Below are 54754 nucleotides of genomic sequence, written 5' to 3'. Positions count from 1 at the left end.
GCGCCGGGCTGATCGGCATTCCCGATGAGTGTCGTGGCCAGAACGGCCGCCGCTTCACCCTCAGCGATGATCCGCGCCTGCTCGACCTCGCCGGATGGCAGCAGTACGTCGGTCGCCGTGGGGAACGTGAACAACACAATCGGCAGATTGCCCGCAGCCCGGACCTGTACGAGATCTCCAGCCCGAAGGAATTCGTCGCGGTCAACATGGAGTATTTCCTCCTCGACCCGAGTTACGCCTGTCGGCGTCCGGCGCTGTACCGCTATTACCAGCAACACTTCGGCTGGGCGCCGCCGACCAAGGACACCTGCAGCAAGACCTTCGCCTTCCTGAACGCCGGTAACGACTTCGCCAAGCAACCCTTGGGACAGGTCGATCCGGAGCGGGTCTACGCCGTCGACTATCTGTTGGCCGAAGCCAATCAGAACTGGGTCAGTCGCTGGGGCCACAGTATGTTACGCCTGGTGATCTGCGCACCGGGTCGGCCGCGCGGACCGGACTGCCGACTCGATCTGGACCAGCATCTGGTGCTGTCCTATCGCGCCTTCGTCGGCGACGTGCAACTGTCGAGTTGGGACGGACTGGTCGGCAAGTATCCGTCACGCCTGTTCGTGTTGCCGCTGGCCCAGGTCATCGACGAATACACCAAGACCGAACTGCGCAGCCTTGCCTCCGTGCCGCTGAACCTGTCGCGCGCTGAAATCGAAGGGGTGGTCGAGCACGCCGCCGAGATGCACTGGAGCTACGACGGCAACTACTTCTTCCTCTCCAACAACTGCGCGGTGGAAGGCCTGAAACTGTTGCGCAGCGGCAGCGACAACGCGCAACTCGTCGGTCTGGACAGCATCATGCCCAACGGTTTGCTGGAAGTGCTCAAGGGCCGTGGCCTGGCCGATACCAGCGTGCTGGATGATCCGAAAGAGGCGCTGCGCCTGGGCTATCGCTTCGACTCGTTCCGCGACCGCTACCAGGCGATGTTCGATGTGTTGAAGAAGCAGTTGCCGATCAAACAGAACACCGTTGAAGAGTGGCTGTCGTTATCGGCCGAAGAGCGCCGGCCGTGGTTTGAGCGCGCAGACCTGCGCACCAGTGCTGCCCTGCTGCTGTTGGAGCAGGCCAGTTACCGCCGTCAGTTGTTGCTGGCGCAGGATGAGGTCAAGCAGCGCTACCTGGGTGCCCGCGAGCTGGAAAACGGCGGCATGGACAAGGCCAATGCGACCTTGCAGGAGATTCTCGCCAACAGCGGCTTCCTCAGCCGCCCGGCGGAATTGCTCGACAGCCGCGGTTACGGCTTGCCACAGCCGACCGAGTTCAGCCGCCTGGAAGCGGAAAGCAGTCAGCGGCAGAAAAAACTGCTGGCGCTGTCCGGCGATCTGGACGCGGAAGTGCGCAAGTTGCTGGAACCCAAGCGCGCGGCCGAAATTGCAGCCAGTGAAACCAATGTGAAACAGATCGGTGAACATCTGCGCAAATTGCACAAGGCTTCCGGCGGACTGGAACTGCCCTGATACACGAAAAGCAACAATCCGTGTGGCGAGGGGCTTGTTCCCTCGCCACACGTGTTCTCCTTACATCAATACAAAACCCCATCCAGAATTTCGTAAATGATCCCGGTGCCCACCGCAATCAGCACGATGTCGCCCCCGGCCCGGCGCCATTCATAGCCTGGGTACACCGGCAAGCGGCTCAGCGCCCGACCGTCCAGCCGTTCGCCGTAATAGCCGCGCGGCAACGGCCGGCCGCGTTCCAGATGGATGCCCGGCGGTGGCGGTGCACCGCGCACGAAGTAGCCGTGGTTGTCGCGGATGGTCTGCCGTACCGGTCCGAAATCGCGCGGCGGGCCGCCACGGTGGTCGTTCTGCGGACCACGGTGATCGTCACCGCGGTTCTCGTAATGGCCCGGTTGCGGGCCGCCGTGGTCATGATCATCACGTGGATCGGCGCTGGCCAGCAGCGGTGTCGCGCTGATCATCAGTGCGCCCAGTCCGGCAATCAGACGTTTCGGCATTTTCATCGGGTTTTTCCTCACTGCACCAACAGCAAAAAGGGATTCAGAACGTGGTTCTGAATCCCTCGGTCTTGCTCATTTAGGCTGTGTAGCGAGGCGCTAATTCCTCTGTATCAGGAACTTTACCTTCAGCTGACGCGGGCCTTACGCACCCCTTCAGACAATGCCGAGCACAAGCTCAGCACGCCGTCGACGGCTTGATCCGGCGTGGTTGCATTGGCGATGTGGTCGATCAATGCCGAGCCCACCACCACACCGTCCGCCAAGCGTGCGATGGACGCCGCTTGCTCCGGCGTGCGGATGCCGAAGCCGATGCTGATCGGCAGGTCGGTGTGCCGACGCAGACGCGTCACCGCCTCTTCGACGTGTTCCAGCGTCGCCGCACCGGCACCGGTCACCCCGGCCACCGACACGTAGTAAACGAAACCGGAACTGCCGTTGAGCACCTTCGGCAGACGCGCATCGTCAGTGGTCGGTGTAGTCAGGCGGATGAAGTCCAGACCGGCAGCCTGCGCCGGGTCGCACAGTTCGGCGTTGTGCTCTGGCGGCATGTCGACCACGATCAGACCATCGACGCCCGCCTCTTTGGCATCCGCGATGAAGCGCTCAACACCGTACATGTGGATCGGGTTGAAGTAGCCCATCAACACCAGCGGAGTGTCACTGTTGCCTTCGCGGAACTCGCGGACCATTTGCAGGGTTTTCGCCAGATTCTGCTTGGCGCCCAACGCACGAATGTTCGCCAGTTGAATCGCCGGGCCGTCGGCCATCGGGTCGGTGAACGGCATGCCCAGTTCGATCACGTCGGCGCCAGCGCCCGGCAGGCCTTTGAGGATCGCCAGCGACGTGGCGTAGTCCGGGTCACCGGCGGTGACGAAGGTCACCAGCGCAGCGCGGTTCTGTTCTTTGAGGTCGGCAAAGCGGGTTTGCAGGCGGCTCATCAGTGTTTCTCCTGCTTCGACTGTTCCATATGGTGCATGACGGTCTGCATGTCTTTGTCGCCACGGCCGGACAGGTTGACCACCATCAGGTGATCCTTCGGCAGTTTCGGTGCGCGTTTGAACACTTCAGCCAACGCATGAGCGCTTTCCAGTGCAGGAATGATCCCTTCCAGACGGCAACATTTGTGAAACGCTTCAAGGGCTTCGTCGTCGGTCACCGAGGTGTACTGGACGCGGCCGATGTCATGCAACCAGGCGTGCTCAGGGCCGATGCCCGGATAGTCCAGACCGGCGGAAATCGAGTGGGCGTCGATGATCTGGCCATCGTCGTCCTGCAGCAGGAAGGTGCGGTTGCCGTGCAACACACCCGGCACGCCGCCGTTGAGGCTGGCCGCGTGCTTGCCGGTTTCGATGCCGTAACCGGCCGCTTCAACGCCGATGATCTCGACGCTCTTGTCATCGAGGAACGGGTGGAACAGGCCCATGGCGTTGGAGCCACCGCCGATGCACGCCACCAGGCTGTCCGGCAGGCGACCTTCCTGAGCTTGCAACTGGTCGCGGGTTTCCTTGCCGATCACGGCCTGGAAGTCGCGCACCATCGCCGGGTACGGGTGTGGGCCGGCCACGGTGCCGATCAGGTAGAAAGTGCTGTCGACGTTGGTCACCCAGTCACGCAGCGCTTCGTTCATCGCGTCTTTCAGGGTGCCGGTACCGGCCACCACCGGGATCACTTCGGCGCCCAGCAGCTTCATGCGGAACACGTTGGCCTGCTGACGTTCGATGTCAGTGGTGCCCATGTAGATCACGCAGTCCAGACCGAAGCGCGCAGCCACGGTGGCCGTCGCCACGCCGTGCATGCCGGCGCCGGTTTCGGCGATGATGCGTTTCTTGCCCATGCGCCGTGCCAGCAGGATCTGGCCGATGCAGTTGTTGATCTTGTGCGCGCCGGTGTGGTTCAGCTCTTCGCGCTTGAGGTAGATCTTGGCGCCGCCGCAGAATTCGGTCAGGCGCTCGGCGAAGTACAGCGGGCTCGGACGCCCGACGTAGTCACGCTGGAAGTAGGCCAATTCTTCTTTGAACGCCGGATCTTCCTTGGCCGTTTCGTATTCGCGGGCCAGATCGAGGATCAACGGCATCAGGGTTTCAGCCACGTAGCGGCCACCGAACGCACCGAACAGGCCGTTATCGTCGGGGCCGCTGCGCAGATTGGAAGTGTTCGAAGTCTGGGTCATGAGTTGCTCCAGGTGAATTCGGGTCAGAAGACAATGACGACCACTCTACCCCTGACCTTACAGCCTGAAAACCGATAAGATTGCCGCAACCTGTCAGGAAATCTCACAGATATCATGAGCCACGACCTCCCCCCGCTGAACGCCTTGCGTGCCTTTGAAGCCACCGCTCGGCTCAACAGCGTCAGTCAGGCAGCCGAACAGCTGCACGTCACTCACGGCGCGGTCAGCCGCCAGCTCAAAGTGCTCGAAGAGCATCTTGGCGTGAGCCTGTTCGTCAAGGATGGTCGCGGCCTGAAACTCACAGATGCCGGGGTTCGGCTACGGGATGCCAGCGGCGAAGCATTTGATCGGTTGCGCAGTGTGTGTGCCGAGCTGACGCAAAGCACCGCTGACGCGCCGTTCGTGCTCGGCTGCTCGGGCAGCCTGTTGGCGCGCTGGTTCATTCCACGTCTGGGCCGGCTGAATACCGACCTGCCGGACTTGCGTCTGCACCTGTCGGCCGGCGAAGGCGATCTTGATCCACGGCGTCCCGGACTCGACGCCTTGCTGCTGTTCGCCGAACCACCCTGGCCGGCAGACATGCAGGTGTATGAACTGGCGGCAGAACGCATCGGGCCGGTGATGAGCCCGTTGTTCAGCGGTTATCAACGCCTGCAGACCGCGCCGGCATCAGCCTTGCTCGGCGAACCATTGCTGCACACCACCTCTCGCCCACAAGCGTGGCCGAACTGGGCACAGCAAAACCACCTCGACGCCAAGGCGTTGAAGCTCGGGCAAGGTTTTGAGCATTTGTATTATTTGCTGGAAGCCGCGGTGGCCGGACTCGGCGTGGCGATCGCGCCAGAGCCATTGGTAGCGGAAGATTTGAAAGCCGGTCGCCTGGTTGCGCCGTGGGGCTTCTGTGAAACCCCGGCGCAACTGGCGTTGTGGCTACCCAAGCGCGCCGCAGACGGGCGCGCCCGGCAACTGGCGCAATGGCTCAAGAACGAGCTGCGCCAGACGGATCACTCGCCGCGCTTGAACAACAAGTAAGCGGCCAGCAGACCGATTGCACCGACCGCCACACCAGCGGTGGTCCAAGGGTGTTCCTGAGCGTAATCGCGAGTGGCAATCCCGGTCTCACGGGTTTTCACTTTGACTTCTTCGTAGGCATCGCTGAGCAGGTGGCGCGAATGTTTCAGCGCACTTTCAGCGTTGCTTTTGAGCGCCTTGAGGGTCTTGCGCGACTCGTCCGAAGCGTCGTCCTTCAGGCTTTCCAACGATTTGAGCAGACTCTCGATCTCGGCTTCCATGCTTTGCAACGAGGCTTTACGTAAAGAGGTGTTGGCCATGGTGGCTCTCCTGCATTGGTGATGAGTGGCGTGTGTTGATTGGGACTTCAGCGGTTTGAGAAAGTGCAGAAAATCTGAACTTCGCTTGCACCGTGGCACCGAAATCAACAGTGCAAATCACTGCTAGTCTCAATTTCACACGCCAAGGAGATCGCCATGAGTGACCATCACACGTACAAGAAAGTCGAGCTGGTCGGCTCGTCCACCAGCAGCATCGAAGACGCCATCAACAACGCGCTGGCGGAAGCGAACAAGAGCATCAAGCACCTGGAATGGTTTGAAGTGGTCGAGACCCGTGGCCACATCAAGGACGGCAAGGCTGCGCATTTCCAGGTAACGCTGAAAGTCGGCTTCCGCATTGCCAGCAGCTGAGTTTGGGCTACGCTTCTGAACTTGCGCGCTGGCCGAGTGCCATAGGAATGGCAAAGCGCTACAAGGTGAGCGCATCGGGTGAATGTCCGATGCCCGCCTCTTTTAATCCGACCAGGGAGTGCGACCGATGAAGAAGTTCATGTTGGCAGTAGGTTTGTTGAGCCTTGCGGGTGGTGCGTTTGCTGCCGGCAAGCCTTGTGAAGAGCTGAAAAGCGAGATTGCGGCGAAGCTGGATGCCAAGGGCGTTTCCGGGTATTCGCTGGAGATTGTCGACAAAGGCGCCAATGCCGGCAAAGTCGTTGGCACCTGCGAAGGTGGCACCAAGGCAATCGTCTACAAGAAGTAGGCTGATACCGCCTGAAATACAAAAGCCGACGTGAAGGCGTCGGCTTTTTTGTGTCCGGAGTTTGGGGTTTTTGGTGGATTTGAAATCTAACCCCCTCACCCCAGCCCGCTCCCCCAAGGGGTAGAGGGGAAAGGGAGCAGATCGGGGGCCGTTCAGAACCTGAGTACGACTGGATATTTCAGGTCGGCGTACCTCGAACAGTCAACCCGGTCAGTCCCCTCTCCCTCCGGGAGAGGGCTAGGGTGAGGGCGCCCTTCAGCCCTTCATCACCTGCGCCAACAACTCGTAGGAATGCAGGCGATCGGCGTGTTCATACAGATCACAGGTGAAGATCAGTTCATCCGCCTGTGTCTGCTCGACCAACACCTCCAGCTTGGCACGGATCTTCTGCGGACTGCCGACCATCGCCAGACCGAGGAAATCCCCCACCGCTTCACGCTCATGCGGTAACCACAGGCCGTCCATGGTTTTCACCGGCGGACGCTGTACCAGGCTTTGCCCACGCATCAGCGCGAGAATGCGCTGGTACACCGAAGTCGCCAGGTAATCGGCCTGCTCGTCGGTATCCGCCGCCACCAGCGGCACACCGAGCATCACGTAAGGCTTGTCGAGCACGGCGGATGGCTTGAAGTGGTTGCGGTAGACCCGAATTGCCTCGTGCATGAAACGCGGGGCGAAATGCGAGGCAAAGGCGTAGGGCAAACCGCGCTCACCGGCCAGTTGCGCACTGAACAGGCTGGAACCGAGCAGCCAGATCGGCACATTGGTGCCCGTGCCCGGCATGGCGATCACCCGTTGATCCGGGGTGCGCGGGCCGAGGAAACGCGCCAGCTCGGCGACATCTTCCGGGAAATCGTCGGCGCTGCCGGAGCGTTCACGGCGCAACGCGCGGGCGGTCATCTGATCGGACCCCGGAGCGCGGCCCAACCCCAGGTCGATGCGTCCCGGATACAGACTTTCGAGGGTACCGAACTGCTCGGCGATCACCAGTGGCGCATGGTTGGGCAGCATCACGCCGCCGGAGCCGACGCGAATGGTCGACGTCCCGCCCGCCAGATACCCCAGCAACACCGAGGTCGCCGAACTGGCAATGCCGTCCATGTTGTGGTGTTCAGCCACCCAGAACCGCGTGTAGCCGAGCTTTTCGACATGCTGCGCCAGATCCAGCGAGTTGCGCAGCGATTGCGCCGGGCTGCCGTTTTCGCGCACGGGCACCAGATCGAGGGTGGAAAATTTTACGTCGGACAGTTGCTTCATAAACCTGCGTCTCCGAATGAGGAGGCAGGTTTTTCCAGCGAACGAAAACCTGCCGAATCCATAAGCGTGTTCTGTGCAATGAGGGCATATACCCGAGTTTCAATAGCGGCGGCGAAATTTCCTACTAAAAAAGTCAACGATTCACCCGGGCTGAACTTTGCTGCGGCGTCTATCCTCAGAAGCCTTGCAAGCAAAAACCACGACGGCGCGGCGATTCCGCGCCAGATCTTGAGGAGGCAGACATGGCTATCGTGAAGAAAGCATCCGCACACTGGGCAGGCGACCTGAAAACCGGCATCGGTTCGATTTCCACCGAAACCGGCGTCCTCAGAGAAGCACCCTACGGTTTCAAGGCCCGCTTCGAAGGCGGCAAGGGCACCAACCCGGAAGAACTGATCGGGGCAGCGCACGCCGGCTGCTTCTCCATGGCGTTTTCGATGATTCTCGGCGATGCCGGCCTCAAAGCAGAGAGCATTGATACCAACGCTGAAGTCACCCTCGATCAAGTGGATGGTGGCTTTGCCATCACGGCGGTGAAGCTGATTCTCAAGGCGAAGATTCCGGGAGCGACCCAGGCGCAGTTTGAAGAATTGAGCAACAAGGCCAAGGAAGGGTGCCCGGTGTCGAAAGTACTGAACGCGAAAATTACCCTCGAGGCATCGCTGGTCAACTGATCTGCGCTGGTTTCGATCAAGGCATAAACAGCACTGACGCCTTCGCGGGCAAGCCCGCCCTCCACAGGGATTTGTGTCAAACACAGAACCTGTGGGAGTGGGCCTGCCCGCGAAAGCGATCTATAACTCCGCGCAGTGCCCGAGATGTGCGCGAAGTCAGAACTCGCTTCGTCAAAGTGTGGTCGAATAAGTGACAGCAGGTTCAGCGCACGCCCGTGCGCGCTGCTCCAGGGAGCTTCATTGATGAAACGTATCGGCTTGGCGATTTTCTGCAGTGCACTGGCCACAACCGCTCTTGCCGCACCGAAAGACTGTGAAGAATTGAAGAAAGAGATCGAGGTCAAGATCCAGGCGAAAGCTGTGCCCTCTTATACGCTGGAAATCGTCAGCAAAGAGGAGGCAAAAGAACACGACATTGCCATGATTGTCGGTCGATGCGACTACGGTAGAAAAGCGATCATCTATCAGAAGAACGACCGCTGAGTCGCCTCAATTAATGCAGTTGTAATCGTGGTCTTCGGCGACAATCTCGCGCCTGGCGTTATATAGCCTCGCACTCGGGGTGAATGCCAGCGAACGGCCCTCCAGCGTATAACGCTGCCCGGCTTCGAAATGATCGTAGCGGATATACAGGTAACACAAGCGCTCCACCGGGCCAGTCATCAAGGCACCGCCGCCGCCGAAGACTTCGAAATCAAAGCGCACGCGTAGCTCATGACTGCCGGGAGTGACCTGGAAAAAGCGCCCGTCATTCAGGCGCTGGTTATCCAGACGCTCGGCCATCAGCAGTTTGCCGCCGGGGGTTGGCGTCGAGAAGTCGATCCAGGCCATTTGTGGGTCGACCGGGGGCAACGGTGTCTGACAACCAGCCGCGAAACCGACAACGAGCAACAGCAACAACTTGCGCATGATGAATATCCACCGTTCTGAATACTCAGCATAGCGTCGATCATGTGCGCTGGCAGCCTGCCGGTGTTCCCTGCCCTACGACTTTTCGTTGCTCGTCATAGAGCCTGGCCCAAGGCCTGAAGCCGATACTGCCGGCCTGCAGCTGGTAACGCTGGCCAGCGTTGAAGTCCTTGAATTTCACGTTCAACTGGCAATCACGCCACAACGGTTCGGCATCGAGGCCGATATTGGTCGCCTCCACCGGAAACTGATAACGCACCTTCAGCTCATGGCTGCCGGGCTGGACTTCGAAATAACGCTTGTCGACCGTGGCCCGGCTATCGACCTGCAGCGCTTGCAGCGCCGTGTCTTGTTGCCGGGCATCGAGATCGATCCAGGCTTGTGAGGGGTCAGGGTCAGGCATTCCGAATCCGGCACAACCGGCCAGTGTCAGCAGGCCTCCTGTCAGCAACAACATGCGCATAGCGAAGCTCCAAATGGCGGGATAGTCTTGCGGGCAGACTTTCCAAAGGATTTTTATTTTGAGCAGGCCGCTTCCAAGCCATGGGTTACTTGATCGCGTTTTTCGGATTTTGTTTCCGGGGGTGATGTTTTTGTTGCTCAACGGTTGCGCCAGCGTCAGCTATTACAGTCAGCTGGCCAGCGGTCAGTTGCAGCTGCTGCGGGCACGCGAGCCCGTGGCCAGGGTGATTGCCGACCCAAGCCGTGACGAGAAATTGCGCGCGCACCTGGCTCAGTCACAAAAGGCCCGAACCTTCGCCAGCGAGCAGCTGCACCTGCCCGACAATCAGAGCTATCGTCTGTACGCCGACATCGGCCGGCCATTTGTGGTGTGGAACGTGTTCGTCACCCCGGAGTTTTCTCTGACCCCGCAGAATCATTGCTTCCCGATCGCCGGTTGCGTGGCCTATCGCGGCTACTACAGCCAGAGCGCGGCACGGGGCGAAGCGGCGATCCAGCGTCTGCAAGGCATGGACGTGGCGATTGGCGGCGTCGAAGCCTATTCGACACTCGGCTGGTTCAATGACCCGATTCTCAATTCGATGATGGGCTGGGGCGATGAGCGTCTGGCCACCCTGATCTTCCATGAGCTGGCCCATCAGCGCTTCTATGTGAAGGATGACACCGAGTTCAACGAGTCCTTCGCCACGTTCGTCGAGCAGGAAGGGACCCGCCAGTGGCGCGCGTTTCGCGGGTTGCCGGCGCAGAACGACTCGCAGCTCAAGCAGCGTGACCAGTTCATCGAGCGGGTGCTGGAAACGCGCTCCCGGCTGGAAAAACTCTATGCCCAACCGCTGCCGGCCGAGCAGATGCGCGAACGTAAGGCCGCAGCGTTCGAGCAGTTCCGTCGCGAATATCGAATGATGCGTGACAGCCTGTGGGCCGGAGACAAGCGTTATGACGCATGGGTGAATTTGCCGCTGAACAATGCGCGGCTGTTGCCGTTCGGGCTGTATGACCAGTGGGTGCCGGCGTTTTCGGCGTTGTTCAGGCAGGTTGGGGGGGATTGGCCGAGGTTTTATGCTGAAGTGGAGAAGTTGGGGGCGCTGCCGGTGGCTAAGCGCAAAGCGGCGCTGAAAGCATTGGCAGACGCTCAGACTTTCCGTGGCTGAATTGGCCTCATCGCTGGCAAGCCAGCTCCCACAGGTGAGCGATGTGCTCAGGTTCACCGCTGTCCCTGTGGGAGCTGGCTTGCCAGCGATGGTGTATTAATCAGCGCCGCAGGAATGCCTGATGCAACTCGTCCAGCGTTTCAAAATGATAAGCCGGCGCCTCCGCACTCAACTCTTCGAAACTGCCAAACCCATAACCGACCGCCGCCGCATCCAGCCCATTGCTGCGCGCCCCGATCAGATCGTGCTTACGATCGCCGATCATCAACGTATTGGCCGGGTCCAGCCCTTCTTCCTTGATCAGATGCGCAATCAGCTCGACCTTATTGGTCCGCGTGCCGTCCAGCTCACTGCCGTAGATCACCTTGAAGTGCCGGGCAAAATCAAAATGCCGGGCAATCTCGCGGGCAAATTCCCACGGTTTCGACGTGGCGATATACAGCTGCCGTCCCTGCCCGCTCAGGGTTTCCAATAAAGGCGTGACACCATCAAACACGCGGTTTTCATACAGGCCGGTGACCTTGAAGCGTTCGCGATAGAAATTCACCGCCTGCCACGCCTTGGCCTCATCGAAACCATAGAACTGCATGAACGCCTGCAGCAGCGGCGGGCCGATGAAGTGTTCAAGTCTGGTCAGGTCCGGCTCGTCGATGCCGAGCTTGCCGAGGGCGAACTGGATGGAACGGGTGATGCCCTCACGCGGGTCGGTCAGGGTGCCATCGAGGTCGAACAGTACGGTCTGGTAGTGCATGAGAAATCCTGTGCGGGTGTCAGTCGTTTCAGAGCTGGTCGTAGCCTTCGGCCAGATGCAGGTCCTTGAGCTTCACGTAGTTCGCCGCGCTGTAGGTGAAGAAGGCGCGCTCCTTGTCAGTCAGTGCACGCACCTGTTTCACCGGACTGCCAACATACAGAAAGCCGCTTTCCAGGCGCTTGCCCGGCGGCACCAGGCTGCCGGCGCCGATGATCACGTCGTCCTCGACCACCGCGCCATCCATGACGATGCTACCCATGCCGATCAACACGCGACTGCCGACGCTGCAGCCATGCAGCATGACCTTGTGGGCGATGGTCACGTCATCGCCGATCAGCAGCGGGAAGCCGTCCGGGTTGAACGGACCGGCGTGGGTGATGTGCAGCACGCAGCCGTCCTGCACGCTGGTGCGCGCGCCGATGCGGATGCGGTGCATGTCGCCACGGATCACGGTCAGCGGCCACACGGAGCTGTTTTCGCCGATTTCAACGTCGCCGATCACCACCGCCGAGGCGTCGACAAACGCGCCTTCGCGAAGCTGCGGGGTGTGATTCTGGTACTTGCGAACGGACACGATAAGTTCTCTCTCTGTCGCCGATAGCTGCGGTGAATGCCGATTGTAATTAAGATGGGCGCATGTTTCTTCCAGCCAAGGTGCCAACCGTGAGCGTGAACAACCCTCTGCTGCAGTCCTACGACCTGCCACCGTTCTCCACGATCCGTGCCGAACACGTCCTGCCGGCCATCGAAACCATTCTGGCCGACAACCGCGCCGCCATTGCCGAAATCCTCAAGACCCAAGGCCAGAACCCGACCTGGGCCGGTCTGGTACTGGCAATGGACGAACTCAATGATCGCCTCGGCGCCGCCTGGAGCCCGGTCAGCCACCTCAACGCCGTGTGCAACAGCGCCGAACTGCGTGAAGCCTACGAGTCGTGCCTGCCGGCCCTGAGCGCCTACTCCACCGAAATGGGCCAGAACCGCGAACTGTTCCAGGCCTATGAGGCGCTGGCTAACAGCCAGGAAGCCGCCGGTTTCGACGTGGCACAAAAAACCATTCTGGAACATGCCCTGCGCGATTTCCGCCTGTCGGGTATCGACCTGCCGGAAGCTGAACAGAAGCGTTACGCCGAAGTGCAGAGCAAACTGTCCGAGCTGGGCAGCCGCTTCTCCAACCAGTTGCTCGATGCCACACAAGCCTGGACCAAGCACATCACCGACGAAGCCGCCCTCGCCGGCCTGACCGATTCGGCCAAGGCGCAGATGGCGGCCGCCGCCCAGGCTAAAGGTCTCGATGGCTGGCTGATCACCCTGGAATTCCCGAGCTACTACGCGGTAATGACCTACGCCCAGGACCGCGCGCTGCGTGAAGAAGTCTACGCCGCCTATTGCACCCGTGCGTCGGATCAAGGCCCGAATGCCGGGCAGAACGACAACGGTCCAGTCATGGAGGAGATCCTCGACCTGCGTCAGGAACTGGCCAGGCTGCTGGGTTTTGCCAGCTTCTCCGAGCTGAGCCTGGCGACCAAAATGGCCGAGTCCAGCGATCAGGTGCTGAGCTTCCTGCGCGACCTGGCCAAGCGCAGCAAGCCGTTCGCCGCGCAGGACCTGCAACAGCTGCGCGCCTACGCCGCCGAACAGGGCTGCGCCGATCTGCAAAGCTGGGACAGCGGTTTCTACGGGGAAAAACTCCGCGAGCAACGCTACAGCGTCGCTCAGGAAACCCTGCGCGCCTACTTCCCGATCGACAAAGTCCTCGGCGGGCTGTTCGCGATCGTCCAGCGTCTGTACGGCATTGAAATCGCCGAACTGAAAGGCTTCGACACCTGGCACCCGGACGTGCGCCTGTTCGAGATCAAGGAAAACGGCCAGCATGTCGGCCGCTTCTTCTTTGACCTCTACGCCCGCGCCAACAAGCGAGGCGGCGCGTGGATGGACGGCGCTCGCGACCGCCGCCGCACTGTCGACGGCGTGCTGCAAAGCCCGGTCGCCAACCTGGTGTGCAACTTCACCCCGGCCGACAGCGGCAAGCCTGCGTTGCTGACCCACGATGAAGTGACCACCCTGTTCCACGAATTCGGCCATGGCCTGCATCACCTGCTGACCCGCGTGGATCACGCTGGTGTCTCCGGGATCAACGGCGTGGCATGGGATGCGGTCGAGCTGCCGAGCCAGTTCATGGAAAACTGGTGCTGGGAGCCGGAAGGTCTGGCACTGATCTCCGGTCACTATGAAACCGGCGAGCCACTGCCACAGGACCTGCTGGAAAAAATGCTCGCGGCGAAAAACTTCCAGTCCGGGCTGATGATGGTGCGTCAGCTGGAGTTCTCGCTGTTCGACTTCGAACTGCACGCCACCCACGGTGACGGCCGCAGCGTGCTGCAAGTGCTCGAAGGTGTTCGCGATGAAGTTTCAGTGATGCGTCCACCGGCCTACAACCGCTTCCCCAACAGCTTCGCGCACATCTTCGCCGGCGGTTACGCAGCGGGTTACTACAGCTACAAGTGGGCGGAAGTGCTGTCGGCGGATGCCTTCTCGAAATTCGAAGAAGACGGCGTGCTCAACGCTGAAACCGGTCGCGCTTTCCGCGAAGCGATCCTGGCACGTGGCGGTTCGCAGGCCCCGATGGTGCTGTTCGTCGACTTCCGTGGCCGTGCGCCTTCGATTGACGCACTCTTGCGGCATAGCGGCCTGAGTGAGGACGCAGCAGCATGAGCGAGGCACCTGTGATTACCAAGAAACGCTTTATCGCCGGGGCGGTCTGCCCGGCGTGCAGCGAGCCGGACAAGCTGATGATGTGGAACGAGGACAGCGTGCCGCACCGCGAATGCGTGGCCTGTGGTTACTCGGATACGTTGAACGAGCAGGGGCTTTCTGTACCGAAAGAGCTGGGCACGCGGGTCAATACCAGCGCGCTCAAGCCGACAGCGGACAAGAATGTCCAGGCCGTGCAGTTCTTCCCCAATCCGAAGCTTGCGAAAAAACCTGACGCACAACATTGAGTCGCTGCCACCTTCCACCGATCAGCGGTGGAAGGTGGTAACTATGTACCGCCCTTCCCCTGCGCTTCCTGCCTAAGCTGGCCCTTTTCAGCCACGCCTCAAGGAAGAAGCCATGCCTGACACCAATCCGCTGTTACAACCCTGGACTTTGCCACCGTGGTCGGCGATACGCGCCGAGCATCTGGTTCCGGCGATCAACGCGATCATCTGCGCAAACCACCAGGTCATTACGCAAGTGATCGCCAGCCAAACCGAACATCCGGGTTGGGACGATCTGGTAGTGGCCGTCGATGAGGCCGAAGCGCGCCTGGATGAAACCATGGCCATTATCGAAACCCTCTCGAGCGTCAAACCCGACGACACCGATTGGCTCAGGGAAAGCGCCTTGTGCAGCCTCGCAGCGGACCAATACCGCGCCGACAAGGCCGCCAATCTGGCGCTGTACCGTACCTATCAACGGCTGGCGAACAGCTCGATTGCCGCCAGTTTCGATGATCAGCGCAAAGCCTCGCTGGCGAAGATTCTGCGCAAATTTCGCCTGTCCGGGATCGAACTGCAGCGTGCTCAACAGCAAACGCTTGCGCGCCTGAATCACGACATCCGGCAGCTGGAGCAACTGTTCCTGAGCAACCTGGAACTGGCCGACGCCGCGTGGAGCAAACGCATTGCCGACGTCACGCAGCTTGAAGGCCTGTCTGCTGCGGTGCAGGCGCGTCTGGCCCGCAATGCAAAACAGGCAGGATTCAACGGCTGGCTGCTGACGCTGGATCGAAACACCTACCAGCACGTCATGACTCACTCGCAAAACAGGGCACTGCGCGAAGAATATTACTTGGCGTGGTTCAGCCGCGCCTCCGACCAGGGCCCCCAAGCGAACAAAACCGACAACCATCCGGTCCTGACGGTGTTGGTCGGCCTGCGACACGAAAAAGCCCGGTTACTCGGATTCGAAAACTTCGTCCAGTTTCGCCTCGAAAACCGCATGGCCGCCTCACCCGAACAAGTCGACGCCTTTGTCCGCCAGCAAGTGGCATCAAATACGCCGGCCTTGCAGCGCGATGCCCAGGCCCTGAAGGCGTTCGCGCTCACCCAGGGGATTGCACCAATACAGCCATGGGATGAAGACTTCCTCGCCGAGCAGTTACGCCTGCTGCAATTGAATGGCGCACTCAAAAGCTTGCGTGAGTACTTCCCGCTCGATGGCACGCTACGTCGGCTCTGTCTATTCAGCGAGCACATGTTCGGCGTCAAGATCGTCGAACAGACAGCAGTCAGCCACTGGCATCAAAGCGTGCGGTTACTGGAGGTACGCGAGTACGAGCAAGTGATCGGGTATATCTACATTGACCCCTATCACCACGAAGTATCGACCGACTATGCCTTCACCTCGGCCTTGCGCGTTCGCCGCATCAATGCCGAAGGGCGCCCATCGCTGCCGATTGCCAGCCTTCACAGTAACTTCCCGCCTGCCACCAAGGACCATCCGTGCCTGCTGTCCCACGAAAACCTGCGGGTGCTGTTCCACGAGTTCGGGCATTGCCTGCAACATGTTTTCACGCGATCCCCGCATCGCAACCTTTCGGGGATTTCGCAAATGGCCCGCGATACTGCCGAGTTCGCCGGGCAGTTGTTCGAACACTGGTGCCTGTCATCGGAGTTTCTGGTGTGGCTAGGCGCCCATTACCAGAGCGGCGAGCGACTGACGAAGGCACGGGCCGAGACTGCGCTGGCCGCCATCAGCGCCCACACCAGCCGGACCACCGCCATGTTGCTGATGACGGCGTTATTTGATTTGGAGCTGCATCGAAGTCATGGCGATGGCCGCAGCATCCAGCAGGTTTTCGAAGATGTGCAACGTGACATCCCCCACCTGCAACTGTCGGGTTATCACCGCCTCGCCTATAGCTTTGATTACCTGGTGACCGGCTACGCGGCATCGGTCTACGCCTACAAATGGTCGGGCGTGCTGGCGAGCGAGGTGTTCAAACGGTTTCAGCGCGACGGTGTGTTCGCCCCGCAGACAGGGCGGGATTTTCGCGAGGCGTTCTTTGCGCCCGGCGACTCCCGCTCATTGCTCAAGGCCGCGCATGGGTTTCTTGGCGAGCCTGTTACCGCACAGCTCTTTGCCGCCGATACGCCCGCGGTTACTTCAGGTTGACCGACTGGAACCAGCTCTTCATCGAGCAGGTGGCAAAGGCACTGGTGCTGCAATCGCCATTGGCCAGAGCGGTACGCAGTTTGTCGACATCGGCCTGCATCACATAGCGCACGCCATCCTTGAAATGGCCGCTTTCACCAAAACCGCCCTGAGTCATCTCGTTCAGCGCGTCTTCCTTGCTCCAGCCCTGCACCACGATCCGGTACATCGCCGCCATCAGGCCGGTACGGTCGGAACCGTGCTTGCAATGCATCAACACCGGGCCATTGGCTTCGGCAGCCTGAATCGCGCGCAGGGTCTTGAGCACATCGGCGTCATCGACATGGTTGGTGCGATAAGGCAGTTGCACCTGATTGATGCCTGGCTCGGACAACCAGCGGCTGTCGGCTTCCGGCAGGAAGTTGATCACCGTCGCCACTTTGAGGTTCTTCAACAACGGCACCGCACCGCCGTCCGGCAAGGCGCTGCGGTAGAGGGTCGGCGACATCTGGAACAGGTTGTACTGCACTTCAACCGGTTGTGCCCATTCAGGGGGACGCGATGTTGCAGCGGCGTCAGCCTGGGCCGGCATCAAGTGCAGCAGGGCAACAAGCGACAAACACAAAGCAGGGAAAAGGCGCACTCGGGACATGCTGGGCTGACCGTATCGGGATTCATCAATGAAAGGCCTTACAGCTTCTACGTACGACGGTCAAAGCCCTGTGAGGCACTTGTCAAAGAATCGTGAATCCGTGCGATTTCATTGAGCGTCGCGGAAAAAACCGCGGTTTTTTCCGCTGAATCGGTTAATCCCGATGATTAGCCTGCTACCATTTGTCACACGATGTTGCAGGCGTCGCCCTTTTCCCGGTCACACGGGCTTCACGCCGCGACGAAAAATGCTCAAGCCGTTCGCAGAAACGGACAACCATCAATGCCTGATGAGGTGCACCCCCATGTCTGATGCAAATCGAGACAACCCGCGGCGTGAGTTCTTGCGCAAATCCCTGACCCTGATTCCCGTGGTCACCCTCGCCGGTAGCGGCCTGGGCAGCAGCGTCTTGCAAGCGGCGCCTGAAGTCACCCCGGCGGCGCCCGCGGCAGCTCCGGCGAAGGCCGAGTCCGGCGCTTACCAGCCAAGCTATTTCACCGCCGAGGAATGGGCGTTCATCAACGCCGCCGTGGCGCAATTGATCCCCAACGACGATCAAGGCCCGGGTGCCCTCGAAGCCGGCGTGCCGGAATACATCGACCGCCAGATGAACACCCCGTACGCCGCCGGTGCCCTGTGGTACATGCAGGGTCCGTTCAACGCCGACGCCGCGCCGGAGATGGGCTGGCAGAGCAAACTGGTGCCCAAAGACATCTATCGCCTCGGCATCGCCGCCACGGATCAGTGGGCAAAATCCCTCAACGGTAAAACATTTGCCGAGCAAGACAGCGCTACCCGAGACGACTTGCTCAAGCAACTCGAAGCCGGCAAGCCGCAGTTCGATACGGTTCCGGCGAAGATTTTCTTCAGTCTGCTGCTGCAAAACACCAAGGAAGGGTTCTTCTGCGACCCGATCCACGGCGGCAATAAAGGCATGGTCGGCTGGACCATGATCGGCTTCCCCGGCGCCCGCGCCGATTTCATGGATTGGGTGGAACGCAACGAGCAATACCCCTTCCCGGCAGTTTCGATTCGCGGCGAGAGGGCTTGAGCATGGCAACGGTAATGAAGAAGGTCGACGCAGTGATCGTCGGTTTTGGCTGGACCGGCGCGATCATGGCCAAAGAGCTGACCGAAGCGGGGCTCAATGTGCTGGCGCTGGAGCGCGGGCCGATGCAGGACACCTACCCCGACGGCAACTATCCGCAGGTGATCGACGAACTCACCTACAGCGTGCGCAAAAAACTCTTTCAGGACATCTCCAAAGAGACGGTCACCATCCGCCACAGCGTCAACGATATCGCCCTGCCCAACCGCCAGCTCGGCGCGTTCCTGCCGGGTAATGGCGTCGGGGGCGCCGGTCTGCACTGGTCGGGCGTGCATTTTCGCGTCGATCCGATCGAGCTGCGCATGCGCAGCCACTACGAAGAGCGCTACGGCAAAAACTTTATCCCCAAGGACATGACCATCCAGGACTTCGGCGTCAGCTACGAAGAGCTGGAGCCTTTCTTCGATTTCGCCGAGAAAGTCTTCGGCACCTCCGGCCAGGCCTGGACCGTGAAGGGCCAACTGGTCGGTCAGGGCAAGGGCGGCAACCCTTATGCGCCGGATCGCTCCAATCCGTTCCCGCTGCAAGCGCAGAAAAACACGGTGTCCGCACAGCTGTTCGGCAAAGCGGCGACAGAGGTCGGTTACAAACCCTACAACCTGCCGTCGGCGAATACTTCAGGGCCGTACACCAATCCCTACGGCGCACAGATGGGGCCGTGCAACTTCTGCGGTTTCTGCAGCGGTTATGTTTGCTACATGTATTCCAAGGCCTCGCCGAACGTGAACATTCTGCCGGCGCTAAAGCCGTTGCCGAATTTCGAACTGCGGCCTAACTCACATGTGCTGCGGGTCAACCTCGACAGCACCAAGTCCAAGGCCACCGGCGTGACTTACATCGACGGCCAGGGCCGCGAGATCGAGCAACCGGCGGATCTGGTGATCCTCGGCGCCTTCCAGCTGCACAACGTGCGCCTGATGCTGCTGTCGGGCATCGGCAAGCCTTACGACCCGATCAGCGGCGAAGGCGTGGTCGGGCGCAACTTCGCCTACCAGAACATGGCGACCATCAAGGCGTTCTTCGACAAGGACACCCACACCAACAACTTCATCGGTGCCGGCGGCAACGGCGTGGCGCTGGATGACTTCAACGCCGACAACTTCGACCACGGGCCGCACGGCTTCGTCGGCGGCTCGCCGATGTGGGTCAACCAGGCCGGCAGCCGGCCGATTGCCGGTACTTCGAACCCGCCGGGCACACCGGCCTGGGGCAGCGCGTGGAAACGTGCGACCGCCGATTACTACACCCACCAGGTGTCGATGGACGCCCACGGCGCGCATCAGTCCTACCGCGGCAACTACCTCGATCTGGATCCGGTGTACCGCGATGCCTACGGCTTGCCGCTGCTGCGGATGACCTTCGACTGGCAGGAAAACGACATCAAGATGAACCGCTTCATGGTCGAGAAAATGGGCAAGGTCGCCCAAGCCATGGGCCCGAAAGCCATCGCGGTGATCGGCAAACAGGTCGGTGATCACTTCAACACCGCGGCTTACCAGACCACCCACCTCAACGGTGGCGCGATCATGGGCACCGATCCGAAGAAAAGCGCCCTGAACCGCTACTTGCAGAGCTGGGACGTGCACAACGTGTTTGTGCCGGGCGCGTCGGCATTCCCGCAAGGGCTGGGCTACAACCCGACCGGACTGGTGGCGGCGTTGACCTACTGGTCGGCGAAGGCGATCCGCGAGCAGTACCTGAAAAACCCCGGCCCGCTGGTTCAGGCATAAGGAGCGATGACCATGAAAAACCTCGTTATCGCCACCCTGGCGCTGCTCGGCAGCGCAGCTGTAACCGCTGCCGACGTCGATCCTGCGTTGATCAAACAAGGCGAATACCTCGCCCGTGCGGGCGACTGCGTGGCCTGCCATACCGCCAAGGGCGGCAAGCCGTTCGCTGGCGGCCTGCCGATGGAAACCCCGATCGGCACGATTTACTCGACCAACATCACCCCCGACCAAACCGGCGTCGGTGATTACAGCTTCGAGGACTTCGACAAGGCCGTGCGCCACGGTGTCGCGAAAAACGGCAGTACGTTGTACCCGGCCATGCCGTATCCGTCCTACGCCCGCGTCAGTGAAGGCGACATGCAGGCGTTGTACGCCTACTTCATGCACGGCGTCGAACCGGTCGCGCAGGAGAACAAAGCCAGCGACATTCCATGGCCGCTGAGCATGCGCTGGCCGTTGATGGGCTGGCGCTGGATGTTTGCGCCGAAAGTCGAGGACTACAAGGCAACCTCGGACGATCCAGTCATCGACCGTGGCGCCTATCTGGTCGAAGGCCTCGGCCATTGCGGCGCCTGCCATACGCCGCGGGCCCTGACCATGCAGGAAAAATCCCTGAGCGCCACCGACGGCAAAAACTTCCTCGCCGGCAGTGCGCCGCTGGAAGGCTGGATCGCCAAGAACCTGCGCGGCGATCACAAGGACGGTCTCGGCAGCTGGAGCGAAGCGCAACTGGTGCAGTTCCTCAAGACCGGACGCAGCGACCGCAGCGCGGTGTTCGGCGGCATGAGCGACGTGGTGACCCACAGCATGCAATACATGACCGACGCCGACCTGACCGCGATTGCTCGCTACCTCAAGTCCCTGCCCGCAACTGATCCGAACGATCAGCCGCACCAGTACGACGAAAAAGCCGCCAAGGCCCTATGGAACGGTGACGACAGCCAACGCGGCGCAGCGGTGTACATCGACAACTGCGCGGCCTGCCACCGTACCGACGGCCATGGCTATACCCGGGTGTTCCCGGCGCTGGCCGGCAATCCGGTGCTGCAATCGGAAGACCCGACGTCGCTGATCCACATCGTGCTCAAGGGCGGCACCCTGCCGGCCACCCACTCGGCGCCGTCGACCTTCACCATGCCGGGTTTCGCCTGGCGCTTGTCGGATCAGGAAGTAGCCGATGTGGTGAGTTTTATTCGCGGCAGTTGGGGTAACAAGGGCGCGCCGGTCAAGGCTGACGATGTCGCGAGCCTGCGCAAGAACGATATGCAGGCGACTTCCAGGGATGATTTGGGGCAAGTCACCACGCATAACTGACGGCTGCGATTGATACGCCGCTGGCACGGTGCGACTTTTCGTGCGGTGTCAGCGGCCGATCAACGCTTGGACTGAAAGCCTTTGAACTGCGCAAATGCATCGGCCAGCTGCAGGTAAAGCTTCTCGTCGTATTTGTCGATGTCGCCATCGCCGTCAGCATCGACGGCGTCTTCGGAGATCACGTCATAACGACCATTGGCCTGCGACGACGAAGCATAGAGCGAATAGTCGTAATCCATCATTTCGGTCGCGTCTTCATCGTAGTGATAAAACGCGATTTCCGGACTTTCATCTCGGTCCATATCCGAGATTTCCAGCAGTATTCTGATAGCCATGAATAAAATCCCTCAGACTTGAATCCGTGCTTGAGATTAGAGTTGGGGATAATTCCAGTCTACTGTCAGAGTTGACAGGGTGTATAACCACTCAGTCAGTCACGTTGTTCCATCCGTGCTGTAAATGCATACACCTGTCAAGTCTGACAGTAGACGCTCGCATTTACGTTACCTAATGTGCAAAGGGACATAGATTCAGGTCCTTAATATTGCGCTGGCAGGGAGCACACAGACATGAGCTACTCACTGTTATATGAGTTCAGAGACACGGATGGGAACGGCACAGCTGAAGCGGTAATTTCCCGCTACAACAATGGTGATGCTGTTAATTCATTGCCCGACATCGTCGTCACAGCGTACGCCAATATCGCCAACGGGAAATATGACACGGTAAGCGGAGTCGACGACGTTGAGGGCGACGGCGACACTGATGAGGATGACGACTCCTATTACACCCTGGCAGGCGACCTCGCCTCTGCGATTGTCGGCTTGAGCACCGTCGGTGCGGGACGTCTTTACAGTTGCATGCTTATCTCATTTGCAGACAACGCCTCAGAGGGCAAACTTGCCGACGTCAATATTGGCTTGTTTAATGTCGCAAACTCCGATTTGACTCGCCCGGATTCAGTCGTGACCGTCACGGGTTATGACAAGGGATTGTATAAAAAAGTGATGGGGTCGACGGACGCTGACGGTGATAACGATATTGATCTGGACGATGAGTTTATTTTCAGAAAAATCGCGGGTTCCTTTGCATCAATGAGGGACTTTAAAATTTGAAATAATCACTCACATGGTTGCTACCGTTTTGACCAATCACTGTCCGACAAAAACCTGCAGGCGTAAATCATGCAGGTTTTTTTGCATTTGTCGCCGTGTGCGTTACGGATTAACGATACTTGCATAAGCCTTGGCCAATGCCACTAACTTGGCCTTGTCATCACTATCTATATCACCGTCGCCGTCCACATCTTTTTTGTCCGTGCGAATGGTGAAGGACTTGCCTTGATCGCTGGACACCGCGACCACGTAGATCGAATCGACCAGAGCTTCGGTCGACAACTCCTCCGCGGCATTCCAGCCCAGTTCCTTGCGGGCAAGTTGCATCGAAACAATGGTATTGGGTTCCGATTGGCTCGGCAGCAACATTTGTAGGAATACACCACGCTGATTAAGAAACGACATAAATTAAATCCTTTTAGAGTTCATATACAGGCATCAGTGCCGGTAAGTTTCGAAGGCTATAGTTGATAACTTTCCTTCACAACCCAACATATGTTTCGTGGGTTTTCTCTTGTTCCAGTGATTTATATGAACAACCCAGCACATGGCAGACCTAAACCGTGCCCGTATTCCTTGGCCGAACGGTACTGGATCGTTAAGGGCGTAACCTTGTACTGTATGCATGTACAGATTTGAGGTTCGCGCAATGATCAACCCTCTCCCCCCGCGCGGTCGCGGCACCGCGACCAATCCGCACAACCGCTTTGCGCCGAACCGTTCGGTGGCCGAGGATGACGGCTGGTATCAGGAAGTGCCCGAAACGCAGAACACCGAGGTGATGATCGAAACCGCGAAAACCATCATCACCCGCAACACCTCGCCGGACCTGCCCTTCGACCGCTCGATCAACCCCTACCGAGGCTGCGAGCATGGCTGCATCTATTGCTACGCGCGGCCCAGCCATGCCTATTGGGACATGTCGCCCGGGCTGGATTTCGAAACCAGGCTGATTGCCAAGACCAACGCCGCCCAAGTGCTGGAAGAACAGCTCGGGAAAAAAGGCTATCAATGCGCGCCGATCAACCTGGGCTCCAATACCGATCCGTATCAGCCGATCGAGCGCGAACACAAAATCACCCGCCAGACCCTCGAAGTGCTGCTGCGCTATCGGCATCCGGTGACCATCATCACCAAGGGTTCGCTGATCTTGCGCGACCTCGACCTGCTCACTGAACTGGCGCAGCAAAGGCTGGTGGCGGTGATGATCAGCCTGACCACACTGGACGACGAACTCAAACGCATCCTCGAACCCCGCGCCGCAGCGCCCAAGGCCCGGCTGCGGGCGATCCGGGTAATGCGCGACGCGGGGATTCCAGTGGGTGTGCTGTGTTCGCCAATGATTCCGATGATCAATGACAGTGAGATCGAAAACCTGCTGACTGAGGCGCATGCGGCCGGCGCGCAGAGCGCTGCGTACATGATGCTGCGGCTGCCGCTGGAAGTGGCGCCGCTGTTCGAGGAGTGGTTGCAGGCGCACTACCCGCAGCGGGCGGCCCATGTGCTGAGCCTGATCCGCCAGAGCCGTGGCGGTGAGCTCTACGACAGCCGTTTTGGCGCACGCATGCGCGGCGAAGGGGTGTTCGCCGATCTGCTGGCGCAGCGCTTTGCCAAAGCCATCAAGCGTTTAGGCATGAATCATCGCGAGGGCTACAACCTCGATTGCACAGCGTTCTGTCCGCCGGGTCGCCAGATGTCGTTGATTTAGCAAATCCGTCGAGGTCGCAAACTCGCGTCTATCGAAGTCAGTAAGAAACGGGAACCCTTCGCAGAGCCTTTACGCGGGAACAAAGCCTGTATGAAGTCATACAGGCTTTGTTTTTATTCAAGGATTGATAATGGCGCTATAAGCCTTGGCCAGGGCGATTAACTTTGCCTGATCATGACGGTCGATATCACCATCGCCGTCTACATCTTTAAGCCCGCCAATTTTAAACGTTTTGCCTTTATCGGACGATATTGCACCCACGACCTTTGAATCAACAAGCATCTCGGATACCAGTCCGGTCGCTGGATCAGTCACTGCTTTCTTAGTTGAAAAGCGCATTTCCACTAGAATTTCGCTTCGAGGGACAGTTATTTCGACCCTCTCTAAAAAAACCCCTCGAACACTGTCTGGACGTGCAATTGATGTCATAAAAAATCCCTTTCAAGTTTGTTTGCCTAATGACTTCCATGGCTCTTCGGATAATACGCACCGCTGTCAAAGTGGCAATCCACTATATGTTGCATCAAGTATCGTAGTTTTAATCGGCAACTGTTCGCGCGTCCCAATCCCTGAGTACCCCTGACGCAGCAGCCAAGGTGAGGTGCCGGCGGCGAGCTCGCTGGCCCGAGGGCTTCGGGTAAATCACACCGCCTTCTGTCCGTCGGGTCGCCAGATGTCGTTGATTTAGCGACAATTAGCCGATGGTTGATGGGTTGGAATCCTTCCGCCGGAACAGGCCAGTCACGTTTTTCGTGACCTGGAACACACGTTCTAGAGCGCTTGATTCAGTTTGAGTTAAGTTTCGGCGGCTACCTTGTTCATCGAGTGACTGACGGGTCGGGATGACCCGGATGTTTTAAACAGCCACTGGCTTCATACCGGAATACACGGGAACGACTCCCCGAATCCGCCAAAGAGGATGAATCATGAGTGACAAGGATAAACAGCCTTTGGCTGCGTCGGCGCAAGCCGTCCCTGGGGCGGAATCCGCCGATGCAGCGCTGCGAACGATCGTTGACGGCTTTTTGCATTTTCATCATGAGGTCTTCCCGCAGCAGGAAGAACTCTTCAAGAAACTCGCCACGGCGCAATCGCCCCGGGCAATGTTCATCACCTGCGCCGACTCGCGCATCGTCCCTGAACTGATCACCCAGAGCTCCCCGGGCGATCTGTTCGTGACCCGTAACGTCGGCAACGTCGTGCCGCCTTACGGCCAGATGAACGGCGGCGTTTCCACCGCAATCGAGTACGCGGTGCTGGCGCTGGGCGTGCAGCACATCATCATCTGCGGCCATTCCGATTGCGGCGCCATGCGTGCGGTGCTCAACCCGGACAGCCTGGAAAAAATGCCGACGGTCAAAGCCTGGCTGCGCCACGCCGAAGTCGCGAAAACCATGGTGCACGACAACTGTCACTGCGCCGACGAAAAAGAGAGCATGCCGATCCTCACCGAGGAAAACGTCATCGCCCAACTGCAGCACTTGCGTACCCATCCTTCGGTAGCCTCGCGCATGGCGAACGGTCATCTGTTCATTCATGGCTGGGTCTACAACATCGAAACCAGCGAAATCAAGGCTTACGACGCGGATCAGGGACGTTTCCTGCCGCTCGATGGCAGCCACCCGATTCCGGTGGCGACGCCCAAAGCGCGCTTCTAAATCTTCCTAAAAATCTGTGTGGTTTGACGCCGGCCGCTGTTTCAGCGGCCTGGCCTCGCCACGCCTGAAGAAAGCTTCGGGAGAATCACCATGCGTGCTGCTCAATTGAAAGCGGTTCTGCCACGGGAGCTGTTGGCTTCGGTGGTTGTGTTCCTGGTCGCCCTGCCGTTGTGCATGGGTATCGCAATTGCTTCCGGGTTGCCGCCGGCCAAAGGCCTGATCACCGGGATCATCGGCGGTCTGGTGGTGGGTTGGCTGGCGGGTTCGCCGTTGCAGGTCAGCGGGCCGGCGGCGGGTCTGGCGGTGCTGGTGTTCGAACTGGTGCGTCAGCACGGTATCGAGATGCTCGGGCCGATTCTGCTGCTCGCAGGTTTCCTGCAACTGGTGGCCGGTCGCCTGAAGCTCGGTTGCTGGTTCCGGGTCACGGCGCCAGCGGTGGTGTACGGCATGCTCGCCGGGATCGGGGTGTTGATCGTGCTCTCGCAGGTGCATGTGATGCTCGACGCCAAGCCGCAACCTTCCGGTCTGGATAACCTGACGGCCTTCCCCGGCGCGGTGGCGCAAGCCTTGCCGTCGTTTGGCTGGCAGGCCGGGTTACTCGGGCTGGCGACCATTGCGGTGATGTGGCTGTGGGAGAAATTCCGTCCGCACTCGCTGCGGTTTATTCCCGGCGCGTTGCTCGGCGTAGGTCTGGCCACGGGCGCCAGCCTGCTGCTGGCGTTGCCGGTGAAACGGGTCGAGGTGCCGGAGAATCTGGCCGAAGCCATCGACTGGCTGAAACCGGCGGACCTGCTCAGCCTGGCCGACCCGACGCTACTGATCGCGGCATTTGCCGTGGCGTTTATCGCCAGCGCCGAAACCCTGCTGTCTGCGGCGGCAGTAGACCGCATGCACAGTGGCGTACGTTCTGACTTTGACCGTGAGCTGTCAGCGCAAGGTGTCGGCAACATGCTCTGCGGGCTGGTCGGTGCGCTGCCGATGACCGGGGTGATTGTGCGCAGTTCGGCCAACGTCCAGGCCGGCGCGACCACCCGTTATTCGACGATCTTTCATGGTCTGTGGCTGCTGGGGTTCGTGTTGTTGCTGTCGAGCGTGCTGCAAAGCATTCCGGTGGCGAGTCTGGCCGGGGTGCTGGTCTACACCGGTTTCAAACTGGTCGACCTCAAGGCCTTTCGCGGTCTGGGCCGTTACGGGCGGATGCCGATGTTCACCTACGCCGCCACGGCGCTGGCGATCATCTTCACCGACCTGTTGACCGGGGTACTGATCGGTTTCGGTCTGACCCTGCTGAAACTGGCGTTCAAGGCGTCGCGCCTGAAGATCAGCCTGATCGACCTGCCGCAGGATGGCGAGATGGAGTTGCGCCTGGTGGGCGCGGCGACCTTTCTCAAGGTGCCAGCCTTGACCCAGGTGCTGGGCAGCATTCCCGAAGGTACGACGGTGCATGTACCGCTCAATAACCTGAGCTACATCGACCATTCGTGTCTGGAGTTGCTGGAAGAGTGGGGCCGGGCGAATGCTGCGAAGGGGTCGAAGCTGTTGATCGAGTCGCGCGGGTTGAAGCGACGGCTTGAGGGGCGGGTTCGGACCAATACCGGTGTCGGCGCCGCCGGCTGAATCTCCAGGTTGAACTCAAACCCTGCAGGAGTAAGCCTGCTCGCGATGGCGATCGTTTCAATCAACATCTCTGTTGACTGACCCATCGCCATCGCGAGCAGGCTCACTCCGACATTGGATTGTGCGTGGCTTACGCGGCTGGCTGATCCAGTTCCAGGCCCACGCCCAGGCGGCGGCCCATGCATGGCCAGCGCTTCCACGCAGCACCGGTATCCGGGCTGCTCAGCTTGTCGCGGTAAGCTTCGACCGATTCCAGCGCAAAGCTCTCGTCGTCGAGCATTTCGTCGATGGTGTGATGCACCACTTCGTCCAGTTGATTGGCAAATTCCTCACCGAGCAATTGGTGAGCAATCAGATTGGCGACCGTCATGTCCAGGGGGATCAGTGGCTGGCCGAGGTGCTTGATGTACAGGTCGTTGACCTCTTCGACAAAGCGGTGTGCCAGATAGGCTTCGTCCAGCAGACTGTCCAGTCCCACCGGCGGCTGGATAAAGTACTGCTCGGCGATTCTCAGCACCGGTTTGATCTGTGACTCGATTCCCGCTTCCCTGGCGACTTCATTGGCTGCATCCAGCATGTCTGGTACTTCGTCGATATAGGCGGTGACGAAGCTCGTCAACGCTTCTTCACGGTTAGCGTCCGGCAACTGGATGGCCGAATGCAGATGAGGCAACTTGGCTTCCAGCTGACGCTTGAGCCGTCCGGTTTGGTTTTCGGTTTGTCGGGCTTTTTGGATCTGCTCGCGCAATGCGGCGGTGTTCATGAAAACTCCAGGGTACAAGGCAATGAAATAGGGAAGACATAAGTTAGCTGGCTTACGAAAAATGCTAAGACGCATTTGTCATAATTATTTCATCCTTGATGCACCGGCGTTATATCGGTTCGCCACCACTCGTCTGCATCCTTCTCCATTCGTGCCCTCGAACGCAAGTACCCGCTGTTTCAGTTCATTTACGTCGGCACATTGCAAATTCCGCTCGCTGTCTATACTCGCCAGTGAATGGAGTTAGCTGATGACGCCCGACTGCACCCGCAGCAAGGCCCGGCGATTCAAGTTCGTAGTCTGATGCAGCCGCTCCCTTGCCGCAGGCGTTACGCCTCCGGGATAACAAGAACGATAAGGGGAACCCGCAATGATGCGACATCCACACGTCTGGATGGGCCTCCTGTTGTGGTCGATTTTCAGCCCGGCCCACGCGGCCTGGACTGTGAATATGGCGCCTGGAGCGACTGAGATCAGTCACGCAGTATTCGATCTGCACATGACCATTTTCTGGATCTGTGTGGTGATCGGAGTCATCGTCTTCGGCGCCATGTTCTGGTCGATGATGGTGCACCGCCGTTCAACCGGGCAGGTCGCCGCAAAATTCCACGAAAGCACCACCGTCGAAATTCTCTGGACCGTCGTGCCGCTGCTGATCCTGGTGGCAATGGCCGTTCCGGCAACCGCCACCCTGATCAAGATGTACGACACCAGTGAGCCGGATATTGATATCCAGATCACCGGTTATCAGTGGAAGTGGCACTACAAATACCTGGGCCAGGACGTCGAATTCTTCAGCAACCTGGCCACGCCCGCCGAGCAGATCCACAACAAGGAAGCCAAGGGCGAGCACTACTTGCTTGAGGTCGACAAGCCATTGGTGCTGCCGACCGGGGCCAAGGTGCGCTTCCTCGTGACCTCCGCCGACGTGATCCACTCCTGGTGGGTGCCGGCATTCGCGGTCAAGCGCGATGCGATCCCGGGGTTTGTCAACGAAGCCTGGACCCGGATCGACAAGCCCGGGCTCTACCGTGGCCAGTGCGCCGAACTGTGCGGCAAGGATCACGGCTTCATGCCGATCGTGGTCGAGGTCAAAGAGAAGGCCGACTACGAGAAGTGGCTCGCCGAGCGCAAAGCCGAGGCCGCGCAGCTCAAGGAGCTGACCAGCAAGGAATGGACCCTCGACGAACTTAAAGAGCGCGGCGACAAGGTCTATCACACCACCTGCGTGGCCTGTCACCAGGCCGAGGGCCAGGGCCTGCCGCCGATGTTCCCGGCGCTCAAGGGCTCGAAAATCGCCACCGGCCCGATCAAGGATCACCTGAGCATTGTCTTCCACGGCAAGCCCGGCACCGCCATGGCGGCGTTCGGCAAGCAGCTGTCGGAAGTCGATATCGCAGCGGTCGTGACCTACGAACGTAACGCCTGGGGCAACAACAAGGGCGACATGGTCACGCCAAAAGAAGTGCTGGAGCTGAAACAGGCGGAAAGCAAATGAACCGGTCTATCGCGTACGTCGTGAACCGGCCGGGGCAGCGCGCCCCGGCCCGCCCCACCCACTCACGTAAAGGAGACCGGCCATGAGCGCTGTCATTGATGACCACGGTCATGCCGACCACGCCCACGGCCCCGCCAAAGGCCTGATGCGCTGGGTGCTGACCACCAACCACAAGGACATCGGCACGCTGTACCTGTGGTTTGCGTTCCTGATGTTCCTGCTTGGCGGCTCGTTCGCCATGGTGATCCGCGCCGAACTGTTCCAGCCCGGTTTGCAGATCGTCGAGCCGGCATTCTTCAACCAGATGACCACCATGCACGGCCTGGTGATGGTCTTCGGTGCGGTGATGCCGGCGTTCGTCGGCCTCGCCAACTGGATGATCCCGTTGATGATCGGCGCGCCGGACATGGCCCTGCCACGGATGAACAACTTCAGCTTCTGGCTGTTGCCGGCGGCGTTTCTGCTGCTGGTCTCGACCCTGTTCAGCCCCGGTGGCGGGCCGAACTTCGGCTGGACGTTCTACGCGCCACTGTCCACCACCTACGCGCCGGAAAGCGTGACGTTCTTCATCTTTGCCATCCACCTGATGGGGATCAGTTCGATCATGGGCGCGATCAACGTGATCGCCACCATCCTCAACCTGCGTGCCCCCGGCATGACCCTGATGAAAATGCCGCTGTTCGTCTGGACCTGGCTGATCACCGCGTTCCTGCTGATCGCGGTGATGCCGGTGCTGGCCGGGTGCGTGACGATGATGCTGATGGACATCCACTTCGGCACCAGTTTCTTCAGTGCCGCCGGTGGCGGTGACCCGGTGCTGTTCCAGCATGTGTTCTGGTTCTTCGGCCACCCCGAGGTGTACATCATGATCCTGCCGGCCTTCGGCGCCGTCAGCCAGATCATCCCGACCTTCTCGCGCAAGCCGCTGTTCGGCTACACCTCAATGGTCTATGCGACGGCGAGCATCGCGTTCCTGTCGTTCATCGTCTGGGCGCACCACATGTTCGTGGTCGGCATCCCGCTGGTGGGCGAGCTGTTCTTCATGTACGCAACCATGCTCATCGCCGTGCCGACCGGGGTGAAGGTGTTCAACTGGGCCAGCACCATGTGGCAGGGCTCGCTGACTTTCGAGACACCGATGCTGTTTGCCGTAGCGTTCGTGATCCTGTTCTCGATCGGCGGCTTTTCCGGGTTGATGCTGGCCATCGCCCCGGCGGACTTCCAGTACCAGGACACCTACTTCGTGGTCGCGCACTTCCACTACGTGCTGGTGCCCGGGGCGATCTTCGGGATCTTCGCCTCGGCCTATTACTGGCTGCCAAAGTGGACCGGGCACATGTACGACGAAACCCTTGGCAAGCTGCACTTCTGGCTGTCGTTCGTCGGCATGAACCTGACCTTCTTCCCGATGCACTTTGTGGGTCTGGCGGGGATGCCCCGGCGGATCCCGGACTACAACCTGCAGTTCGCCGACTTCAACATGGTCTCGTCGATCGGCGCGTTCATGTTCGGCGCCACGCAGATCTTCTTCCTGTTCATCGTGATCAAGACCATTCGCGGTGGCGTGCCAGCCCCGGCCAAACCGTGGGATGGTGCCGAAGGGCTGGAGTGGAGCGTGCCGTCGCCGGCGCCGTATCACACCTTCACCACGCCGCCGGAAGTGAAATGACTGTGGGAGCGAGCTTGCTCGCGAAGAACGATAACTCGGTTTCACTGAGAAACCGCAGCGCCTGCTTCGCGAGCAAGCTCGCTCCCACAGAGATTCAGGTGGAGGCTGAAAATCATGGCTGACTCGATCTCGCTGAAAAAACTCGTCACCCGGCTGCTAGGGGTCGTGGTGGCAATGTTTGTCTTCGGCTTTGCCCTGGTGCCGATCTACGACGTGATGTGCAAGGCCTTCGGCATCAATGGCAAGACCGCCGGGCAGTACGAAGGCGAGCAGGTCGTCGATACCTCACGCCAGGTGCGCGTGCAGTTCCTGTCGACCAACACCGCCGATATGCCATGGGACTTCTACCCCAAGCATGACGAACTCACCGCGAACCCAGGCGCGGTCAACGAGATGATTTTCATCGCGCGCAATCCCACCGACAAACCGATGAGTGCGCAAGCCGTGCCGAGCATTGCGCCCAGCGAGGCGGCGGCATATTTCCACAAGACCGAATGTTTTTGCTTTACCCAGCAGGTGCTGCAGCCCGGTCAGCAGATCGAGATGCCGGTGCGTTTCATCGTTGACCGCGACATGCCCAAGGACGTGAAGCACCTGACGCTGTCCTACACGCTGTTCGATATCACCGCCCGACATCCTCCGGTGGCTGTAAACACTGGCGGTTAAGCGTGCCCGATAAGGAGAACAATAAATGGCAACTCATGAGCACTATTACGTCCCGGCCCAGAGCAAGTGGCCGATCATCGCCACCTTCGGCATGGTCATCACCGTGTACGGCCTGGCGACCTGGTTCAACGATCTGAAGGCGGCACGCCCGGAATCCCACGGGCCGTACATCTTTTTCGTCGGCGGGCTGTTGCTGGCGTACATGCTGTTCGGCTGGTTCGGCGCGGTGATCAAAGAAAGTCGCGCCGGGCTGTACAGCTCGCAACTCGATCGCTCGTTCCGCTGGGGCATGAGCTGGTTCATCTTCTCCGAGGTGATGTTCTTCATCGCCTTCTTCGGCGCGCTGTTCTACGTGCGGCACATCTCCGGCCCGGCACTGGGGGGCGAAGGCCCGAAAGGCATCGCGCACATGCTCTGGCCGAACTTCCAGTTCACCTGGCCGCTGTTGCATACGCCGGACCCGAAACTGTTCCCGCCGCCCAAGGAAGTCATCAGCCCGTGGGGCCTGCCGCTGATCAACACAATTCTGCTGGTCAGCTCCAGCGTCACCATCACCATCGCCCACCATGCCTTGAAAAAGGGCCATCGCGGCGCGCTGAAAATCTGGTTGGCGATCACCGTGTTGCTGGGCTGCGCGTTCCTCGGCTTCCAGGCTGAGGAATACATGCACGCCTACCACGAACTGGGCCTGACCCTCGGCTCGGGCATTTATGGCGCCACGTTCTTCATGCTCACCGGGTTCCACGGTGCGCACGTGACCATCGGCACGATCATCCTTTTCGTGATGCTGATGCGCATCATGAAGGGCCATTTCGACAACGAGCACCAGTTCGGTTTCGAAGCGGCGAGCTGGTACTGGCACTTCGTCGACGTGGTGTGGATCGGCTTGTTCATCTTCGTTTATGTGCTTTAACAACAGCCGCAAGCGGCAAGCTGCAAGCCTCAAGCTCAAAGCGGTAAAGCTTCTAACTTGTAGCTTGTAGCTGACCGCTTGCAGCTACCACGTAACGTGGGACACCAGTTGGCCGCTGTAAAAGCCCCAGGCGATCAAGCCGACGGTGATGGCGGCCAATGCCACCCGAACACTCAAGGCGATGACCAGGCGATTCGAGCTGCTGTCGTCCTTGACCAGGAAAAACAGGCCGCTGAACAGGCTGATCACCGTGGCAATCAGCAGCACGACAATGGCTGCTTTGAGCATGGGAAGACTCCGGGGGACAGGCGATGCAGTTGAGTATAGCGATCGCGACGACTGACTTTGTGGCGCGGCCATGAAGCGCTTTCACCCGGGCGTGATACCGACCGTGGTGGTAGCGCTGTTGCTGCCGCTGCTGGTGTCGCTGGGCTTCTGGCAACTGGGCCGGGGTGCGGAGAAAACCGCCCTGCTCGCCAGTTACGCCGAACGCCGCGCCGCCGCGCCGATGGCCAGCAGCGAATTACTGCACAGCACCGACCCGGCCTATCGCCGGGTGCATCTTTACGGCCAGTTCGATGGTGGCCACAGCCTGCTACTCGACAACCGTCAGCGCAACGGCAAGGTCGGCATCGAGCTGCTGCAACCGTTTCAGGACCGCGCCACGGGTCTTTGGCTACTGGTCAATCGTGGCTGGCTGCCGTGGCCCGATCGCCGCGTACCTCCGCAATTCACCACCCCGTCCGACGCACTGAGTCTCGATGCCTGGGTCTACGTCGCCCCCGGCGCGACCTTCCAGTTGCACGCCGACCCGGCCAGCAGCACCTGGCCGCAAACCATCACCGCCGTCGAGCCGGCCAGGCTGTGGAAAACCCTCGACCGCGACGGTTTCGCCTACGAACTGCGCGCCGAACCCGGCCCTGCCAGCTATGAGGCCGACTGGCCGGTGGTCGCCATGGGCCCGGAAAAACACCTCGGTTACGCCGTGCAATGGTTTGCCATGGCCACCGCCCTGCTCGGTCTCTACATCTACCTTGGATTGCACAACGCAAAGGAGAAACACCATGGGAACGGCCATGAATCCACCCAGCATGTCTGAGGCAAAAACCCCGGCCAGCCGTCGTCGTGGACGGGTCCAGCTGCTGCTGATTCTGCTCGGCGTGGTCGGCCCGATGATCCTCGCCACCGGCATGTACAAATTGCAGTTCTGGGTGCCGGAAGGGCGCAGCTACCACGGCGAACTGATCGGCAACGGCCAGTCCCGCGCCGACCTCGGTGTGCAGGCCGATGAACAGCGCTGGCAGATGCTGGTGACCGCACCCAGGGACTGCGCGGTCGATTGCCAGCAACTGGTGTACCTCGCCCGGCAGATCCAGATCGGCCTCGGCCGCGATGCCGGACGCGCCAGCCACGCCCTGGCCGCCGCGCAACCGCTGGGCGCCGACTATGAAGCCAAGCTGAGCCGCGAATACCCACAGTTGCAACGCTACCCGCTGGACGCCGCCACCTTCAGCAAGACCACCGGCGACAAGGCCACGCCGCAGCTGTGGATCATCGACCCGCACGGCAACCTCGTGCTGCGCTACGACCCGAGTGTGAAGGGCAAGGACTTGCTCAACGACCTGCGCCACCTGCTGAAACTGTCGAACATCGGATAAGGGCATCGTCATGGCCAAACCTGGATTTCGCCTCGCGCTGTTTGCCACCCTGCTGGCACTGATCGTCGTGCTGCTCGGCGCCTACACCCGCCTGACCCACGCCGGCCTCGGCTGTCCGGACTGGCCGGGCTGTTACGGTTTTATCAGCGTGCCGAAAAGCGAAGCCCAACTGGCCCATGCCGAACTGCATTACCCCGACTCGCCGGTGGTGGCGCACAAGGGCTGGAACGAGATGATCCACCGCTACTTCGCCGGAACCCTCGGCCTGCTGATTTCGATTCTGGCCGGACGCGCCTGGGTCAATCGCCGGCATCCGGGACAGCCGCTGAAGCTGCCGTTGTTTCTGCTGGCGGTGGTGTTCGCCCAGGCAGCGTTCGGCATGTGGACGGTGACGCTCAAACTCTGGCCGCAAGTGGTCACCGGGCATTTGCTCGGCGGCTTCGCGACATTGAGCCTTTTGTTCCTGCTGACCTTGAGACTCTCCGGCGTGCTGCCGGCGCTGACCGTGCCCAGGCGTTTGCAGTATTGGGCGACAGCGGGACTGTTGCTGGCGATCGGCCAGATCGCGCTGGGCGGCTGGGTCAGTTCCAACTACGCGGCGGTGGCCTGCATCGACTTTCCGACCTGCCACGGTCAATGGCTGCCGCCGGCGGACTTTGCCAACGGCTTTCACCTGACCCAGCACATCGGCCCGAATTACCTCGGCGGCCAGCTCGACAGCGATGCGCGTACGGCAATCCACCTGACCCACCGCATCGGCGCGTTGCTGGTGACGCTGGTGCTGCTCGGGCTGGCCTGGCAACTCAGAGCCGTCGGCATGACCCGGCTCGCCGGGCTGGTGCTGGTCGCCCTCGGCGCACAAATCACCCTCGGCATCAGCAACGTGCTGTTCCATCTGCCGCTGCCGGTGGCGGTCGCGCATAACGCCGGCGGTGCGGCGCTGCTGCTGACGATGGTGCTGGTCAATTACCACGCACGGACCAGTCTGGTTCGGGTCAAACAGCCGGTGCTCGCACGCTGGCGCCTCAGCCCGCGTAAACACGTGGCGGCGCCCATCACCATTAAAGGAGAAACGCCATGGCGCTTCTGATCGGCGAACGTCCCGCGCAAGCGCTGTGGCGTGACTATCTGGAGCTGACCAAACCGAAAGTGGTGGTGCTGATGCTCATCACCTCTCTGGTCGGCATGTTCCTCGCGACCCGTGCCGGGGTGCCGTGGACCGTGCTGGTGTTCGGTAACCTCGGGATCGCCCTGTGTGCCGGCGGTGCGGCGGCGGTCAACCATGTGGTGGACCGGCGCATCGACGCGGTGATGGCGCGCACCCACAAGCGGCCATTGGCTGAAGGCCGGGTATCGCCGGCTGCGGCACTGACCTTTGCCTTGGTCCTGGCGCTGCTCGGCCAGGCCTTGTTGCTGACCTTCACCAACCCGCTGACTGCCTGGCTGACCCTCGCCTCTCTGCTCGGCTACGCGGTGATCTACACCGGTTTCCTCAAGCGCGCGACGCCGCAGAACATCGTCATCGGCGGCCTCGCCGGCGCCGCCCCGCCACTGCTTGGCTGGACCGCCGCCACCGGTCATGTCAGCGCCGAACCGTTGCTGCTGGTGCTGATCATCTTCGCCTGGACCCCGCCGCACTTCTGGGCGCTGGCAATCCATCGTAAAGAGGAATACGCCAAGGCCGACATCCCGATGCTGCCGGTGACCCACGGCGAGCATTACACCAAAGTGCACATTCTGCTCTACACCTTTGCGCTGCTGGCGGTGAGTCTGCTGCCGTACGTGATCCACATGAGCGGCGTGCTGTATCTGCTGTGCGCCCTCGCGCTGGGCGCAAGGTTTCTGCAATGGGCCGTGGTGCTGTACCGTGGCACTCGGCCGCACGCGGCGATCAACACCTTCAAGTACTCTATTTATTACTTGTTCCTGTTGTTCATCGCCCTGCTCGTAGACCACTACTTACTGTTGAACTTATGACTCGAACCCAGAAAACCGTCTTCATCCTCGTCGCCGTGATCGCGCTGATCCTGGGACTTACCGTCAACAAAGTGCTGAGTGGCAAGGGCCAGGGCGACCCCACTGCGCTGATCGACGCCGGCATCATCCTGCTGCCGCAGAGCCGCACCCTGCCGGGCGTGACCATGACCAATCAGGATGGCCAACCGGTCGCCATCGACGAGTTGAAAGGCAAGTGGAGCCTGCTGTTCTTCGGCTACACCTTCTGCCCGGACATCTGCCCGACCACCCTCGCCCAATTGCGCCAGATCAAGAGCGAGTTGCCCAAAGACGCTGTGGACAAGTTGCAGATCGTACTGGTCAGCGTTGACCCGAACCGCGATAACCCGCAGCAGTTGAAGCAGTACCTGGGCTACTTCGATCCGCAGTTCATCGGCCTGACGCCGAAGTCGATCGAAGAGCTGCAGAAGGTCGCCAATGCGGTGAGCATTCCGTTTATTCCGGCCGATACCAGCAAGCCCAACTACACCGTGGATCACAGCGGCAACCTGGCGGTGATCGGGCCGGACGGGACGCAGCGCGGGTTTATTCGGGCGCCGTTGAACAACGCCAAACTGGTCGCGCAGTTGCCGGTGATGCTCAACCGCAAATAAACGCCGAAGAGCGAAAAGCCCCTCACCCTAACCCTCTCCCGGAGGGAGAGGGTTAGGGTGAGGTGTTTGTTCGAGTTGCGCCGACCTGCAATTGTGAGTCGAACTCAGGCTCGAAGAGCTTGAAGATCGGCCCCCTCTCCCTCTGGGCGGTCCGACGTTTCGGGAGGGCTGGGGTGAGGGGAAGCTTCACAGCAGGTCCAAAGCCAGACACAAAAAAGGGGACGCTCATAGCGTCCCCTTTTTCGTGCAGCAATCTAGATCAGAACGCCGGCAATACCGCGCCTTTGTACTTCTCGGTAATGAACTTCTTCACTTCCGGGCTATGCAGGGCAGCCGCCAGTTTCTGCATCGCGTCGCTGTCCTTGTTGTCCGCACGGGACACCAGGATGTTCACGTAAGGCGAGTCGTTGCCTTCGATCACCAGCGCATCCTTGGATGGATCGAGCTTGGCTTCCAGCGCGTAGTTGGTGTTGATCAGCGCCAGATCGACCTGGGTCAGCACGCGCGGGATGGTCGCGGCTTCCAGTTCACGGATCTTCAGGTCTTTCGGGTTCTCGGCGATGTCTTTGACAGTCGACAGAATGTTCTTCGAATCCTTCAGCTTGATCACGCCCGCCTTGTCCAGCAGCAACAGCGCACGGCCGCCGTTGGTGGCGTCGTTCGGGATTACCACATTGGCGCCGCTTGGCAGTTCATCAAGCTTCTTGTACTTGTTCGAGTACGCACCCAATGGCTCCAGGTGCACGCCGGTCACAGCAACCAGGCTGGTGCCCTTGGCCTTGTTGAACTCGTCGAGGTACGGCTGGTGCTGGAAGAAGTTAGCGTCCAGACGCTTTTCGGCGACCTGTACGTTGGGCTGAATGTAGTCGGTGAACACCTTGACCTTCAGATCCACGCCTTCCTTGGCCAGCGCCGGTTTCACGAACTCGAGGATTTCCGCGTGCGGCACCGGGGTGGCGGCAACGGTCAGGGTTTCTGCAGCGTGGGCCGAAAAAGCGGCTACGGCAGCGAAAGCAGCGATCAGTTTTTTCATTCAGCTAACTCCTTTTCAAAGCGCCCGTGTGGCGCCTGCCAGCGAATGGCCGGCTCATCTCTTGATTTACAAAAAACCGGTTATTTGCGCGAAAAATGCACGACCAGTCGATCACCGACCATTTGCAGCACTTGCACCAGAATCAGCAGCAACACGACGGTGACGATCATCACGTCAGTCTGGAAACGCTGGTAGCCGAAACGGATCGCCAGGTCACCCAGACCACCGGCGCCGACCACACCGGCCATCGCCGTGTAGGACACCAGTGTAATCGCCGTCACCGTAATCGCCGCGAAAATGCCCGGACGGGCCTCTGGCAGCAAGGCGTTCATGATGATCTGCCGGGTGGTCGCGCCCATCGACTGGGTGGCTTCGATGATGCCGCGATCGACTTCACGCAATGCGGTTTCCACCAGACGCGCGAAGAACGGGGTCGCCCCCACTACCAACGGCGGAATCGCCCCGGCCACGCCCAGCGAGGTGCCGGTGATCATCACGGTGAACGGGATCATCACGATCAACAGAATGATGAACGGCAGCGAACGCAGGATGTTCACCGCCAGCGACATGATCGCGTAGACCACCCGGTTTTCCAGCAACTGCCGCGGGCTGCAGAGAAACAGCAGCACACCCAGCGGCAGGCCGAGCAGAACGGTGAACAACAGCGAACCACCGAGCATCATCATGGTGTCGTTGGTGGCCAGGCCGATTTCCAGCCAGTCGATGTTCTGGAAGAACAGCTTGATGGCTTCTACTGCGGCGTCGTAGTTCTTGATTGCAGCGTCGTACATTTCCATTAACGCAGCACCTCCATGTGAACGTCAGCGGCGGCGAAACGGGCGAAGGCCGCTTCCATGTCGCCACCGGTGACGGCGAGGGTCAATTGCCCGTAAGGAATGTCTTTGATGCGGTCGATGCGACCGGCGAGGATGCTGTAGTCGACCCCGGTTTCTCGGGCGACGGTACCGAGCAACGGCGCGTAAGTCGCTTCGCCCTGGAAGGTCAGGCGCACGATGCGGCCCGGCACGTGAGCGAAGTCATCACGCTGCTCGTTTTCGTCGATCTGCTCGCTTTCCTGCACAAAACGCTTGGTGGTCGGGTGCTGCGGATGCAGGAACACATCGGCCACCGAGCCTTGCTCGACGATCACGCCAGCGTCCATTACCGCCACTTGGTCGCAGACGCGACGGATCACGTCCATCTCATGAGTGATCAGGACGATGGTCAGTTTCAGTTCGCGGTTGATCTCGGCCAGCAGTTGCAGGACCGACGCGGTGGTCTGCGGGTCAAGGGCGCTGGTGGCCTCGTCGCACAGCAGAATCTTCGGTTTGGTCGCCAGGGCGCGGGCGATGCCGACGCGCTGTTTCTGGCCGCCGGACAATTGCGCCGGGTACTTCTTGGCGTGATCGGACAGGCCGACCCGCGCCAGCAACTCGGCGACGCGCTGATTGATCTCGCTGGTCGACAGTTCGCCGGCCAGGGTCAGCGGCAGCGCGACGTTGTCGGCCACGGTCTTGGAGGCGAGCAGGTTGAAGTGCTGGAAGATCATCCCGACTTGCTGGCGGAAACGGCGCAGGCCGTTGGCGTCCAGCGCGGTGACTTCTTCGCCGTCGACGAAAATCTTGCCGCCGCTGGAGTCTTCCAGGCGATTGATCAGACGCAGCAGGGTACTTTTTCCCGCACCGGAATGGCCGATCAGGCCGAACACCTGACCGTTTTCAATCGCAAGACTGGTCGGGTGCAGGGCGGGAATGTCCTTACCGGAGACGCGGTAAGTTTTGTGGACGTTTTGAAACTCGATCACGTAGCGAACCTTGTGGGGCGCGTTAGAAAAGGATCAGCGGTTAGCCGGGCGCGCATTTTAGCCTGTCCGTATAGAGGTTCTTAGCATTTATTTCGCAATTAACCTTCGATTTGGCAATAACAAGATCAAAGGTCATAAAAAAGGAACGCCCAAAACCCTCGTCAGTCATTAGGTAAGCGACTTGAAAACCCTGGGTGCCGTGCCCGGGAACCACTCAAGAGTCCCCGCACTTATCGGGGTCAATCGAGGAGTTTACGTCTGATGAGCAGCAAGAAACCTACGACCGACAAAAGCCAGATGGCCGGAACCGATACCAAGGATCGCGCCAACACCAACGCCAAACTCGACAGCCTGGAGAGCTTTCGTTCCGACGCCACCGGCCAGGCCCTGCGCACCAACCAGGGGGTGAAGGTCGCCGACAACCAGAACACCCTTAAGGCCGGCCCACGCGGGCCGTCGCTGCTGGAAGACTTCATCATGCGTGAGAAAATCACGCACTTTGACCATGAGCGAATCCCGGAGCGCATCGTCCACGCCCGCGGTACCGGCGCGCATGGTTTCTTTCAGGCCTACGAGAACCATTCGACACTGACCAAGGCCGGTTTCCTGCAGGATCCGGGGAAAAAGACCCCGGTGTTCGTGCGTTTTTCCACCGTACAGGGGCCACGCGGCTCCGGCGATACCGTGCGTGACGTGCGTGGTTTCGCGGTGAAGTTCTTCACCGACGAAGGCAACTTCGACCTGGTCGGCAACAACATGCCGGTGTTTTTCATTCAGGACGCAATCAAGTTCCCCGACTTCGTCCACGCGGTGAAACCCGAGCCGCACAATGAAATCCCCACCGGTGGCTCGGCTCACGACACGTTCTGGGACTTCGTATCCCTGGTGCCGGAATCGGCGCACATGGTCATCTGGGCGATGTCCGACCGGGCGATCCCGAAAAGCCTGCGCAGCATGCAGGGCTTTGGCGTGCACACCTTCCGCCTGGTCAACGCCGAGGGCAAATCGCGCTTCGTCAAATTCCACTGGCGCCCTACCGCCGGCACCTGCTCACTGGTGTGGGACGAGGCGCAGAAACTCGCCGGTAAAGACACCGACTACCACCGTCGCGACCTCTGGGAAGCCATCGAGATGGGCGATTACCCGGAATGGGAACTGGGTGTGCAGATCATCGAGGAGGAAAACGAGCACGACTTCGATTTCGACATCCTCGACCCGACCAAACTGATCCCCGAAGAAATCGTACCGATCACCCCGCTGGGCAAGATGACCCTCAACCGTAACCCGGACAACTTCTTTGCCGAGACCGAGCAGGTCGCGTTTTGCCCAGGCCACATCGTGCCCGGCATCGACTTCTCCAACGATCCGCTGCTGCAAGGTCGACTGTTTTCCTACACCGACACGCAAATCAGCCGACTCGGCGGGCCGAATTTTCATGAGCTGCCGATCAACCGCCCGGTGGCACCGTTCCACAACGGTCAGCGCGACGCGCAGCACCGCACGGTGATCGACAAGGGTCGTGCATCCTACGAACCAAACTCGATTGATGGCGGCTGGCCGAAAGAAACCCCGCCGGCGGCGCAGGACGGTGGCTTCGAGAGCTACCCGGAACGCATCGACGCGAACAAGATCCGCCAGCGCAGCGAATCGTTCAGCGACCACTTCTCCCAGGCGCGGCTGTTCTTCAACAGCATGAGTGAGCACGAGAAGGAACACATCATCGCCGCCTACAGCTTCGAACTGGGCAAGGTCGAACGGGAGTTCATCCGCGCGCGGCAAGTGAACGAGATTCTCGCCAACATCGACCTGGAACTGGCTAAACGCGTTGCGGCCAATCTGGGCCTGCCGGTGCCGGGCAAAGGCACGGTCGAAGTGCTCAAAACTTCGTTCGATCATTCGCCGGCGCTGAGTCAGGCCAATCTGCTGCCAGAAAACATCAAGACCCGCAAAGTAGCGATTCTTGCCGCCAACGGCGTCGATGGTGCGGCGATTGATGCGATGAAAAAGGCCTTGGCGGCTGAAGGTGCACACGCCAAATTGCTCGGTCCGACCTCGGCCCCGGTGAAGACTGCCGACGGCAAAACCCTGGCGGTGGATGCATCAATGGAAGGCATGCCTTCGGTGATCTTCGATGCGGTGTTCGTGCCGGGTGGCGCGGCGTCAATCAACGCGTTGAGCGGCGATGGCGTGGCGTTGCATTACCTGCTGGAGGCGTACAAGCATCTGAAAGCGATTGCGCTGCACGGCGAGGCCGAACAGTTGCAGGATCTGCTGAAGCTGGAAGCGGATGCAGGGTTGCTGCAGGGCAAGGATGTGAGAGCGTTGACCAAACCGTTCTTTGCCGCGATCGGGCAGCATCGGGTTTGGGCGCGGGAGCCTAAGGCGAAGGCCGTTCCGGCTTAAAAGCTTCGTTGGCTGAAAGGACGCTTTCGCGAGCAAGCTCGCTCCCACAAGGGATCTCTGGTGAACACAGATTTTGTGTCAGGCCCAAGATCAAATGTGGGAGCGAGCTTGCTCGCGAAGCTTTTAAGGTTTACGCGGACTCAAGACCATCTGCGCCGGTACTGTGCGTAGAGTTTGCTTCACAATCTTCAGATCAAAATCCGGGTTCAACTTCTTCACCCGCTTGGTCAGCAGAGTCGCCAGCCACGGATAGTCATCGGTACGCGGCGCCTGAATGGTCACCCCACACTCATAATTCACCACATCAGCGGCGATCGCATCGAGTTGCCGGCGAAGTTTGCGGCTATCGGTGATGTTCAGCGCCACCGTGGTGCTCTCGGCGGTCGGGTCGATCACCTTGGCTTTCGGTTTGGCTTCGGCAGCGAGCAGTGCGGCTTCAGCTTTTTCCAGCTCGGCTTTGCGGGCTTCGGTGATGGCGCCGTTGACGCCACCGGTCAGCGCCGGAGCCTTGGGCATCAGGGCGCGGGCACGGCTCAGCGCAGTGGCGGCAGCATTCACGTCGCCTTTCTGCAACACAATCTGACTACGGCGCAGATAGGCTTCGGCCAACTGCCGCTGGTATTGCTCAAGGGACTGGTCGTTGGGGCTCTGTGCCTGCAAGGCGGCCAATTGGTCTTCGGCGGTGGCCAGTTCGCTGCTGGCCAGGCTTTGCTCCAGCTGTGCGATGGCCGTGGCCCGCGCGTCGGGGACTTCAGCCACCGGCGGCGTGCTTTGGCAGGCGCCCAGCAGCACGGAAAATGCGACAAGGAGCAGATAACGGGAGGCGAACGGCTTCATTCCTGCGACTCTCTAATTGCGCAAAAAGCGAGCAAGTCTACACCCCTCGACGGGGCAGAACAAAACTCAGCAGAAACAGTGCGGCCGCCGTCACAACGATTGACGGCCCGGCCGGGGTGTCCTTGAACCACGACAGCGCCAGCCCGCCACACACGGCGAGCATGCCCAGCAGGCTCGCGCCCAGCGCCATCTGCTCCGGCGAGCGGGCGTGACGTTGTGCCGCAGCGGCCGGGATGATCAGCAGCGAGGTGATCAGCAACACCCCGACGATTTTCATCGCCACCGCAATCACTACCGCGATCAACAGCATCAACGCCATACGCAGGCCCGCCACCGGCAGGCCTTCGACTTTGGCCAATTCTTCATGCACGGTGATCGCCAGCAATGGCCGCCACAGCGTCACCAGCAACACCAGCACCGCCGCGCTGCCGCCGAGGATCCACGCCAGATCGGTCGGACTGATCGCCAGCAGGTCACCGAACAGATAGGCCATCAGGTCGATCCGCACTTCATGCATGAAGCTTAGTACCACCAGGCCGAGAGAGAGCGTACTCGGCGCGAGAATTCCCAACAGCGTGTCGGACGCCAGCGGCTGGCGCTGTTGCAAGGTCACCAGCAAAACCGCCAACAACAGGCAACCGACCGTCACCGCCACCGTCGGGCTGACATCCAGCAGAAAGCCGAGCGCCACACCGAGCAGTGCGGCGTGGGACAAGGTGTCGCCGAAATACGCCATGCGCCGCCAGACCACGAACGAGCCAAGCGGACCCGCGACCAGCGCCAGCGCCAGACCTGCAAGCAGGGCATACAACAGAAAATCAGCCATGCTTGCAGTGGTCTCCGTGAACGTGGGTGTGGCCCGCATCGGGCGCCTTGACCACCGAACCGTGCAGGTCGTGGGCGTGGTCGTGATGGTGGTGATAGATCGCCAGGCTCGGCGCATTCTTGCCGAACAGCTCGACGAACGCCGGATCGCCGCTGACCTGCTCGGGATGCCCGGAGCAGCAGACATGACGGTTGAGGCAGACCACCTGGTCGGTGGTGCTCATGACCAGATGCAAATCGTGGGACACCATCAATACGCCGCAGCCGTGACGGTCGCGCAGCCGGGTAATCAGGCTGTACAGCTCGGCTTGGCCGGCGACATCGACGCCTTGCACCGGCTCATCGAGCACCAGCAACTCCGGCTCGCGCAGCAGCGCCCGAGCCAACAGCACGCGCTGCATTTCACCGCCGGAGACGCTTTGCACCGGACTGTCGATGACGTGTTCGGCACCGACTTCCTTGAGCGCCGCCAATGCACGCGGACGGTCTACGCCGGGCACCAGGCGCAGGAAGCGCAGCACCGAGAGCGGCAAGGTCGGATCGACGTGCAGTTTCTGCGGCATGTAGCCAACGCGCAGTTTCGGCTTGCGCCAGACGCTGCCACTGTCCGGTTTCAGCAGGCCGAGTACAGCGCGCACCAGGGTGGTCTTGCCAGCACCGTTGGGGCCGATCAGAGTGACGATCTGCCCCGGCTCGACGCTCAGTTCGATATTGTCCAACACCGTCTGCCCGGCAAACGTGACGGCGACGTGCTGAAGACGGATCAACGGGTTGCTCATCAAGCCCCCTGGCAACCGGAGCACAGGCCGACCACTTCGACGGTCTGGGTTTCGACGATGAAACCGACATCCCTGGCGCTGTTGATAATCGCGTCGCTGATCACTTTTTGTTCAAGCTCGATCGCCGCGTGGCAGTCGCGGCAGATCAGGAACTGGCCCTGATGCGCGTGCTCGGGATGCACGCAACCGACGAAGGCGTTAAGCGAAGAGATACGGTGCACCAGGCCGTTTTCCAAAAGGAAATCCAGCGCGCGGTACACGGTCGGCGGTGCGGCGCGACGACCGTCCTGCTCGCTCAACACCGCGAGAATGTCGTAGGCGCCCAGCGGCTTGTGGCTCTGCCAGACCAGTTCCAGGACTCGCCGGCGCAATGCAGTCAGGCGCAGGCCTTTCTGGGCGCACAAGGCATCGGCCTCGGTCAGTGCGCTGTGCACGCAATGAGAGTGGTCGTGAGGACGGCTGGCAATCGGTGTAATAGGCATGGGCGGCGACGAGTTTTGATAGAGACGTTATTATGTTACCCGTTCTCGCCTCATTGAGTGGTCATCGTGTCCCGACTTTTTTCTGTTTTTGTGGCGTTTGTCGCCAGTTTTCTGCTGATCGGTTCGGCTCAGGCCGAGGTCAAGGTCCTCACCAGCATCAAACCGTTGCAACTGATTGCTGCGGCAGTGCAGGACGGTGTGGCCATCCCGGAGGTGCTGCTGCCGCCGGGTGCTTCGCCGCATAACTACGCGCTGCGCCCGTCCGACGTGCGCAAGGTGCAATCAGTCGATCTGCTGTACTGGATCGGCCCGGACATGGAAGGTTTCCTGCCACGTGTACTGAACGGGCGGACCCTGCCGAGCGTAGCGGTGCAAGACCTGCCGGGCATGAAACTGCGTCGTTTCGCCGAGGACAGCCACTCCCACGCCGAAGACGCCGACGAGCATGATCACGATCACCGCCCGGGCACACTGGACGCGCATTTGTGGTTAGCGCCGGTCAACGCGCGGGTCATTGCCGAGAAAATGGCCGCCGACCTCAGCGCTGCCGATCCGGCCAACGCCGAGCGCTATCAGAGCAACGCCAAGGCGTTTGATGAGCGTCTGGATGCATTGGATCAGCGTTTGAAGAAGCGTCTGGCCAGCGTTGAAGGCAAGCCGTACTTCGTCTTTCACGAGGCGTTTGATTACTTTGAAGAGGCTTATGGCCTGAAGCATGCCGGTGTGTTCAGCGTAGCCGCCGAAGTGCAGCCCGGTGCGCAGCATGTTGCGGCGATGCGCAAGCGCTTGCAGGAAGTGGGCAAGACTTGTGTGTTCAGTGAGCCGCCATTGCGTCCGCGTCTGGCCGAGACTTTGGTGGCCGGCCTGCCGGTGAAACTTGCGGAGCTGGACGCGCTGGGCGGATACACCCCGGCGACGGCTCAAGGCTATGAGCAGGTGCTGGAGAAGCTGGGCAATGATCTGGCAGGGTGCCTGGAATCGCTGTAACCCCGGCATCGGTATTGCCCCCATTCGCGAGCAGGCTCGCTCCCACAGGATCGCCGAAACCCTGTGGGCGCGAGCCTGCTCGCGAAGCTTTTAAAGGGCAAAAGGCAACGGTGTATTGACCTGCTGCCGCTGCGCCAAGCGCTGCTCGAACTCCTTGGGATCGTGAATCAGCACGTCCTGCCCGGCAAACTGCTCCGCCGCGATCAATCGCGACAGCCAGAACCGCACACACGCCACGCGCAGCAGGGTCGGCCACAACTCAGCTTCCGCCGCCGTGAATGGTCGCAACGCGGCATAAGCGCCAAGAAATGCCCGAGCTCGCGGGCCATCGATCAGGCCGTCCTCGTCCGAACACCAGTCATTCAAGGCAATCGCCACGTCGTACAGCATCGGCCCCGAGCAGGCGTTGTAGAAGTCGATCAGCCCGGTCAGGTGCGTGCCTTCGAACATCGCGTTATCGCGGAACAGGTCGGCGTGAATATTCGCCCGAGGCAAGGCGAGAATCCGCTCTTTCTGCACGGTGATTTCATCCAGCGCCTTGTGCAGCAGCGCACGCGGGGCATCGCTCAGGTGCGAGAGAAATTCGGTGCCCTCCTCCAGCATCCAGTCCAGGCCACGATCGGTCTTGCGCTTGATCATGCGCTCGCCCTGGGTCGCCAGGTGCAGATGTGCCTGCAACTCGCCGACCTGCGCGCAATGCTGCGCGTTGGCGACCTTGATGTGCTTGCCCGACAGACGTGGTTGCAACAGCGCCGGCTTGCCCTTCAGCTCACGCAGCGCCACGCCGTCGGTGGTGCGCAGTGCGTAAGGCACCGGCAGATCGGCCTCGTGCAGGACGTCGAGCAAGTCGATGAAGAACGGCATTTCCTGCACCGGGCCACGCTCGACCAGGGTCAGGACGAACTCGCCCTGCTCCAGGCTGATAAAGAAATTGGTGTTTTCACTGCCGGCGGCAATCCCCTGGAAATCAAGCAGACGGCCAAGCCCGTAAGGGGCGAGAAAGGTTTCCAGCTCGGGCCGAGCCAGGGGGGTGAACACAGACATGGTTAAAAACTGCTCAGTTCGGGCGCCGCCAGCACAGCGGCGCCGATTAAAGTTAAGAGACTACTTCCATTCGAAAATCTTCCACGACGGAATCAGCATATCCGGCTGATCCGAGCGGATGAAGTTTGCATCGGTACCGTCCGCACGCACCAGAAAATAGGGCGGGAATCCTTTCTTGGTGACCTTGATCGCATACAGGAAACCGTTCTGACGGTACTCCTGGATGGTCTTGTCACCCTCGGTACGGATGGTGACTTCCGGGTCCGCTGACGGCGCATCATCCGCCGCGATCGCAACCAGCGGTGAGACAGCAATCAAACTGACCAGCAGCAAGCGATTTAACGTACGCATGATAACCTTGTCCCTTTGTCGTCAACGGTCCCGCTATTCTAGCGCCGGGCCCGCCGAAAAGGTTGATTCTGCTCATGAGCCAAGCCCCCCTCGTCCTGGTGGACGGTTCGTCTTACCTGTACCGTGCTTTCCACGCACTGCCACCGCTGACCACCTCCAAAGGCCTGCCGACCGGCGCGGTCAAAGGTGTGCTGAACATGCTCAAGAGTCTGCGCAAGCAGTACCCGGACAGCCCGTTCGCCGTGGTCTTCGACGCCAAGGGCGGGACGTTTCGCGATGAGATGTACGCCGAATACAAGGCCAACCGCCCAAGCATGCCCGACGACATGCGCGTGCAGATCGAGCCGCTGCACCAGAGCGTGATCGCCCTCGGCTTCCCGCTGCTGTGCGTGGAAGGCGTCGAGGCTGACGACGTGATCGGCACCCTCGCCCGCAGCAGTGCGGCGGCGGATCGCCCGGTGATCATCTCCACCGGCGACAAGGACATGGCGCAACTGGTCGACGGCCACATTACCTTGGTCAACACCATGTCCGGTAGCTCGATGGACGTAGAGGGCGTGAAGGAGAAATTCGGCGTCGCTCCGGAGCAGATCATCGATTATCTGGCACTGATGGGCGATTCTTCCGACAACATCCCCGGCGTTCCCGGCATCGGCCCGAAGACTGCGTCCGGCCTGCTGGTGGGCGTCAACGGCGGCCTGACCGAGCTCTACGCAAACCTCGACATCGTCCCGACCCTGCCGATTCGCGGGGCCAAGACCCTGCCGGCCAAGCTCGAAGAGCACAAGGAGATGGCGTTTCTCTCCTATCAACTGGCGACCATCAAGGTCGATGTGCCGCTGGACGTTGAACTCGATGATTTGCAGATGGGCGCCGAAGACCCGGCCAAGCTCTACGAGCTGTACTCGCTGCTGGAATTCAAAAGCTGGATCAATGATCTGGATCGCGACGCCAAGCGTCAGGAACTGAGCGCTGCTGCCGAGCCTGCGCCGGCTGGCGATCTGTTCAGCGCGCCAGCGGAAGAAGCGCCTGTCGCTCCCGTCGAAGCTGCCTACGAAACCATCCTCGATCAGGCGCGTTTCGACGTCTGGCTGGAGAAACTGAACAACGCCAGGCTGTTCGCCTTCGACACCGAAACCACCGGCATCGACGCGCAACAGGCGCAACTGGTCGGCCTGTCGTTCGCCGTGCAGGCCAACGAAGCGGCGTACATCCCGCTGACCCACTCCTACATCGGTGTACCGGAGCAACTGGATCGCGACACCGTGCTGCGCGCGCTCAAGCCGATTCTGGAAGACCCGAACAAACTCAAGGTCGGCCAACACGCCAAATTCGACATGAATATCCTGGCCAACTGCGCCATCGGCGGCGATCAGAGCCAGGGCATCCACGTGCGCGGGATTGCCTTCGACACCATGCTTGAGTCCTACGTGCTCAACTCCACCGCCACCCGCCACGACATGGACAGCCTCGCGCAGAAGTACCTGGACCACACCACCGTGAGCTTCCAGGACATCGCCGGCAAAGGCGCCAAGCAACTGACCTTCGACCAGATCGCCCTGGAACAGGCCGGGCCATACGCCGCCGAAGACGCCGACATCACCTTGCGGCTGCACCAGACCCTGTTCGAAAAACTCAGCGCGATCCCGAGCCTGGCCAGCGTGCTGACCGACATCGAGATGCCACTGGTGCCAGTGCTGGCGCGCATCGAACGCCAGGGCGCGTTTGTCGACGCCGAGCTGCTCGGTATCCAGAGCATCGAACTGGGCAACAAGATGGTCGCGCTGGAGCGCGAAGCGTTCGAGATCGCCGGCGAAGAATTCAACCTCGGCTCGCCGAAGCAGCTGGGCGTGATCCTTTACGAAAAACTCGGCCTGCCGGTGCTGAAAAAAACCGCCAAGGGCCAGCCGTCCACCGCCGAGGAAGTACTGGCGAAACTTGCCGAGGACGATCATCGCTTGCCGAAGGTGCTGATGGAGCACCGCTCGATGAGCAAGCTGAAAAGCACCTACACCGATCGTCTGCCGGAGCAGATCAACCCGCGCACCGGGCGCATCCACACCTCGTACCATCAGGCCGTGGCGTCCACCGGCCGCTTGTCTTCCAGCGATCCGAACCTGCAGAACATTCCGGTGCGTACCGCAGAAGGCCGGCGCATCCGCCAGGCTTTCGTGGCGCCAAAAGGTTACAAACTGCTGGCGGCGGACTACTCGCAGATCGAACTGCGGATCATGGCGCACCTGTCCAAAGACGAAGGCCTGATGAACGCCTTCCGCAACAACCTCGACGTGCACACCGCTACCGCTGCCGAAGTGTTCAAGGTCGAACTCAACGAAGTGACCTCCGACCAGCGCCGTGGTGCCAAGGCGATCAACTTCGGTTTGATCTATGGCATGGGCGCGCAGAAGCTCGGCAAGGACATTGGCGTCGACACCAAGACCGCCAAGGCCTACATCGACACCTACTTTGCGCGCTATCCCGGCGTTCGCGAGTACATGGATCGCACCCGCGCCCAGGCGGCGGATCAGGGGTATGTCGAGACGTTCTTCGGTCGTCGGCTGTACCTGCCGGAGATCAACTCGAACAAGCCGCAGGAGCGTGCAGCCGCCGAACGCACGGCGATCAACGCGCCGATGCAGGGCACGGCCGCCGACATCATCAAGAAAGCCATGGTCGCGGTGGATAACTGGCTGGCGACATCCGGGCTGGACGCCAAAGTCATCCTGCAGGTGCACGACGAACTGGTGCTGGAGGTGCGTGAGGACCTGGTCGAGCAGGTCAGCGCGGAGATTCGCGTGCACATGAGCGAGGCGGCGAAACTGGATGTGCCGCTGCTGGTCGAAGTAGGTGTGGGCAACAATTGGGATGAGGCCCACTAAGCCATTTACCGACGGTTTGCCGCGACACGACGTGGCGGCAAACCCGGCAAGTCCTGCTTATTTCGAAAAGCACTTGGGATTATTCCAAAGCTTTTCAAAAAAAATCTGAACTAATCTTGCAGCACACTACTCAGAGTTACTGAATGGCTGGTGAAGCCCTTCGATGCTCCTATGTTGTGTTAAGTGTTGGCAGATATCTGAACCCCGCCCTAGCGGTTCGGAACTTAAACCCCGGAATTTCTCCCTCCCCAATGAAATCCGGGGCTTTTTTTGCCCGAAAATTGGCTGCGGCACGCGCAGGCACCACAGCGAATTTTCCAATCCCTGTTTACTCAGCCGCCTCGGCGCCTTTGTCTGCCAGTTCCATCCAGCCCGCCAGAACAGTGTAGGCCTCTTCCAGGCCCATGCGTTTTGGCGCAGAGAACAGCTGGATCGTCACCAGATCGCCCCAACCCTTGCGAATTTCCGACTGCACCTTGAGCAGGGTGTTCTTGGCTGCGCCGTAGGTCAGCTTGTCGGCCTTGGTCAGCAGAATGTGCATCGGCATGCCGGCGGCAACGGCCCAATCGAGCATCAGCAGGTCGAAGTCGGTCATTGGATGACGGATGTCCATCATCAGAATCAAACCTTTCAAACTCTCCCGGCCACCGAGATAAGCCTCGAGGTGACGCTGCCAGTGTTGCTTGAGCGGGATCGGTACTTTTGCATAACCGTAGCCCGGCAGGTCGACCAGACGCCGATCATCGTCTAGCTTGAAGAAGTTCAACAGCTGTGTGCGCCCCGGGGTTTTCGAGGTGCGCGCCAGGCTGGCGTGAGTCAAAGTGTTCAGGGCGCTGGATTTGCCGGCGTTGGAGCGACCGGCGAAAGCCACTTCAAAGCCTTCGTCGTCCGGGCACTGGTCGACTTTGGCGGCACTGAGCATGAACGTGGACTGTTGGCACAGGCCGAGGATGGGATTCTTGAGTTGCATGGGATTTCCGATGTGGGCGGCGCCGGGATTGGGCGCGGAACGCGGTGTCGCTTCCGTTTCAGTGACGCCAGTATATAATGCCGCAGATTTTGTGTGTGCTTTGTCCCAGCGAAGGATGAAGTTCACGAGAGCGACAGACCTTGATTGCGCATTAGAACGCAGAACGCTCTCAACCCTGAAAAGGTCGTTTTATGACGAAATGGCTGCTGGCTGCCGGAGTCTTGATGCCGCTTTACAGCGCACAGGCTACACAGGATCCGGAAGCAGTGTACAACCGTGTTTGTGGTGCCTGTCATTCCGGCCAACTACCCATGGCGCCCGCAAGAGGCGATCAGGATGCTTGGACGCCGAGGTTGGCGAAAGGTATGGGGACGCTGGTGCAACACGTGACCCAGGGTTTCAAGGCGATGCCGCCGCGTGGTTTGTGCATGGACTGCAGTGCCGAGGATTACCAGGCCATCATCCTCTGGATGAGCGAGAGTAAACCCGGTCCATAACTCTTAACCCTTAGCCGTAGTTGGATTAGCTGATGAACAAATTGATCGTGAGTCTGCTGTTGACCGTGGGAATCTCCGGTATGGCCCATGCTGCGGGCGATGCCGCAGCAGGACAGGCGAAAGCCGCCGTATGTGGAGCCTGCCATGGCCCGGACGGGAACAGCATGGCGCCAAACTTTCCGAAACTGGCCGGCCAGGGTGAACGCTACCTGACCAAACAACTGCACGACATCAAGTCGGGCAAGCGCCAGGTTCTGGAAATGACCGGCCTGCTGACCAACCTGAACGACCAGGACCTGGCCGACATCGCGGCCTACTTCGCCAGCCAGAAAGGCAGCGTCGGCGCCGCCGATCCGAAGATCGTCGCGCGCGGTGAAGCCCTGTTCCGTGGCGGCAACCTGGAAAAAGGCCTGCCAGCCTGCACCGGCTGCCACTCGCCGAACGGCACCGGCAACGCGGCCGCCGGCTTCCCGCACCTGGGTGGCCAGCACGCTCAATACATCGCCAAGCAACTGACCGACTTCCGCAAGGAAGAAGGCGGTCGGGCCAACGACGGCGACGCCATGACCATGCGCACCATCGCCCGCAAACTGAGCGATGAAGACATCGCCGCAGTCGCCAGCTACATTCAGGGCCTGCACTAAGGGCCTCAAATCGAGCGTTGGCCGGGGCGGACATCTCCTGCAACGTTAACGCTCGATTAATCCGGCGCAGCAAGTATAAAAAGGGTGGCTTTGGCCGCCCTTTTTTGTGGCCGCTGCCGTTACACTACAGAACTCATGCCCGCCAGGATCTGTCTGAAAACAGGTCGCGCGAGGCGACCAAAATTGTCCAGGAGTAAAGCATGCGTAATCTGATCATCAGCGCCGCTCTCGTCGCTGCCAGCCTGTTTGGCGTGACCGCCCAGGCCGCCGAAGCCCCTGCCGCCCCTTACGTGGAACTGGCCAACCCGGTGCCGGTTGCAGAGCCTGGCAAGATCGAAGTGGTCGAGCTGTTCTGGTACGGCTGCCCACACTGCTACGCGTTTGAACCGGTGATCAACCCGTGGGTTGAAAAACTGCCGTCCGACGTCAACTTCGTGCGTATTCCAGCCATGTTCGGCGGCCCTTGGGACGCGCACGGCCAGATGTTCCTGACCCTCGAGGCCATGGGTGTCGAGCACAAGGTTCACGCGGCGGTTTTCAATGCCATCCAGAAAGAACACAAGAAACTGACCGACAAGAACGACATGGCTGACTTCCTCGCCACTCAAGGCGTGGACAAGGACAAGTTCCTCGCCACCTTCGACTCGTTCGCCATCAAGGGTCAGATCGTGAAAGCCCGTGAACTGGCCAAGAAATATGAAATCACTGGCGTGCCAACCATGATCGTCAACGGCAAATACCGTTTCGACATCGGCTCTGCCGGCGGCGCCGAACAAGCGCTGAAACTGGCTGATCAACTGGTCGCCAAAGAGCGAGCGGCAACCAAGGCTGCTGCCAACTAAGCGCGGCCATCGCCATGCGCCGCTGGAAGACCGAACGCATCGTTGGCCTGCATGACCCGCAGGTCAACGAGCATCACCTGGCATCCACGGGCCTGCCCGCAGACCAGCGCCTGCGCTTGCTCAGTTTCAACATCCAGGTCGGCATCAGCACCGAGCGTTATCGGCATTACCTGACCCGCAGCTGGCAGCACCTGCTGCCGCACACCGGGCGCTCGGGCAATCTGCAGAAGATCGGTGACCTGCTGGGCGATTTCGACCTGGTCGCCCTGCAGGAAGCCGACGGCGGCAGCCTGCGGTCTGGCTACGTCAATCAGGTCGAACACCTGGCGCACCTCGGCGCCTTCCCCTACTGGTATCAACAACTCAATCGCAACCTCGGCCGACTGGCCCAGCACAGCAATGGCGTGCTCAGTCGACTGAAGCCGTGGGCGATCGAAGACCATCCGCTGCCCGGACCGAAAGGTCGCGGCGCGATCCTGCTGCGTTTCGGCGAAGGCCCGGAAGCGCTGGTGGTGGTGATGATGCACCTGGCCCTCGGCGCGCGGGTGCGCAGCCTGCAACTGGCCTATATTCGTGATCTGATCGGTGGCTACAAACATCAAGTATTGATGGGTGACATGAACACCCATGCCAGCGATCTGCTACAACATTCACCGCTACGCGATCTCGGCCTGCTGGCCCCGCAGCTGGAAGCCACCTTCCCCAGCTGGCGCCCGCAGCGTTGCCTTGATCATATTTTGCTCAGCCCGACCCTGACCCTGGAAAAGGTCGAAGTGCTGGCCCAACCCATTTCCGATCACCTGCCGGTCGCGGTAGAGATTCGTCTGCCGGGTTCGCTCACGGCCGATGCATTGCCCGCGTTGAGTCCTGCCCCTCGCGGAACCCCTGAATGAGCGACGAAGCCCAGCGCTGGAAAGAGAAGTACCTCAAAAGCATCGAACAACAGGACAAACTCGAAAGACGCTGGGCCGCCCGGCTCGACTTGCTGCGTCGCGGTCTGGTGCGCAGCACGCTGGCAGCCGAAGGCACCGACAAAGTCGTTGATCAGTGCATGAAAGAGATGCGCGAAGTGGTCCGCACCGACGACATGGATGCCGGCCTTGCCGCCCTGTTGCCGCGCCTGGAA

59 protein-coding genes (2 of these 59 cut by a window edge) are annotated in these 54754 nt (G+C 60.4%); 34 read left to right on the top strand and 25 right to left on the bottom strand.

The window, feature by feature from the left end; genetic code table 11:
- Positions 1-1508: the 3' portion of a DUF7844 domain-containing protein gene (locus tag HV782_RS01570; RefSeq protein WP_186747056.1), read on the top strand. 454 nt of this gene lie to the left of the window's left edge; 1508 of the gene's 1962 nt are visible here — the last part of the coding sequence; its start codon lies off the left edge, out of view; it ends in the stop codon at positions 1506-1508.
- Between the two features lie 65 nt (positions 1509-1573).
- On the opposite strand, the gene HV782_RS01565 is transcribed toward HV782_RS01570, so the two are convergent.
- The 3 genes from HV782_RS01565 to trpB all read right to left on the bottom strand — a co-directional run bounded on the left by HV782_RS01565 (position 1574) and on the right by trpB (position 4181).
- Positions 1574-2014 (bottom strand): anti-virulence regulator CigR family protein, encoded by a 441-nt coding sequence (locus HV782_RS01565; RefSeq protein WP_186747054.1) that lies wholly within the window; start codon positions 2012-2014, stop codon positions 1574-1576.
- Positions 2015-2136: 122 nt separating this feature from the next.
- Positions 2137-2949 (bottom strand): tryptophan synthase subunit alpha, encoded by an 813-nt coding sequence (gene trpA / locus HV782_RS01560; protein WP_186747051.1) that lies wholly within the window; start codon positions 2947-2949, stop codon positions 2137-2139.
- The gene (trpB, locus tag HV782_RS01555) at positions 2949-4181 is read right to left on the bottom strand and encodes a tryptophan synthase subunit beta (protein WP_123470272.1); all 1233 of its coding nucleotides are present in this window, start codon (positions 4179-4181) and stop codon (positions 2949-2951) included. The genes trpA and trpB overlap by 1 nt, the downstream gene beginning before the upstream one ends.
- Positions 4182-4295: 114 nt before the next feature.
- Here trpB and HV782_RS01550 point away from each other — a divergent pair, with 114 nt between their 5' ends.
- Positions 4296-5213: a LysR family transcriptional regulator gene (locus HV782_RS01550; protein WP_186747049.1), complete on the top strand. Its 918-nt coding sequence runs from the start codon at positions 4296-4298 to the stop codon at positions 5211-5213.
- On the opposite strand, the gene HV782_RS01545 is transcribed toward HV782_RS01550, so the two are convergent.
- A complete protein-coding gene (locus tag HV782_RS01545) occupies positions 5186-5512 on the bottom strand; it encodes an ElaB/YgaM/YqjD family protein (protein WP_007911686.1) in 327 nt (108 codons plus the stop codon). The genes HV782_RS01550 and HV782_RS01545 overlap by 28 nt on opposite strands.
- 156 nt (positions 5513-5668) lie before the next feature.
- On the opposite strand from HV782_RS01545, the gene HV782_RS01540 reads away from it, so the two are divergent.
- Both HV782_RS01540 and HV782_RS01535 read left to right on the top strand, forming a co-directional pair.
- On the top strand, positions 5669-5884 hold the full coding sequence (locus HV782_RS01540; protein ID WP_027610201.1) for a dodecin: 216 nt from the start codon (positions 5669-5671) through the stop codon (positions 5882-5884).
- Positions 5885-6011: 127 nt separating this feature from the next.
- The gene (locus HV782_RS01535) at positions 6012-6230 is read left to right on the top strand and encodes a DUF1161 domain-containing protein (protein WP_186747047.1); all 219 of its coding nucleotides are present in this window, start codon (positions 6012-6014) and stop codon (positions 6228-6230) included.
- Positions 6231-6485: 255 nt separating this feature from the next.
- Here HV782_RS01535 and HV782_RS01530 read toward each other — a convergent pair whose 3' ends face one another.
- Positions 6486-7487 carry an LLM class flavin-dependent oxidoreductase gene (locus tag HV782_RS01530; protein ID WP_027610203.1) on the bottom strand — a complete coding sequence of 334 codons (1002 nt, stop codon included), beginning with the start codon at positions 7485-7487 and terminating at the stop codon, positions 6486-6488.
- A 242-nt stretch (positions 7488-7729) separates the two neighbouring features.
- Between HV782_RS01530 and HV782_RS01525 the strand changes: the two genes are divergently transcribed.
- Both HV782_RS01525 and HV782_RS01520 read left to right on the top strand, forming a co-directional pair.
- Complete coding sequence (locus HV782_RS01525; RefSeq protein WP_186747045.1) at positions 7730-8161, top strand: OsmC family protein; 432 nt, start codon at positions 7730-7732, stop codon at positions 8159-8161.
- A gap of 243 nt (positions 8162-8404) precedes the next feature.
- A complete protein-coding gene (locus HV782_RS01520) occupies positions 8405-8644 on the top strand; it encodes a DUF1161 domain-containing protein (RefSeq protein ID WP_128615226.1) in 240 nt (79 codons plus the stop codon).
- Between the two features lie 6 nt (positions 8645-8650).
- Here HV782_RS01520 and HV782_RS01515 read toward each other — a convergent pair whose 3' ends face one another.
- Together HV782_RS01515 and HV782_RS01510 are read right to left on the bottom strand one after the other, a co-directional pair.
- Entirely contained in the window at positions 8651-9070 is a 420-nt protein-coding gene (locus tag HV782_RS01515) for a PA0061/PA0062 family lipoprotein (protein ID WP_123470264.1), read from the bottom strand.
- 40 nt (positions 9071-9110) lie between these two features.
- Positions 9111-9533 (bottom strand): PA0061/PA0062 family lipoprotein, encoded by a 423-nt coding sequence (locus HV782_RS01510; RefSeq protein WP_186747043.1) that lies wholly within the window; start codon positions 9531-9533, stop codon positions 9111-9113.
- Between the two features lie 58 nt (positions 9534-9591).
- Here HV782_RS01510 and HV782_RS01505 point away from each other — a divergent pair, with 58 nt between their 5' ends.
- The gene (locus tag HV782_RS01505) at positions 9592-10683 is read left to right on the top strand and encodes an aminopeptidase (protein ID WP_186747041.1); all 1092 of its coding nucleotides are present in this window, start codon (positions 9592-9594) and stop codon (positions 10681-10683) included.
- A gap of 100 nt (positions 10684-10783) precedes the next feature.
- On the opposite strand, the gene HV782_RS01500 is transcribed toward HV782_RS01505, so the two are convergent.
- Both HV782_RS01500 and HV782_RS01495 read right to left on the bottom strand, forming a co-directional pair.
- Positions 10784-11434: an HAD family hydrolase gene (locus HV782_RS01500; protein WP_123470259.1), complete on the bottom strand. Its 651-nt coding sequence runs from the start codon at positions 11432-11434 to the stop codon at positions 10784-10786.
- Positions 11435-11462: 28 nt separating this feature from the next.
- Positions 11463-12008, bottom strand: a complete 546-nt coding sequence (locus HV782_RS01495; protein WP_123470257.1) for a gamma carbonic anhydrase family protein — start codon at positions 12006-12008, stop codon at positions 11463-11465.
- Positions 12009-12097: 89 nt separating this feature from the next.
- On the opposite strand from HV782_RS01495, the gene prlC reads away from it, so the two are divergent.
- The 3 genes from prlC to HV782_RS01480 all read left to right on the top strand — a co-directional run bounded on the left by prlC (position 12098) and on the right by HV782_RS01480 (position 16594).
- Entirely contained in the window at positions 12098-14149 is a 2052-nt protein-coding gene (gene prlC, locus HV782_RS01490; RefSeq protein WP_225931048.1) for an oligopeptidase A, read from the top strand.
- Complete coding sequence (locus HV782_RS01485) at positions 14146-14436, top strand: YheV family putative zinc ribbon protein (RefSeq protein ID WP_123470256.1); 291 nt, start codon at positions 14146-14148, stop codon at positions 14434-14436. Before prlC ends, HV782_RS01485 begins: the two co-directional genes overlap by 4 nt.
- 112 nt (positions 14437-14548) lie before the next feature.
- The gene (locus HV782_RS01480) at positions 14549-16594 is read left to right on the top strand and encodes a M3 family metallopeptidase (RefSeq protein ID WP_186747036.1); all 2046 of its coding nucleotides are present in this window, start codon (positions 14549-14551) and stop codon (positions 16592-16594) included.
- Here HV782_RS01480 and HV782_RS01475 read toward each other — a convergent pair.
- On the bottom strand, positions 16581-17225 hold the full coding sequence (locus HV782_RS01475; RefSeq protein WP_128614919.1) for a dual specificity protein phosphatase family protein: 645 nt from the start codon (positions 17223-17225) through the stop codon (positions 16581-16583). The genes HV782_RS01480 and HV782_RS01475 overlap by 14 nt on opposite strands.
- A gap of 304 nt (positions 17226-17529) precedes the next feature.
- Here HV782_RS01475 and HV782_RS01470 point away from each other — a divergent pair, with 304 nt between their 5' ends.
- From HV782_RS01470 to HV782_RS01460, 3 genes are read left to right on the top strand one after another with little or no spacing between them, the layout of a single operon-like run.
- Positions 17530-18276 carry a gluconate 2-dehydrogenase subunit 3 family protein gene (locus tag HV782_RS01470; RefSeq protein ID WP_186747034.1) on the top strand — a complete coding sequence of 249 codons (747 nt, stop codon included), beginning with the start codon at positions 17530-17532 and terminating at the stop codon, positions 18274-18276.
- Between the two features lie 2 nt (positions 18277-18278).
- Complete coding sequence (locus HV782_RS01465; protein ID WP_123470249.1) at positions 18279-20063, top strand: GMC family oxidoreductase; 1785 nt, start codon at positions 18279-18281, stop codon at positions 20061-20063.
- A gap of 12 nt (positions 20064-20075) precedes the next feature.
- Entirely contained in the window at positions 20076-21377 is a 1302-nt protein-coding gene (locus HV782_RS01460) for a c-type cytochrome (protein WP_186747032.1), read from the top strand.
- 59 nt (positions 21378-21436) lie between these two features.
- Here HV782_RS01460 and HV782_RS01455 read toward each other — a convergent pair whose 3' ends face one another.
- Positions 21437-21712 carry a hypothetical protein gene (locus HV782_RS01455; protein ID WP_123470245.1) on the bottom strand — a complete coding sequence of 92 codons (276 nt, stop codon included), beginning with the start codon at positions 21710-21712 and terminating at the stop codon, positions 21437-21439.
- Positions 21713-21946: 234 nt separating this feature from the next.
- Between HV782_RS01455 and HV782_RS01450 the strand changes: the two genes are divergently transcribed.
- A complete protein-coding gene (locus tag HV782_RS01450) occupies positions 21947-22492 on the top strand; it encodes a hypothetical protein (protein WP_186747024.1) in 546 nt (181 codons plus the stop codon).
- A 102-nt stretch (positions 22493-22594) separates the two neighbouring features.
- Here HV782_RS01450 and HV782_RS01445 read toward each other — a convergent pair whose 3' ends face one another.
- Positions 22595-22897 (bottom strand): hypothetical protein, encoded by a 303-nt coding sequence (locus HV782_RS01445; protein ID WP_186747005.1) that lies wholly within the window; start codon positions 22895-22897, stop codon positions 22595-22597.
- A 244-nt stretch (positions 22898-23141) separates the two neighbouring features.
- Between HV782_RS01445 and HV782_RS01440 the strand changes: the two genes are divergently transcribed.
- A complete protein-coding gene (locus tag HV782_RS01440; protein WP_186747002.1) occupies positions 23142-24200 on the top strand; it encodes a PA0069 family radical SAM protein in 1059 nt (352 codons plus the stop codon).
- A gap of 117 nt (positions 24201-24317) precedes the next feature.
- Here HV782_RS01440 and HV782_RS01435 read toward each other — a convergent pair whose 3' ends face one another.
- Entirely contained in the window at positions 24318-24629 is a 312-nt protein-coding gene (locus tag HV782_RS01435; protein ID WP_128615048.1) for a hypothetical protein, read from the bottom strand.
- Positions 24630-25126: 497 nt separating this feature from the next.
- Here HV782_RS01435 and HV782_RS01430 point away from each other — a divergent pair, with 497 nt between their 5' ends.
- Both HV782_RS01430 and HV782_RS01425 read left to right on the top strand, forming a co-directional pair.
- On the top strand, positions 25127-25858 hold the full coding sequence (locus HV782_RS01430; RefSeq protein WP_123470235.1) for a carbonic anhydrase: 732 nt from the start codon (positions 25127-25129) through the stop codon (positions 25856-25858).
- A 90-nt stretch (positions 25859-25948) separates the two neighbouring features.
- On the top strand, positions 25949-27475 hold the full coding sequence (locus HV782_RS01425) for a SulP family inorganic anion transporter (RefSeq protein WP_128615047.1): 1527 nt from the start codon (positions 25949-25951) through the stop codon (positions 27473-27475).
- 130 nt (positions 27476-27605) lie between these two features.
- Here HV782_RS01425 and HV782_RS01420 read toward each other — a convergent pair whose 3' ends face one another.
- Complete coding sequence (locus tag HV782_RS01420) at positions 27606-28238, bottom strand: hypothetical protein (RefSeq protein ID WP_128615046.1); 633 nt, start codon at positions 28236-28238, stop codon at positions 27606-27608.
- Between the two features lie 370 nt (positions 28239-28608).
- Here HV782_RS01420 and coxB point away from each other — a divergent pair, with 370 nt between their 5' ends.
- The 4 genes from coxB (at position 28609) to HV782_RS01400 (ending at position 32984) form a co-directional block, all read left to right on the top strand.
- The gene (coxB, locus tag HV782_RS01415; RefSeq protein ID WP_128615045.1) at positions 28609-29736 is read left to right on the top strand and encodes a cytochrome c oxidase subunit II; all 1128 of its coding nucleotides are present in this window, start codon (positions 28609-28611) and stop codon (positions 29734-29736) included.
- Positions 29737-29818: 82 nt separating this feature from the next.
- Complete coding sequence (gene ctaD / locus HV782_RS01410) at positions 29819-31405, top strand: cytochrome c oxidase subunit I (protein ID WP_128615044.1); 1587 nt, start codon at positions 29819-29821, stop codon at positions 31403-31405.
- 114 nt (positions 31406-31519) lie between these two features.
- A complete protein-coding gene (locus tag HV782_RS01405) occupies positions 31520-32071 on the top strand; it encodes a cytochrome c oxidase assembly protein (RefSeq protein ID WP_128615043.1) in 552 nt (183 codons plus the stop codon).
- A 25-nt stretch (positions 32072-32096) separates the two neighbouring features.
- Entirely contained in the window at positions 32097-32984 is an 888-nt protein-coding gene (locus HV782_RS01400) for a cytochrome c oxidase subunit 3 (RefSeq protein ID WP_128615042.1), read from the top strand.
- 84 nt (positions 32985-33068) lie between these two features.
- On the opposite strand, the gene HV782_RS01395 is transcribed toward HV782_RS01400, so the two are convergent.
- The gene (locus tag HV782_RS01395) at positions 33069-33272 is read right to left on the bottom strand and encodes a twin transmembrane helix small protein (protein ID WP_123470223.1); all 204 of its coding nucleotides are present in this window, start codon (positions 33270-33272) and stop codon (positions 33069-33071) included.
- A 70-nt stretch (positions 33273-33342) separates the two neighbouring features.
- Here HV782_RS01395 and HV782_RS01390 point away from each other — a divergent pair, with 70 nt between their 5' ends.
- From HV782_RS01390 to HV782_RS01370, 5 genes are read left to right on the top strand one after another with little or no spacing between them, the layout of a single operon-like run.
- Positions 33343-34083, top strand: coding sequence for an SURF1 family protein (locus tag HV782_RS01390; protein WP_186747000.1), 741 nt, complete (start codon positions 33343-33345; stop codon positions 34081-34083).
- A complete protein-coding gene (locus HV782_RS01385; protein ID WP_128615040.1) occupies positions 34049-34642 on the top strand; it encodes a PA_0111/PP_0108 family redox-active disulfide protein in 594 nt (197 codons plus the stop codon). Before HV782_RS01390 ends, HV782_RS01385 begins: the two co-directional genes overlap by 35 nt.
- 10 nt (positions 34643-34652) lie before the next feature.
- Positions 34653-35732 carry a COX15/CtaA family protein gene (locus HV782_RS01380; protein ID WP_186746998.1) on the top strand — a complete coding sequence of 360 codons (1080 nt, stop codon included), beginning with the start codon at positions 34653-34655 and terminating at the stop codon, positions 35730-35732.
- Positions 35720-36619, top strand: a complete 900-nt coding sequence (gene cyoE / locus HV782_RS01375) for a heme o synthase (protein ID WP_123470215.1) — start codon at positions 35720-35722, stop codon at positions 36617-36619. The genes HV782_RS01380 and cyoE overlap by 13 nt, the downstream gene beginning before the upstream one ends.
- Positions 36616-37251 (top strand): SCO family protein, encoded by a 636-nt coding sequence (locus HV782_RS01370; RefSeq protein ID WP_102355457.1) that lies wholly within the window; start codon positions 36616-36618, stop codon positions 37249-37251. Before cyoE ends, HV782_RS01370 begins: the two co-directional genes overlap by 4 nt.
- A 259-nt stretch (positions 37252-37510) precedes the next feature.
- Here HV782_RS01370 and HV782_RS01365 read toward each other — a convergent pair whose 3' ends face one another.
- The 3 genes from HV782_RS01365 to HV782_RS01355 all read right to left on the bottom strand — a co-directional run bounded on the left by HV782_RS01365 (position 37511) and on the right by HV782_RS01355 (position 40088).
- Positions 37511-38284 carry a MetQ/NlpA family ABC transporter substrate-binding protein gene (locus tag HV782_RS01365; protein WP_123470213.1) on the bottom strand — a complete coding sequence of 258 codons (774 nt, stop codon included), beginning with the start codon at positions 38282-38284 and terminating at the stop codon, positions 37511-37513.
- An 80-nt stretch (positions 38285-38364) separates the two neighbouring features.
- Positions 38365-39075: a methionine ABC transporter permease gene (locus HV782_RS01360; protein ID WP_177490549.1), complete on the bottom strand. Its 711-nt coding sequence runs from the start codon at positions 39073-39075 to the stop codon at positions 38365-38367.
- Positions 39076-39080: 5 nt separating this feature from the next.
- Entirely contained in the window at positions 39081-40088 is a 1008-nt protein-coding gene (locus HV782_RS01355; protein WP_186746995.1) for a methionine ABC transporter ATP-binding protein, read from the bottom strand.
- 261 nt (positions 40089-40349) lie between these two features.
- On the opposite strand from HV782_RS01355, the gene katE reads away from it, so the two are divergent.
- Positions 40350-42491: a catalase HPII gene (gene katE / locus HV782_RS01350; protein WP_186746993.1), complete on the top strand. Its 2142-nt coding sequence runs from the start codon at positions 40350-40352 to the stop codon at positions 42489-42491.
- Positions 42492-42614: 123 nt separating this feature from the next.
- Here the strand turns inward: katE and HV782_RS01345 are convergent, their stop codons facing one another.
- Genes HV782_RS01345 through HV782_RS01330 form a run of 4 tightly spaced genes read right to left on the bottom strand, consistent with a single transcriptional unit; the run spans position 42615 to position 45414 of the window.
- Positions 42615-43328 (bottom strand): PA5502 family lipoprotein, encoded by a 714-nt coding sequence (locus HV782_RS01345; RefSeq protein WP_123470205.1) that lies wholly within the window; start codon positions 43326-43328, stop codon positions 42615-42617.
- A 37-nt stretch (positions 43329-43365) separates the two neighbouring features.
- Positions 43366-44154: a zinc ABC transporter permease subunit ZnuB gene (znuB, locus tag HV782_RS01340; protein WP_016986450.1), complete on the bottom strand. Its 789-nt coding sequence runs from the start codon at positions 44152-44154 to the stop codon at positions 43366-43368.
- A complete protein-coding gene (gene znuC, locus HV782_RS01335) occupies positions 44147-44932 on the bottom strand; it encodes a zinc ABC transporter ATP-binding protein ZnuC (RefSeq protein WP_123470203.1) in 786 nt (261 codons plus the stop codon). Before znuC ends, znuB begins: the two co-directional genes overlap by 8 nt.
- Entirely contained in the window at positions 44932-45414 is a 483-nt protein-coding gene (locus HV782_RS01330; RefSeq protein WP_123470201.1) for a Fur family transcriptional regulator, read from the bottom strand. The genes znuC and HV782_RS01330 overlap by 1 nt, the downstream gene beginning before the upstream one ends.
- A gap of 66 nt (positions 45415-45480) precedes the next feature.
- Here HV782_RS01330 and HV782_RS01325 point away from each other — a divergent pair, with 66 nt between their 5' ends.
- Entirely contained in the window at positions 45481-46401 is a 921-nt protein-coding gene (locus HV782_RS01325; protein ID WP_128615034.1) for a zinc ABC transporter substrate-binding protein, read from the top strand.
- A gap of 90 nt (positions 46402-46491) precedes the next feature.
- Here the strand turns inward: HV782_RS01325 and HV782_RS01320 are convergent, their stop codons facing one another.
- Both HV782_RS01320 and HV782_RS01315 read right to left on the bottom strand, forming a co-directional pair.
- Positions 46492-47445, bottom strand: a complete 954-nt coding sequence (locus tag HV782_RS01320; RefSeq protein WP_123470199.1) for a homoserine kinase — start codon at positions 47443-47445, stop codon at positions 46492-46494.
- A gap of 60 nt (positions 47446-47505) precedes the next feature.
- Complete coding sequence (locus tag HV782_RS01315; protein WP_123470197.1) at positions 47506-47796, bottom strand: DUF2782 domain-containing protein; 291 nt, start codon at positions 47794-47796, stop codon at positions 47506-47508.
- Between the two features lie 74 nt (positions 47797-47870).
- Here HV782_RS01315 and polA point away from each other — a divergent pair, with 74 nt between their 5' ends.
- Positions 47871-50675, top strand: a complete 2805-nt coding sequence (polA, locus tag HV782_RS01310) for a DNA polymerase I (RefSeq protein WP_128615033.1) — start codon at positions 47871-47873, stop codon at positions 50673-50675.
- A 328-nt stretch (positions 50676-51003) separates the two neighbouring features.
- On the opposite strand, the gene yihA is transcribed toward polA, so the two are convergent.
- Positions 51004-51645 carry a ribosome biogenesis GTP-binding protein YihA/YsxC gene (gene yihA, locus HV782_RS01305; protein WP_123470193.1) on the bottom strand — a complete coding sequence of 214 codons (642 nt, stop codon included), beginning with the start codon at positions 51643-51645 and terminating at the stop codon, positions 51004-51006.
- Between the two features lie 191 nt (positions 51646-51836).
- Between yihA and HV782_RS01300 the strand changes: the two genes are divergently transcribed.
- From HV782_RS01300 to HV782_RS01280, 5 genes are all read left to right on the top strand, one after another.
- Positions 51837-52142, top strand: a complete 306-nt coding sequence (locus HV782_RS01300) for a c-type cytochrome (RefSeq protein ID WP_123470191.1) — start codon at positions 51837-51839, stop codon at positions 52140-52142.
- 32 nt (positions 52143-52174) lie between these two features.
- Positions 52175-52786 carry a c-type cytochrome gene (locus tag HV782_RS01295; protein ID WP_123470189.1) on the top strand — a complete coding sequence of 204 codons (612 nt, stop codon included), beginning with the start codon at positions 52175-52177 and terminating at the stop codon, positions 52784-52786.
- Positions 52787-52986: 200 nt separating this feature from the next.
- Positions 52987-53628: a thiol:disulfide interchange protein DsbA/DsbL gene (locus tag HV782_RS01290; RefSeq protein WP_123470185.1), complete on the top strand. Its 642-nt coding sequence runs from the start codon at positions 52987-52989 to the stop codon at positions 53626-53628.
- Between the two features lie 14 nt (positions 53629-53642).
- Complete coding sequence (locus tag HV782_RS01285) at positions 53643-54521, top strand: endonuclease/exonuclease/phosphatase family protein (protein ID WP_128615031.1); 879 nt, start codon at positions 53643-53645, stop codon at positions 54519-54521.
- Positions 54518-54754, top strand: partial view of a GGDEF domain-containing protein gene (locus tag HV782_RS01280; RefSeq protein ID WP_186746991.1) — the beginning only. Its footprint extends 1839 nt past the window's final position; 237 of the gene's 2076 nt are visible here — the first part of the coding sequence; the start codon lies at positions 54518-54520; the stop codon falls past the right edge of the window. Before HV782_RS01285 ends, HV782_RS01280 begins: the two co-directional genes overlap by 4 nt.

Origin of the sequence: Pseudomonas monsensis (genome assembly GCF_014268495.2) — a bacterium.
Classification (GTDB): domain Bacteria; phylum Pseudomonadota; class Gammaproteobacteria; order Pseudomonadales; family Pseudomonadaceae; genus Aquipseudomonas; species Aquipseudomonas monsensis.
This window is presented reverse-complemented; position numbering and strand designations above follow the sequence as displayed.

Coding starts and splice junctions, on each gene's coding strand:
- HV782_RS01565 (WP_186747054.1), bottom strand. CDS start 2,014: ATGAAAATGCCGAAACGTCTGATTGCCGGACTGGGCGCACTGATGATC.
- trpA (WP_186747051.1), bottom strand. CDS start 2,949: ATGAGCCGCCTGCAAACCCGCTTTGCCGACCTCAAAGAACAGAACCGC.
- trpB (WP_123470272.1), bottom strand. CDS start 4,181: ATGACCCAGACTTCGAACACTTCCAATCTGCGCAGCGGCCCCGACGAT.
- HV782_RS01550 (WP_186747049.1), top strand. CDS start 4,296: ATGAGCCACGACCTCCCCCCGCTGAACGCCTTGCGTGCCTTTGAAGCC.
- HV782_RS01545 (WP_007911686.1), bottom strand. CDS start 5,512: ATGGCCAACACCTCTTTACGTAAAGCCTCGTTGCAAAGCATGGAAGCC.
- HV782_RS01540 (WP_027610201.1), top strand. CDS start 5,669: ATGAGTGACCATCACACGTACAAGAAAGTCGAGCTGGTCGGCTCGTCC.
- HV782_RS01535 (WP_186747047.1), top strand. CDS start 6,012: ATGAAGAAGTTCATGTTGGCAGTAGGTTTGTTGAGCCTTGCGGGTGGT.
- HV782_RS01530 (WP_027610203.1), bottom strand. CDS start 7,487: ATGAAGCAACTGTCCGACGTAAAATTTTCCACCCTCGATCTGGTGCCC.
- HV782_RS01525 (WP_186747045.1), top strand. CDS start 7,730: ATGGCTATCGTGAAGAAAGCATCCGCACACTGGGCAGGCGACCTGAAA.
- HV782_RS01520 (WP_128615226.1), top strand. CDS start 8,405: ATGAAACGTATCGGCTTGGCGATTTTCTGCAGTGCACTGGCCACAACC.
- HV782_RS01515 (WP_123470264.1), bottom strand. CDS start 9,070: ATGCGCAAGTTGTTGCTGTTGCTCGTTGTCGGTTTCGCGGCTGGTTGT.
- HV782_RS01510 (WP_186747043.1), bottom strand. CDS start 9,533: ATGCGCATGTTGTTGCTGACAGGAGGCCTGCTGACACTGGCCGGTTGT.
- HV782_RS01500 (WP_123470259.1), bottom strand. CDS start 11,434: ATGCACTACCAGACCGTACTGTTCGACCTCGATGGCACCCTGACCGAC.
- HV782_RS01485 (WP_123470256.1), top strand. CDS start 14,146: ATGAGCGAGGCACCTGTGATTACCAAGAAACGCTTTATCGCCGGGGCG.
- HV782_RS01480 (WP_186747036.1), top strand. CDS start 14,549: ATGCCTGACACCAATCCGCTGTTACAACCCTGGACTTTGCCACCGTGG.
- HV782_RS01475 (WP_128614919.1), bottom strand. CDS start 17,225: ATGTCCCGAGTGCGCCTTTTCCCTGCTTTGTGTTTGTCGCTTGTTGCC.
- HV782_RS01470 (WP_186747034.1), top strand. CDS start 17,530: ATGTCTGATGCAAATCGAGACAACCCGCGGCGTGAGTTCTTGCGCAAA.
- HV782_RS01465 (WP_123470249.1), top strand. CDS start 18,279: ATGGCAACGGTAATGAAGAAGGTCGACGCAGTGATCGTCGGTTTTGGC.
- HV782_RS01460 (WP_186747032.1), top strand. CDS start 20,076: ATGAAAAACCTCGTTATCGCCACCCTGGCGCTGCTCGGCAGCGCAGCT.
- HV782_RS01455 (WP_123470245.1), bottom strand. CDS start 21,712: ATGGCTATCAGAATACTGCTGGAAATCTCGGATATGGACCGAGATGAA.
- HV782_RS01450 (WP_186747024.1), top strand. CDS start 21,947: ATGAGCTACTCACTGTTATATGAGTTCAGAGACACGGATGGGAACGGC.
- HV782_RS01445 (WP_186747005.1), bottom strand. CDS start 22,897: ATGTCGTTTCTTAATCAGCGTGGTGTATTCCTACAAATGTTGCTGCCG.
- HV782_RS01440 (WP_186747002.1), top strand. CDS start 23,142: ATGATCAACCCTCTCCCCCCGCGCGGTCGCGGCACCGCGACCAATCCG.
- HV782_RS01435 (WP_128615048.1), bottom strand. CDS start 24,629: ATGACATCAATTGCACGTCCAGACAGTGTTCGAGGGGTTTTTTTAGAG.
- HV782_RS01430 (WP_123470235.1), top strand. CDS start 25,127: ATGAGTGACAAGGATAAACAGCCTTTGGCTGCGTCGGCGCAAGCCGTC.
- HV782_RS01425 (WP_128615047.1), top strand. CDS start 25,949: ATGCGTGCTGCTCAATTGAAAGCGGTTCTGCCACGGGAGCTGTTGGCT.
- HV782_RS01420 (WP_128615046.1), bottom strand. CDS start 28,238: ATGAACACCGCCGCATTGCGCGAGCAGATCCAAAAAGCCCGACAAACC.
- coxB (WP_128615045.1), top strand. CDS start 28,609: ATGATGCGACATCCACACGTCTGGATGGGCCTCCTGTTGTGGTCGATT.
- ctaD (WP_128615044.1), top strand. CDS start 29,819: ATGAGCGCTGTCATTGATGACCACGGTCATGCCGACCACGCCCACGGC.
- HV782_RS01405 (WP_128615043.1), top strand. CDS start 31,520: ATGGCTGACTCGATCTCGCTGAAAAAACTCGTCACCCGGCTGCTAGGG.
- HV782_RS01400 (WP_128615042.1), top strand. CDS start 32,097: ATGGCAACTCATGAGCACTATTACGTCCCGGCCCAGAGCAAGTGGCCG.
- HV782_RS01395 (WP_123470223.1), bottom strand. CDS start 33,272: ATGCTCAAAGCAGCCATTGTCGTGCTGCTGATTGCCACGGTGATCAGC.
- HV782_RS01390 (WP_186747000.1), top strand. CDS start 33,343: ATGAAGCGCTTTCACCCGGGCGTGATACCGACCGTGGTGGTAGCGCTG.
- HV782_RS01385 (WP_128615040.1), top strand. CDS start 34,049: ATGGGAACGGCCATGAATCCACCCAGCATGTCTGAGGCAAAAACCCCG.
- HV782_RS01380 (WP_186746998.1), top strand. CDS start 34,653: ATGGCCAAACCTGGATTTCGCCTCGCGCTGTTTGCCACCCTGCTGGCA.
- cyoE (WP_123470215.1), top strand. CDS start 35,720: ATGGCGCTTCTGATCGGCGAACGTCCCGCGCAAGCGCTGTGGCGTGAC.
- HV782_RS01370 (WP_102355457.1), top strand. CDS start 36,616: ATGACTCGAACCCAGAAAACCGTCTTCATCCTCGTCGCCGTGATCGCG.
- HV782_RS01365 (WP_123470213.1), bottom strand. CDS start 38,284: ATGAAAAAACTGATCGCTGCTTTCGCTGCCGTAGCCGCTTTTTCGGCC.
- HV782_RS01360 (WP_177490549.1), bottom strand. CDS start 39,075: ATGTACGACGCTGCAATCAAGAACTACGACGCCGCAGTAGAAGCCATC.
- katE (WP_186746993.1), top strand. CDS start 40,350: ATGAGCAGCAAGAAACCTACGACCGACAAAAGCCAGATGGCCGGAACC.
- HV782_RS01345 (WP_123470205.1), bottom strand. CDS start 43,328: ATGAAGCCGTTCGCCTCCCGTTATCTGCTCCTTGTCGCATTTTCCGTG.
- znuB (WP_016986450.1), bottom strand. CDS start 44,154: ATGGCTGATTTTCTGTTGTATGCCCTGCTTGCAGGTCTGGCGCTGGCG.
- znuC (WP_123470203.1), bottom strand. CDS start 44,932: ATGAGCAACCCGTTGATCCGTCTTCAGCACGTCGCCGTCACGTTTGCC.
- HV782_RS01330 (WP_123470201.1), bottom strand. CDS start 45,414: ATGCCTATTACACCGATTGCCAGCCGTCCTCACGACCACTCTCATTGC.
- HV782_RS01320 (WP_123470199.1), bottom strand. CDS start 47,445: ATGTCTGTGTTCACCCCCCTGGCTCGGCCCGAGCTGGAAACCTTTCTC.
- HV782_RS01315 (WP_123470197.1), bottom strand. CDS start 47,796: ATGCGTACGTTAAATCGCTTGCTGCTGGTCAGTTTGATTGCTGTCTCA.
- polA (WP_128615033.1), top strand. CDS start 47,871: ATGAGCCAAGCCCCCCTCGTCCTGGTGGACGGTTCGTCTTACCTGTAC.
- yihA (WP_123470193.1), bottom strand. CDS start 51,645: ATGCAACTCAAGAATCCCATCCTCGGCCTGTGCCAACAGTCCACGTTC.
- HV782_RS01300 (WP_123470191.1), top strand. CDS start 51,837: ATGACGAAATGGCTGCTGGCTGCCGGAGTCTTGATGCCGCTTTACAGC.
- HV782_RS01295 (WP_123470189.1), top strand. CDS start 52,175: ATGAACAAATTGATCGTGAGTCTGCTGTTGACCGTGGGAATCTCCGGT.
- HV782_RS01290 (WP_123470185.1), top strand. CDS start 52,987: ATGCGTAATCTGATCATCAGCGCCGCTCTCGTCGCTGCCAGCCTGTTT.
- HV782_RS01285 (WP_128615031.1), top strand. CDS start 53,643: ATGCGCCGCTGGAAGACCGAACGCATCGTTGGCCTGCATGACCCGCAG.